We start from the raw sequence: 42108 nt of genomic DNA on the forward strand, positions 1-42108 counted from the left end.
TCCTCGSYCTCGCGGGCCRCCCCGTCCCGCCCCGCGACCGCCCCCGACGGCGACGGGGAACGCGGCTCCCGCGGCGAGCGGGACGGCGGCCCGGCGCGGAGCGAGACGGCGGCCGGGAGCACGGCGGCGGCCGACCAGGAGTCCGCAGCCGAGCAGGAGGTGCTCGCCCTGGTCAACCAGGAGCGCGCCAAGGCCGGCTGCCGGCCCGTGAAGGCCGACGGAGACCTGGCCGCGCTCGCCGGCGGCTACAGCGCCGACATGGCACGGCGCGGTTTCTTCTCCCACACCTCGCCCGACGGCAAGAGCCCCTGGGACCGCGCGGAGGCCGCGGGCATCACCGACCTGGGCGGCGAGAACATCGCACGCGGCCAGGCGAACGCGCGCTCGGTGATGGACTCCTGGATGGGCAGCCCGGGCCACCGCGCGAACATCCTCAACTGCGACTACCGGACGCTGGGCGTCGGCGCGCACTTCGCCGAAGGCGGCCCCTGGTGGACACAGGACTTCGGCTTCTGACCCGGAGCCGCCCGGCCGCTGCGCGGTAGCGCGGGGCGGGCGCGCGGAGGCTACGCGCGGGCCGGGCGCGGGCGCGGTGCACGCTGGCAGCGCGGGCAGAAGTAGCTGGAGCGGTTCATCCACGCGCTGCGGCGCATCGGGGTGCCGCAGCGGCGGCAGGGCTCGTCCTGGCGTCCGTAGGCGTCCAGGGAGCGCTCGAAGTAGCCGGACTGGCCGTTGACGTTCACGTAGAGGCTGTCGAAGCTGGTGCCGCCCGCGGCCAGCGCGGCCGTCATCACGTCCCTCACGTGCCCCACCAGTTCGGTGGTCTGCGCCCGGGTCAGGGTGGCGGTGGGCCGGTCGTAGTGCAGCCGGGCGCGCCACAGCGCCTCGTCGGCGTAGATGTTGCCGACGCCGCTGATCAGGGACTGGTCGAGCAGGGCGCGCTTGATCGTCGTGCGGCGGCGGCGCAGGGCGGCGTGGAGGGCGTCCTGGTCGAACGCGGGGTCGAGCGGATCGCGGGCGATGTGCGCTATCACGTCGGGGAGGCCGTCCTCGGACGCCGGGTGCAGCGAGAGCCCGCCGAACGTGCGCTGATCGACGAAGCGCAGCTCACCCCCTTCCGTGTCCTCGAAGGTGAACCTGACCCGCAGATGCCGTTCGTCGGGGGCGGTGGCGGGCTGGACGAGGAGCTGGCCGCTCATCCCGAGGTGCGCGAGGACGGCGTGCGCCCCGTCGTCGACGGGCAGCCACAGGTACTTACCGCGCCGCATGGCCGCACCGATGCGGCGGCCCGCGAGCCGGCCGGTGAAGTCCAGCGGCCCGGCGACGTGGCGGCGGATGGCGCGCGGATGGAGGACCTCGGCGGCCGTGACCGTACGGCCGCTGACCCAGCGCTCCAGGCCGCGGCGGACGACCTCGACTTCCGGCAGTTCGGGCACGGCTCCTCCAGGCGGTAGGCCCCGCTGTACCGGGGGCGGGAACGCCTCACGGCCGCCCCCGGTCGGGAGCGGCCGTGTGGCGCGGTTCGTGGTGCGGTCGAATACGAGCGGCGCCCCGGCCGACCCCGGCCAAGGGTGCCCGGCGCGCTCAGCGGGGAGCGGTGGTGTCCTCGCTCGGCTCGCCGCGCTGGCCGTCCGGCACCGGGGTGCCACCGTCCTGCGCCGCCTGGCCCTCGGCGGGCCGGCCGACGCTCTTCGCCGGCTCCGCGGCGCCCTTCACCGGCTTGCCGGCCTCCGCACCGGCGACGGCCGCGGCCTCGCCGCGGGCCGAGATGGCACGCCAGGCGGCCTCCGCGGCCTGCTGCTCGGCTTCCTTCTTGCTGCGTCCTGTGCCGGTGCCGTACGCGACACCACCGACGCGGGCAGCAGCCGTGAAGGTCTTCTCGTGGTCGGGGCCCGTCTCGGAGACCAGGTACTCGGGGACACCCAGACCCTCGGCGGCCGTCAGCTCCTGGAGGCTGGTCTTCCAGTCCAGTCCGGCGCCCAGGTTGGAGGAGCGCTCGATCAGCGGGTCGAAGAGGCGGTGCACCAGTTCGGAGGCCGCCTCCAGCTCCTGGTCGAGGTAGACGGCACCGATGACCGCCTCCAGGGTGTCGGCGAGGATCGAGGCCTTGTCACGGCCGCCGGTCCCCTCCTCGCCCCGGCCGAGACGGATGAAGGCGCCGAGGTCGAGACCCCGGGCGACGCCCGCCAGCGCCCGCGAGTTGACCACCGCGGCCCGCAGCTTCGCGAGCTGGCCCTCCGGGAGGTCCGGGTGCATGCGGTAGAGCGTGTCGGTGACGACCAGGCCGAGGACCGAGTCGCCGAGGAACTCCAGGCGCTCGTTGGTGGGCAGCCCGCCGTTCTCGTACGCGTAAGAGCGGTGCGTCAGCGCGCGCACCAGAAGGGCGGACTCCAGCTTGTAGCCGAGCCGCCCTTCCAGAACCGCGTGGGACGAGGCCGCGTCCACCAGCTCCGCGGAATCCCCTCCCTTGCCGGGAGCGGTGTTCTTCGGAGTACCGGCGTGGGACATGAAGCCTGTCACCCGCCGATCAGACCTCGAGGACCTGACGCTTGTTGTAGGTGCCGCAGCTCGGGCACGCGATGTGCTGCTGCTTGGGCTCGCGGCAGCGCTCGCACTTCACCAGGGTCGGGACCGCAGCCTTCCACTGCGACCGGCGGTGGCGCGTGTTGCTGCGCGACATCTTCCGCTTCGGAACAGCCACGGCTACTTCTCCTGTGAGTCATCCCCGTCGGTGCGGGGCTCGTTGTCCTGCTCGCCGTCCTTCATGGTCTCGGCGAGATCCTGCAGTGCCGCCCACCGGATGTCGACGGCATCGTCGTGCCGGTGGTCGGGCTCGTCCGCCAGCTTGGCCCCGCACTCGGGGCACAGGCCGGGGCAGTCCGCGCGGCACACCGGCTGCAACGGCAGTGCGAGCACCACCGCGTCACGCAGCACGGGTTCGAGGTCGAACAGGTCGCCCTCGAGGAGGTACGTCTCCTCGTCGTCCTCGCCCTCGCCGGGTTCCGCCACCGGGCGGCCCCGTTCGTCGGCGTCGGGATAGGAGAACATCTCCTGGAAGTCCGCTTCGACGCGTTGGTCGAGCGGCTCCAGACACCTTACGCACTCCCCCGTCAGCGGCGCACGGGCGGTGCCCGTGACGAGCACCCCCTCCATGACCGACTCCAGCCTCAGGTCGAGCTCGATCGTGGCCCCTTCCGGCACCTTGACGAACTCGACCCCCAGCTCACCGGGGGACTCCACCTCGCGGGTCAGCCGCTTCATCGCACCAGGACGTCGCCCCAGCTCGCGTGTGTCGAACACGAGGGGGGAGCGGGCGTCGAGGGGGGTGTTCAGGGCGTCCTGCTTTCTACGGTGGGGCTGCGGCCGCGCGAGTACTCACGACCGAAGAGACAGGATACGTGACGGCTCCCCCATGACCCAATCGGCGCCCTGATCCGCCGGCGCCCCCGGGCCACGGGCCGGTGCCGAACCCGTGCGGCCGGCTCAGCCGCCGTGCCCGTGGCGCTGCTCGTACGCCCTGACCTGCTCGATGTCGATCATGCTCGTGTCGAACAGGCTGGTCTCGTCCAGCTGCGCCTGCGGCTGCTGCTGCTGCGCCTGGTAGACGGGCTGCTGGGCCTGCTGCGCATAGTACGGGTCCTGCTGCTGACCGTAGCCGTAGGGGTCCTGCTGCTGCGGGTAGTACGCGTTCTGCTGGGCGTACGCGGCGTAAGGGTCGTGCTGCGGTACACCACCGTCGTAGGGCGACGGCTGCGGCTGCTGTGCGTAGTACGGGTCCGCGGCGGGCGGCGGGGACTGCGGCTGCGGCGGCATGTGCGGGGGCTGCGGCGGCTGCGCCTCCTGCATCGGTTGCATCGGCTGCTGCATCGGCTGCGCCGGGTCGTGGCCCGGCAGCGGGGCGCCCCCGTGCGCGGATTGCCCCCCGGCGGCGGCCTGGGCGGTGTGGGCGAGCCCTGCCAGGTAGTCGGAGTCGCTGGCGTGCGCCGCGTAGCCCTCCGCCCCCTCCTGGGCCGCCATGTGGGCGGCCAGCTCGTCGACGGGCTCGTGACCGCGCAGCTTGAGACGGCCGCGGCCGACGGACTCCAGCGTCTTGGCGAGCACCGCCGAGACCGAACCGAGCCGGGCCTGGACATAGTCGTCCGCACGGCGCTGCAGCTCACGCGGGTCAGCGGTGCGCTCGGGAGCGTCCTGCGCGTACTGGTCGCCCCACTCCTCGGCGCCGGGACCGCTGCCCAGCAGCTTCTCCCGGCCGCGGTCGACCGAGCCGATCGTCTTGGAGAGGACCACCTCGAAGTTGGCGAGCTTGCTGTCGACGTAGTCGTCCGCCTCGACGCGGATCTCCTCCGCCTCCCGGCGCGCCTCGGCCAGGATGCGGTCCGCCTCCTGCTGCGCGTGGCGGGCGACCTCGGTACCGGTCACCAGCGAGGCGCGCTCGGCCTGGGCCGTCTCGATGATGTGCTGCGCCTCCTGACGGGCACCGGCCACCACCTGCTCACGGTCGCCGAGCACCTCGCGGGCCTCGGCGAGCGAGCCCGGCAGCGCCTGGCGCACCTCCTCCAGCAAGGCGAGGAGTTCGGCCCGGTTCACCACGCACGAGGCGGACATGGGCATCGAGCGCGCGCCGTCGACGGTCGCGACGATCTCGTCGAGTTTCTGCTGTACGTCCACAGTGGCGACTGTACGGCCCGTCAGCGCCGACTCGTCACCCCTTCCACGGGTTCCACGGGTTCCGTCCCCCTGGAAGGGCCGTCAGCGCTTGCTCAACCGCTCGGCCAGCGCCGCGTTGACGGTCTCGGGCACCAGGTGCGAGACGTCACCGCCCCAGGCGGCGACCTCCTTGACCAGGCTGGAGGAGAGGAAGCTGTAGGTCGGGTTCGTCGGCACGAAGAGCGTCTCGACACCGGAGAGGCCGTTGTTCATCTGCGCCATCTGCAACTCGTAGTCGAAGTCGCTGACCGCGCGGAGCCCCTTGACGATCGCCGGGATCTCCCGGTCCTTGCAGAAGTCGACGAGAAGGCCGTGGAACGCCTCGACCCGCACGTTCCCGAAGCTCTCGGTGACCCGCTGGATCAGGTCGATCCGCTCGTCGACGGAGAAGAGGCCCTGCTTCGACTTGTTGATCATCACGGCCACATGCACCGTGTCGTACAGGCGGGAAGCGCGCTCGATGATGTCGAGGTGGCCATTGGTGATCGGGTCGAAGGACCCCGGACAGACGGCGCGGCGCACGGGCACTTCCTCGCTCTCCTCACAGCGGGCCCCATGTCCCGCTTCAGGTGGTCTCAGCATGACGCGGGGGTAACTTCCCGCGCGGCGGCGCGACCGTACCAAAGCGTTCCCTCGCCGTAACGACGGGACCGCAGCCCCTCGAAACCCTCCGGCCAGCGGAACTCACCGCCCCTGGTGCTGCGCTCCACGGTGGCCAGCGCATCCCCGGCCAGCCAGTGCCCGTCCCGGAGTGTGAGCAGTATCTCCCTGAGAGCGTCGTCCGTCACCGCGTACGGCGGATCGAGGAACACCAGGTCGTACGGGTGCTCCGGCGGCTCCCCCGCCACGGTCTGGGCCGCCTTGCCCACACGCACCTCGGCTCCCGGCAGTCCGACCGTGCGCACGTTCTGCCTGATCGTGCGCACCGCCTTGGCGTCCGGCTCGACCAGCAGCGCGTGCGCCGCGCCGCGCGAGAGTGCCTCAAGACCGACGGCACCGGAGCCCGCGTACAGGTCCAGCACCCGCAGCCCCTGCCATGCGGCGGCGCCGCCCAACTGGGCCTCCCAGCTGGAGAACAGGCCCTCGCGGGCCCGGTCCGAGGTCGGGCGGGTGCCCGTGCCCGGCGGCACGGTCAGCCGTCGGCCGCCGGCGGCTCCGGCGATGACGCGGGTCATGGGTGACGGTCCTTCGCAGACGGGGACTTCGCGGATGGGACTTCGCAGCTGGGTTTCGGATACGAGCCCTCAGAGACGGGATCTTCTCCGGCTCCGGGTGCTCCAGGTGCTCCAGGATCCCACGCGGGGCGACGGGCGCCCTCCCGGCGGCCCTCAGCCCTTGTCCAGGTACTCCTCGCGTTCGGCGTCCAGCAGGGCGGCCAGGGCCGTGCGCAGCTCGGGATGGCTCTCCAGGCCGGGATCGGCGGCGACCACGCCTGCCGCCTCGTCGCGGGCCTCGGCGATGATGTCCTCGTCGTCGATGACGGCGAGCATCCGCAGCGAGGAGCGCACCCCGGACTGCGCCTGCCCCAGCACGTCGCCCTCCCGGCGCTGTTCGAGGTCGATGCGGGAGAGCTCGAAGCCGTCGAGGGTGGCGGCGACGGCGTCCAGCCGGGTGCGCGCGGGGCTCTCCGGCGGCATGTCGGTGACGAGCAGGCACAGGCCGGGGGCCGAGCCGCGTCCGACGCGACCGCGCAGCTGGTGAAGCTGCGAGACGCCGAAACGGTCGGCGTCCATGATGACCATGCCGGTGGCGTTGGGCACGTTCACACCGACCTCGATGACGGTCGTGGCCACCAGCACGTCGACCTCGCCCGCGGCGAACCGCCGCATCACCTCGTCCTTCGCCTCGGGCTGCATCCGCCCGTGCAGCGCCTCCACACGCAGCCCGGCCAGCGGGCCAGCGGCGAGCTGCGCGGCGATGTCGAGGACGGCCAGCGGGGGCCGCTTCTCCTCGCCGTCCCCGTCCTCCTCCGCCTCCGGCTCGTCGACCTCTTCCAGCTCGGCGGCGCGCTTCCCGCGTGCGCCCGGTGCCTTGTCCTCCTCGTCGTCGCCGATGCGGGGGCAGACGACGTACGCCTGGTGTCCGGCCTCGGCCTCTTCCCTGACCCGCTCCCAGGCGCGGGAGAGGAAGTGCGGCTTGTCCCTGGCGGGGACGACGTGGGTGGCGATCGGGGAGCGTCCGGCCGGAAGCTGGTCGAGGACGGAGATCTCCAGATCGCCGAAGACGGTCATGGCCACCGTCCTGGGGATGGGTGTCGCCGTCATCACCAGCAGGTGCGGCGGCTGCTTGCCTTTGGAGCGCAGCGCGTCGCGCTGCTCGACACCGAACCGGTGCTGCTCGTCCACCACGACCAGTCCCAGGTCGTCGAAGGTGACCTTGTCCTCGATCAGCGCGTGGGTGCCCACCACGATCCCGGCCTCGCCGGTGGCCAGGTCCAGCAGGGCCTTCCGCCTGGCGGCGGCGCCCATGGAGCCGGTCAGGAGCACCACCTTCGTGCCCTGCTCGGCGCCGCCCAGCATGCCGCCCTCGGCGAGCTCGCCCATCATCTCGGTGACGGACCTGTGGTGCTGCTGGGCGAGGACCTCGGTGGGCGCGAGCATCGCCGCCTGGCCGCCCGCGTCGACGGTGGCGAGCATGGCGCGCAGCGCCACCATCGTCTTGCCGGAGCCGACCTCGCCCTGGAGGAGCCGGTGCATGGGGTGCTCGGTGGCCAGGTCGGCGAAGATCTCGCGGCTGACCCGCTGCTGCCCCTCGGTGAGGGTGAACGGCAGCCGCGCGTCGAACGCCTCCAGCAGCCCGCCGGGGGTGGGGCGGCGCGGCACGGCGGGCAGTTCGGTCTCCTTGGCGCGGCGCCGGGCGAGGGCGACCTGGAGGACGAACGCCTCGTCCCACTTGAGGCGGGAGCGCGCCTGGCCGATATCGGCCTTCGTGCGCGGGCGGTGGACCTTCTCGAACGCCTCGGGCAGCGGGATGAGCCCGCGCTGGGTGCGGAGCGCTTCGGGCAGCGGATCGGCCAGCCCGCGCCAGCCGGTGGCCTCCAGCGCCGTCAGCAGCGTGGAGACCGACTGCTCGATGTTCCAGGACGTCAGCTGCCGGCACGCCGGGTAGAGGGGCAGCAGCGCGTTCGCGAACCGCTCCACCGTCTCCTGGTCGCTCTCCTCGTCCAGCAGTTTGTAGTCGGGGTGGGAGAGCTGGAGCTTGCGGTTGAACACCCCGACCTTGCCCGCGAACATGCCGCGCTTGCCGGGCAGCAGCTCCCGTTGGTGGTAGTGGACCGAGCGGCCGAAGAAGACGAGTTGGAGTCGGCCGCTGCCGTCGGTCAGCGTGACCTCCAGGCGCTGTCCCTTGCCCCGGTTGAACTTGTGCACCCGTGCGTCGTGGATGCGGGCGACGACCGTGACGTGCTCGTCCAGCGGCAGGTCGGACAGCCGGGTCAGCTCTCCGCGTTCGGCGTATCTGCGCGGGTAGTGGTGCAGCAGATCGCCGACCGTGTGCAGGCCGAGGTGGTCCGCCATGGCCTTGGCGGTGTTGCCGCCGAGCAGTGCCTTGAGCGGTTCTCGGAGCGGTTCGCTTCGCGTCGTTTCTGTCGAGGGCACGGCACCATCTTGGCGGACAGGTGTGACAACGTCCGTGTCACTCGCCAGGAGCGCCGAGGTCGCGGCCAGGACTGCGGCCGGTCACGGCGCCCCCACCCCGCACTCCATCCGCATCCCGCGGTAGCGCTTACTCGACGCCGATGAGCAGCGAAGCGTCGTGCTGCCTTCCCTCGTAGACAACGGTGTCGACGGCCAGGTGACCGGCGCGTACGTAGGCCTCCAGCTCCGTGGCCAGGCCCCGCGGCGCGTGCGCGCCGAGGACGAGGGTGACCAGCTCTCCCCCGGGCGCCAGCATCCGGGCGAGCACGTCCTTGGCGACCTGGGTGGTGCCGTCTCCGATGAGGGCGACATCGCCTTCGACGAGCCCGAGCACGTCACCGGCCTGGCAGACACCGGCGGAGGTCCACGCCTGGCGGGTGGCGAGGGTCACCTCGCCGTACCGGGTCGCGCCGGCTGCCGAGGTCATCGTGACGACGTCCTCGTCGAAGCGGCGGTCCGGCTGGTGCACGGCGAGCGCGGCGAGTCCCTGCACGGCGGCGCGGGTGGGGATGACGGCGCATCGGATGCCCTCGGCGCGGGCGGCGTCGGCGGCGCGCGCCGCGACGGTGTGGAGTTCGCCGCCGTTGGGCAGCAGCGCCACCTCGCCGGCGCCTGTCGCCCGCACCGCCGCGAGCAGCGCGTCCTCGTGGGCGGCCTCGGGAGCGGGCAGGGCGCGCGCGCCCGCGTCGCGGCACAGCGCGGCCAGCCCCTCACCCGGCACGACGGCGACGACGGCGCGCCGCCCTGCCGCCGTGCCGGGCGCCGTGCCGGGCGCCTGGTCGTCCTGCGGCGCGCCCTGCGTCGCGGGCAGGTGGGCGATACGGATGCGGTACGGACGTCCGGCGGCCAGGCCCGCCTCGACGGCCGCTCCGGCGTCGGCGACGTGGACGTGGACGCTCCACAGCCCCTCGCCTCCGCCGATGACCAGGGAGTCGCCGAGCGGGTCGAGGCGGCGGCGGAGCGCGTCGAGGGCACCGGGGTCGTCCGCTTCGAGGAGGTACATCACCTCGAACTCGGAGCGGGAAGGCGCGGGCTCCCCGCGTGCAGGGCCGCAGGGCGCCCCCGGCGCCGCAGGCACGGCCGACTCGGATGCCCCGGACGGCCCGGGTGACTGCTCAGACACCTCGGACGACTCGAACGCCCCGGACGACACGAACGCCTCGGACGACTCGAACGCCTCGGACGGCCCGGGTAGCGAGGGCGCCTGCTCCCCCAGCGCCGCCCACAGCGCCCCCAGCAGGGCGGTGAGTCCCAGCGCGCCCGCGTCCACGACGCCCGCTCGGGCCAGCGCGGGCAGTTGCCCGGGGGTGGCGCTCAGCGCCTCGTGCGCGGCGGCGGCCGGGTCGCCGCCCGCCTCGGCCGCGTCCGCTGCCGCCGCGGCCACCGTCAGCATCGTGCCCTCCACGGGGTGGGCCACGGCGGCGTGCGCGGCCCGGGCGGCGCCGCGCAGCACGGCGGCCAGATCGCCGCTCTCGGTGCGGCCCCGCGCCATGCCTCGCAGGTACTCGGCGAGGATCGTGCCCGAGTTGCCCCGGGCGCCGAGCAGCGCGGCGCGCGCCATCGCGCGCAGCATCAGGCCCCCGTCGGCCTCGTCTCCGGCGGCGGGGGGCACCTGGGCTGCGGGGACCGCCTCCGTCGCGGCCTCGAAGGTCAGGCACAGGTTGGTGCCGGTGTCGCCGTCGGCGACCGGGAAGACGTTGATGGCGTCCATGCGCGCGCAGTGGGCGCGCAGTGACTCCCGGCCGAGGACGCACCACCGGCGTACCGCGGCGGCGTCGAGCGGTTGCGGCACGTGACGGGACCTCCTCTTGGGGAGCGCGGGCCCCTGGGCGCCGGTGCGGACGGAGGGGCGCTCGGGGAGGCTGTTGTGGGGGAAGGCTAGTGCGGCTCCGGGCGGAAGCCCAGGTCGGGGCCGGGGTGGAGGGGGCTGGTTTCCCTGTTCGAGACCGGCCGTTGTATGCTGCTCCGGTTGCCTGATCCGGATGGTTTGTTCCGGTCGGCGACGATCTCCCTGGCGCGCCCGGTCACTCGTGGTCCCGCGTCGCCGGGATTCACCGTACGTGTATCTGAAGTCTTTGGAGTGACCCGTGGCTGCGAACTGCGACGTCTGCGGCAAGGGGCCGGAGTTCGGCAACAACATCTCCCACTCGCACCGCCGCACCCGCCGTCGCTGGAACCCGAACATCCAGCGCGTGCGTGCCGTGGTCGGCGGGACGCCGAAGCGCCTCAACGCCTGCACCTCGTGCATCAAGGCCGGCAAGGTCTCGCGCTGACGTCACCGACGTAACCGCGCGGCCCACGCCGAGCAGAACGAAGAACCGGCCCGCTGCGAGCGGGCCGGTTTTCTGCGTGCGCACGGAGCGCTGAGAGCGCACGGAGCGCTCCCAGCACTGCGTGCGCTCCCAGCACCCCGTGCGCGCTCTCAGCGCTCCGCCAGCCGCCAGCCGTGGTGCACCGGGCCGAGCCCGGCGCCCAGCGGGAAGCCCGCCTCGATCGCGCCCGTCGTGTACTCCTTCGCGGCGCGCGCCGCGGCCGGCACGTCCAGTCCCTTGGCCAGCGACGCGGCCAGTGCGCTGGCCAGGGTGCAGCCGGTGCCGTGGGTGTGCCGGTTGTCGCGGCGCGGGGCACGCAGCCAGTGTTCCCGCGTGCCGTCGGTGAGCAGGTCGACGGCCTCGCCCGGCAGGTGGCCGCCCTTGATCAGAGCCCAGCGCGGCCCGTGGGCGAGCACGGCGGTCGCCGCCTCGCGCATGCCGTCCTCACCCGTGACCTGGACGCCGGTGAGCTGGGCCACCTCGTCCAGGTTGGGGGTGACGACGGTGGCGACGGGCAGCAGCTTGGAGCGGACCGAGTCGAGGGCGTCGCCGGCCAGGAGCGAGTCCCCGTGTTTGGAGACCCCCACCGGGTCGACGACGACGGGAGCATCGGTACCGGACAGGAGTTCGGCGACGGTCTCGACGAGCGCCGCCGAGGCGAGCATGCCCGTCTTGACGGCCTGCACCCCGATGTCGTCCACCACGCTGCGGTACTGCGCGCGGACGGCCTCGACGGGCAGTTCCCAATAGCCCTGCACCCCCAGGGAGTTCTGCGCGGTGACGGCGGCGATCACGCTCATGCCGTGGGTGCCCAGCGCGAGCATGGTCTTGAGGTCGGCCTGGATACCGGCGCCGCCGGCGGAGTCGGATCCCGCGACGGTCAGTACCAGCGGCGGCCTGCCGGGGCGGGGGTTCACATCGTCCATGGCACAGACGGTACTCAGCCGTCGATGTCGTCCGAGAAGTGGTCCCAGCCACCCGTCCTGGTCCAGGGCGCACCGTCGACCGTCACGTGGGGCAGCGCGGAGGGGGCGAGGACCTCGCCGATGACCCGCCAGCGGGCGGGCAGCTTCTGCTCGCGGGGGAAGGTGGCGACGATGGCGTGGTCCTCACCGCCGGTGAGCACCCACTGCAGCGGGTCGACGCCGACGGCCTGCCCGATGTCGGACATCTGCGCGGGGACGTCGAGGTCGGCGGAGCGGATGTCGATGCGGACCTTGCTGGCCTCCGCGATGTGCCCGAGGTCGGCCACCAGCCCGTCGCTGACGTCGATCATGGCGGTGGCGCCGAGTCCGGCGGCTGCCGGGCCCGCGTGGTAGGGGGGTTCGGGGCGCCGGTGGGCCTCGACGAACGCGCGAGGGGAACGGAAGCCGCGGGTCAGGACGGCGTGCCCGGCCGCCGACCAGCCCAGCCACCCGGTCACGGCCACGACGTCGCCGGCGCCCGCGCCCGAGCGGGTGACGGGGTCGGTGTTGCGCAGGTCGCCGAGCGCGGTGATGGACATCACGACGCTGTCGCCGCGCACCACGTCGCCGCCGACCACCGCGGCGGAGGCCACCTGCGCCTCGTCCCGGATGCCGTCCATCATCTCGGTCGGCCAGTTGGCGGGCAGGTCGACGGGGACGACGAGGCCGAGCAGCAGGGCCGTGGGGTAGGCGCCCATGGCCGCGATGTCCGCCATGTTCTGGGCCGCCGCCTTGCGCCCCACGTCGTACGCCGTCGACCAGTCGCGGCGGAAGTGCCGCCCTTCGAGGAGGACGTCCGTGCTGGCCACGACCCGCCGATCCGGCGCGGCCACCACCGCCGCGTCGTCCCCCGGGCCGATCCGTACGGCGGTCGTGGACGTCAGACGGGAGGTCAGCTCCCGGATCAGTCCGAACTCGCCCAGCTCCCCCACGGTCCCCTTGGCCCGCTCCCGCACCGGGCCGTGGGGGGCCTGGGCACCGGAGGGTGAAGACCCTGGCGCGGTACCGCCGTTCAGATCACGCATTGCTGTGCCCCTTTTCGCTTCCGTCGTTGCTCGCGCGCCGGTCGTGCGCGGATGGTCTGCCGTGCGCGGAGGTCCCCCGCCCCCGCCCCCCTCGTACGCCGTCGGTGCGGCGTGTCGCGCCGCGGTAGTGCGCCGCCTCGCCGCCACGAGGGCGGCCCGGTGGTCTCCCGGCGGCGGGGTCGACGCGGTACGGTGGCGTCTCTCTCTCGCCCCGCATGATCCTCGCGGCCCCCTGGGAGGTTCCGTGGTACAGGCGTACGTCTTGATTCAGACCGAAGTTGGCAAAGCTTCGACCGTCGCGGAGATCGTCTCCAAGATCCCCGGCGTGATCCAGGCCGAGGATGTAACGGGTCCGTACGATGTGATCCTGCGCGCACAGGCCGACACGATGGACGATCTCGGCCGCATGGTGGTCGCCAAGGTCCAGCAAGTGGAAGGCATCACCCGCACTCTGACCTGCCCCATCGTCCACCTCTGAGCCCCCCGTATGCTCGCCCGGTGAGGATTCGACGCCGGGCATGCCCTCGTTCCGTTCCCGTCCGTTACATCGCCGCCTGCGGCCTGGCCGCCGTGGCCGCCTCCGCCTGTTCGGTCACCGGGGATGCCGGACCCACACCCCCCAGCCCCTCCGGCAAGACCGCGCAGGCGTGCCGGACGCTGCACGACGCGCTGCCCGAGAAGGTCGTCGGGCAGCAGCGTGGCGAGACCGATCCCGCCTCGGACTACACGGCCGTCTGGGGTGATCCCGCCATCGCGTTGCGCTGCGGGGTGCCACGGCCCGCCAGGCTCACGCCAGGCAACGAAGAGTACAACCCCACCACCGAGGCGGCGGAGGTGAACGGGGTGTCCTGGATGATGGAGAAGCGGGACGACGGCTACCGCTTCACCACCACGGAGCGGGCCGCCTACATCGAACTGACCGTCCCTGACGACTACGCCCCCGAGGTGAGCCCGCTGGCCGACCTCAGCGAAGCGGTCAAGCGTTCGGTCCCCAAGAAGGAGAGCTGAACGCCCGCACGCGGCCCGCCGCCGTCGGGCGGTCGTGCGCCTGGACGCGGTCCCGCCGAGCGCCTCACCGCGGGTCGGACACGCGCGGGGGCGCGGGCCTCGGAGCGGTTCACCGCGGGCCGGTCGAACAGTTCAGCTCAGGCCGGTCGAGCGGTTCACCGCAGGCCAGCCGAACAGTTTCGCCGCAGGCCAGCCGAACAGTTCAGCTCAGGCCGGTCGAGTAGTTCACCGCAGGCCGGTCGAGCGGTTGAGCGCCGCCTGGATGAGGCGGTCCACCAGCTCCGGGTAGCTGACGCCGGTCTCCTGCCACATGCGCGGATACATGGAGATCGGTGTGAAGCCCGGCATCGTGTTGATCTCGTTGATGACGAACTCACCGTCCTCGCCCAGGAAGAAGTCGGCCCGCACCAGCCCCTCGCAGGAGGCCGCCTCGAAGGCCGCCACGGCCAGCTCGCGCACCCGTGCCGTCTGCTGCTCGGTCAGCGGCGCGGGAACGATGCCGGAGGCCGAGTCGATGTACTTGGCCTCGAAGTCGTAGAAGTCGTGGTCGCTGACCGGCGGGATCTCCGCGGGGACGCTGGCGCGCGGTCCCTCCTCGAACTCCAGGACACCGCACTCGATCTCCCGGCCGCGCAGCAGCGACTCGACGATGATCTTGGGGTCGTGGCGCCGCGCGACCTCCACGGCGTCGTCCAGTTCACCCAGGCCACCAACCTTGGTGATGCCCATCGAGGAGCCCGCCCGCGCCGGCTTGACGAAGACCGGCCAGCCCTGCTCGGCAGCGAAGTCGACGATCTTCTTGCGCGCCGCCGCCGGATCCGTCTCCCACTCGCGGGGCCGCACCGTGACGTAGGGGCCGACCGGCAGCCCGAAGGAGGTGAAGATCCGCTTCATGTACTCCTTGTCCATGCCGACCGCCGACGCCAGCACACCGGCGCCCACGTACGGCACCCCCGCCAGGTCCAGCATCCCCTGGAGGGTGCCGTCCTCGCCGTAGGGACCGTGCAGCACGGGGAAGACCACGTCGACCTCGCCCAGCGTCTTGGGGACCTGGCCCGGCTCCGTGTGCACGACCTCGCGGCTCGCCGGCGAGACCGGCAGCAGCACGCCGCCGGTGTCCGACTCGGCCAGCTGCTCGACGCTGGGCAGGCTGCGGCCCTCGATCGCCATGCGGGCCGGATCGTCGGCGGCCAGCGCCCAGCGCCCGTCCGCGGTGATACCGATGGGCAGCACCTCGTACTTGTCACGGTCGATGGCGCCCAGCACAGCGCCGGCCGTCAGGACGGAGATCTGGTGCTCTGAGTTGCGTCCGCCGAAGACGACGGCGACTCGGGGCTTGGGGGCGGGGCTCTGGCTGCTCATAACGCTGGGACTTTACCGCGTCGGGCCCCCGCCGCCGATGCGGACGCCCCGTTGCACGCGCACCCGGCGCACACGACTCCGCGGTCACCCCGGGCCCGCTCGGGCACCTCGGACCCCGCTCGGCCGCCCCGGCGCCCGCTCGGGCACCTCACGCCCTCGGCCCTCCCCGGCCTCCGGGCCGCCCTCAGGCCCGCTCGGGCTTGGCGCTGCGGGACATCAGTTCCTTCAGGGCCACGTGCGGCGACTTGCCCTCGTGGACGATCCCCACGACGGTCTGCGTGATCGGCATCTCCACGCCGTGCCGCCTGGCCAGGTCCTGCACCGACTGGCAGGACTTGACACCCTCCGCCGTCTGCTCGGTGACCGCGATCGTCTCCTGGAGCGTCATGCCCCGGCCGAGGTTGGTGCCGAAGGTGTGGTTGCGGGACAGCGGCGAGGAACACGTGGCGACCAGGTCGCCCATGCCGGCCAGGCCCGCGAAGGTGTGCGCCTCGGCGCCCATGGCAAGGCCGAGCCGGGTCGTCTCGGCCAGCCCGCGGGTGATCAGCGACGCCTTGGAGTTGTCGCCCAGACCCATGCCGTCGGCGATGCCCACCGCGAGCGCGATGACGTTCTTGACGGCACCGCCCAGCTCGCAGCCGACCACGTCGGTGCTGGTGTAGGGCCGGAAGTAGGGGGTGTGGCAGGCGCTCTGCACCGCCCGCGCCGCCTCCTCGTCCGCGCAGGCGGCCACCGCGGCGGCGGGCTGGCGGGCGGCGATCTCCCGGGCGAGGTTGGGACCGGTCAGCACGGCGACCCGCTCGGCGGGCACACCGGCCACCTCCTCGATCACCTCGCTCATCCGCTTGGCCGTGCCCAGTTCGACGCCCTTCATCAGGGAGACGAGCACGGTGCCGGGATGCAGCAGTTCCCGCCAGGACTCCAGGTTGGCGCGGAGCGTCTGGGAGGGCACGGACAGCACCGTGAAATCGGCGTCCCTCGCCGCCTCCGCGGCCTGTGTGGTGGCCCGCACCCCTGCCGGGAGTTCCATGTCGGGGTGGTAGCCGGGGTTGCGGCGCGTGGTGTTGATCGCCTCGACGACCTCGGGCCTGCGGCCCCACAGGGTGACCCGGCAGCCGGCGTCGGCGAGCACCGCCGCGAAGGCGGTGCCCCAGGACCCCGTGCCGAAGACCGCGGCCTTCCTCGGGTGTTCCCGTGCTTCCCGCGCCTCCCCCCGCTCCCGGTCCCGGTCTTCCTCGCTCGCCCTCACGCGTTCTTCTCTCCCTCTGCCGCCTCGGCCGCGGCCGGAGCCGTACCGGGCTCGTCGTGCTGGTGGTGCGCGGCGTCCGTGCTCTCGCGCCGGGAACGCTGTTCCCGCCTCCGGGTGGCCGCCTTGCGCATGTCGTAGCGCTCGGCGGGCGCCGGCTCGCCGCGGACGACGGCGAGCTGCTCGGTGACGGCATCCATCATGACGTCCGTGACCTCGCGGAGCACCTCGGCGGTGGGCTCGCGGTCGTAGTAGGCGGACAGGTCGATCGGCGGTCCCGCCTGCACGGTGAGGGTCTTGCGGGGAAAGAGCCGCAGCTTCTTCTCCCTGGCGTACGGCGGCATCGCCAGGTTGGCGCCCCACTGGGCGACGGGCACGACGGGCGCCCTGGTCAGCAGGGCGACCCGAGCGGCGCCGGTCTTGCCGGCCATCGGCCACATCTGCGGATCGCGGGTGAGGGTGCCCTCCGGGTAGAAGGCCACGCACTCACCCTTCTCGATCGCCTCGACGGCGGCCCGGAAGGCGCCCACGGCGTCGGTCGACTCGCGGTACACGGGGATCTGCCCGGTGCCCCGCATGACGGCGCCGACGAAACCGCCCTTGAACAGGCCGACCTTCGCCAGGAAGCGCGGGACGCGGCCGGTGTTGTACTGGTAGTGGGCGTAGGAGAGCGGGTCGAGATACGAGTTGTGGTTGACGACGGTGATGAAGCCGCCGTCGTCGGGAATGTTCTCCATTCCGCGCCAGTCCCGCTTGAAGAGGAGAACCAGCGGCGGTTTCGCCAGGAAAGCGGCGAGCCGGTACCAGAAGCCGATCTTCCTGCGTTTGCCGTCACTCCCCGCCATCGTCCGCCCCCTTGTTCCCGTTGTTCCCGGCATGTGTGGCCGGTGGTCTCGGGGTTGCTCCCGGTGCGGGCACGATGAGGCGGGACACCCGGACACCATCTCCTTTAGGGGGCTCCTTGTGGGGCCCATCCGCTGGGGGCCAATCGACAACCGCACAAGTGTCGCCACCAACCGCCCCGCTGTCGAGCACACTGTCCGTGCCCGGTCGCGGGGCACACGGTAACCCCACCCCCGCACCGGCGCCGGGCGGGCAGGCGAGAATGGGGCCGATGCAGCCCCATGTGACGCCCGTGGCCTGGACCCTCGTGGTACCGCTAAAGCCTCTGACTCGGGCCAAGAGCAGGCTTGCGGGCGCTGCCCTGGGCGTTCCCCTGCCGCAGCTCGCGCTGGCGTTCGCACAGGACACGGTGCGTGCCGCGCTCACCAGCCCCGCGGTGCGCGATGTGGTGGTTGTCACGGACGATCCGCTGGCCGCGCGGGCGCTGGAGGCGCTGGGCGCCCACCGGGTACCGGACGAACCGCAGGACGGTCTCAACGCCGCTCTCGCCCACGGAGCGGCGGTCGCACGCGCCCGGCACCCGCACACCGCCCTCGCCGCGCTGAACGCCGATCTCCCCGCTCTGCGCCCCACCGAATTGACGCGCGTGCTGAATACGGCCGCATATTTCCACCGCGCTTTTCTGCCCGACGCCGCGGAAATCGGAACAACGCTGTTGACGGCACTGCCCACCGCCGCTCTTTCCCCCGCTTTCGGTGGTCCCTCGCGAGCCCGGCACCGGGCGTCAGGGGCGCGGGAACTGGACCCGCCGCAGGTCCGAAGCGTGCGCCAGGACGTGGACACGCCCGCCGATCTGCGGGCCGCACTGGCGCTGGGCGTCGGCGACTCCACCGCCGGACTGCTCGCGAGGCGGGCGGCCGACCACTGCGGTTGGGGCCTCTCGCGCGAGAGGCCCTAGGGTCTTTCGTTTGGATCTGGCTGGATCAGGGAGCGGGTTCCGGTGCGTGCTCTCGCAAGGCGGAGGAGGGAGTCCCTGCGGAGCAGCGGCGACTGACGACAACGCCGCGAGAGTGCGTGCCGGGGCCCGCGAGCCCAGCAAGATCCGAGCGAGAGGCCCTAGGCTGCGGGTATGCAGGCCACGGCATACACCTACGATCCGGACTCCCGCTCGGGCAGCGTGCTGCTGGACGACGGCACCCCGCTCCCCTTCGACGCGGACGCGTTCAACGCGGGCGGCCTGCTGCTGCTGCGCGCGGGGCAGCGGGTGCGGATCGAGACCGCGGGCGACGGCACGGACCGCCGCGTGACCCTGGTGACGCTGCAGACCCTGTGAACGGCCGTCCGGGCGCCCGGACAGCGCCCCGGACGACGCGCCGGCGCCCGCGGGGTTCGGCGGGCCCGGCGGGCCCGGCAGAGGCGAGGCAGCGGGCTCGGCAAAAGCGGCGGGCCCGGCAAAAGCGGCGGGCCCGGCAGAGGCAGCGGGCGCCGGCGGAAGACGTGGGCGCCGCAAACGGCCGCGGGCCGGGCTCCCCCGAGGGAGCCCGGCCCGGCGTTGCCGACGCGGCATGGTGCCGCTTGCGATCCTTTCCCGGGGCCCTGGTCCGGGAGAGGGATCGTTTCGCCCCGCCGACGGGCGGGGCGGCGGAGTGCGGTGTCCGCCTCCGCGTCCTTACCGCCTGCGCGAGGTGGTCTTCTTCGCGGTGGTCTTGCGCGCTGCCGTCTTGCCGGCCGGAGCCTTCTTGGCGGTGCTCTTCTTCGCGGGGGCCTTCTTGGCCGTGGTCTTGGCCGGGGCCTTGGCCGGCGTCTTCTTGGCGGTGCTCTTCTTCGCCGTGCTCTTGGCCGGGGCCTTCTTGGCGGGGGTGGCCTTCTTGGCGGTGGTCTTCTTCGCCGCCGGGGCCTTCTTGGCCGTGGTCTTCTTGGCCGTGGCCTTCTTCGCACCCGCCTTCTTGGCCGTGGCCTTCTTGGTGGCCGTGCCCCCGGAGAGGCTGCCCTTGGGTGCCTTCTTGACCGCGACATCGTTCTTGGGGAGCTTCTTCGCGCCGCTCACCAGGTCCTTGAAACCGGCGCCCGCGCGGAAGCGCGGCACCGAGGTCTTCTTGACCCGGACGCGTTCACCGGTCTGCGGGTTGCGGGCGTAACGGGCCGGGCGGTCGACCTTCTCAAAGGAGCCGAAGCCGGTGACCGAAACACGCTCACCGGCGACGACCGCACGGACGATCGCGTCCAGTACGACATCGACCGCCTTGGCGGCGTCCTGGCGTCCACCGAGGTCATCTTGGATAGCTTCAACGAGCTGCGCCTTGTTCACGTCTTCCCCTTCGGAGACATTGCCGGAACGAATGTGTTCAGCTTTTTCGCACGTTAGGCAGATATATACCGCAAATCAAACACGAAACGGGCGAATCACCCTTGTGTCGCAACGAACTCGCCCGTCACGGAGTTCCGTCCGCGCACACGTCCCCCCGCCCTGCGGTGAATCGCCCCTCGTCGAGGTCGGCCATCAGACGCTCCAGACGCCGTTCGGCATCGGCGAGATCGTGTTTGGAAGCCGCGGTGATGACGAGCAGCTTCCGGGTCAGTGCGACCCGTGCGCTCTGTGGGATTTGCGGGGAGCGCACTCGCGAGTGCGCCTCCTTGAGTCGGGCGGCGAGTCGGTCGTAGAGCTCCAGTTGACCGTCGCGTTCCATGCGGTGATTGTGCCATCTGGGGTGAGTTGTCGCTTCCAGCGGGTCAGCGTCGGGCGGGTTCTCACGAGGTGTGGACAGCAACTCCGCTGGGCAGCAGCTGAGTTGACCCCCTCGCGACGAGTCGTGCTGGCGCGTCGCGAACGGCACTGTTCCTTAGTGCGACAGGAGCCGACGTCAAGACTAATTCACGTCATTCAGTGGCGCACGCGTACTCCTGCCCGAGTCCTTGCCGCACAGCACCGCGCCCCCACCGGATACGGCGGGGGCGCGGAGTAGACCGGACAGGCGGTGAAGGGGGCTCAGGCGGCCAGCGTCCGGGGCTTGAAGGCCGCTCGGGAGGCCTCGAACTCGGCGATGGCCTCCTCGTTCTTCAGAGTGAGGCTGATGTCGTCCAGCCCCTCCAGCAGCCGCCAGCGCGCGTTCTCGTCGAGCTCGAAGTCCGCCTCGACACCGGGGGCCACGACCTTGCGGTGCACCAGGTCGACGGTCACCTCGGCGGTCGGTTCCGCCTCCGTCAGCTCCCACAGCGCTTCCACGGTCTCCTGCGGCAGCACGACCGTGAGCAGGCCGTTCTTCAGCGAGTTGCCGCGGAAGATGTCGGCGAACCGGGAGGAGATGACGGCCTTGAAGCCGTAGTTCTGCAGGGCCCAGACCGCGTGCTCGCGCGAGGACCCCGTACCGAAGTCGGAGCCCGCGACCAGCACCGTGGCGCCCTGGTGGGCCGGCTGGTTGAGCACGAAGTCCGGGTCCTTGCGCCAGGCCTCGAACAGCCCGTCCTCGAAACCGTCGCGTGTGACCTTCTTCAGCCAGTGCGCGGGAATGATCTGGTCGGTGTCGACGTTGCTGCGGCGCAGCGGCACGCCCCGGCCTGTGTGGGTGGTGAAGGCTTCCATCTGTTGCGTCTCCCTCGGGTGCCTTGCGCTTGTCAGACCGTGGCCGGTTCGCGTACGTCGGCCAGGTCGGCGGGCGAGGCCAGATGGCCCAGTACCGCCGTCGCCGCCGCCACCTGCGGCGAGACCAGGTGGGTGCGCCCGCCCTTGCCCTGCCTGCCCTCGAAGTTGCGGTTCGAGGTGGAGGCGGCGCGCTCACCCGGCTGGAGCTGGTCGGGGTTCATGCCCAGGCACATCGAGCATCCTGCGTGCCGCCACTCGGCGCCGGCGGCGGTGAACACCTTGTCCAGGCCCTCCTCGACGGCCTGCAGCGCCACCCGGACGGACCCGGGTACCACCAGCATCCGCACACCGTCCGCCACGCTGCGGCCCTCCAGCACGGTGGCCGCCGAACGCAGGTCTTCGATGCGGCCGTTGGTGCACGAGCCGACGAAGACGGTGTCCACGGCGACCTCGCGCAGCGGCTGACCGGCGCTCAGGCCCATGTACTCCAGGGCCTTCTCGGCGGCCAGTTTCGCACTGGCGTCCTGGAAGGTGGCCGGATCCGGCACCGACTGGGACAGCGGCGCTCCCTGGCCGGGGTTGGTGCCCCAGGTGACGAACGGCGCCAGCTCGGAGGCCTCGATGACCACCTCGTGGTCGAAGACGGCGTCCTCGTCGGTGCGCAGCGTCTTCCAGTAGGCGACCGCCGCCTCCCACTCCTCGCCCTCGGGGGCGTGCTCCCGGCCCTGGACGTAGCGATACGTCGTCTCGTCCGGGGCGATCATGCCGGCGCGGGCGCCCGCCTCGATGGACATGTTGCAGATCGTCATCCGGGCCTCCATCGACAGCTTCTCGATGGCCTCGCCGCGGTACTCGATCACGTAGCCCTGGCCGCCGCCGGTGCCGATGCGGGCGATGATCGCCAGGATCAGGTCCTTGGCGGTGACGTCCTCGGGCAGCTCGCCGTTCACGGTGACCGCCATGGTCTTGAACGGCGCCATCGGCAGCGTCTGGGTCGCCAGCACGTGCTCGACCTGCGAGGTGCCGATACCGAAGGCCAGCGCCCCGAAGGCGCCGTGGGTGGAGGTGTGGCTGTCGCCGCAGACCACCGTGGTGCCCGGCTGCGTCAGCCCCAGCTGCGGGCCGACGACGTGGACGACGCCCTGTTCGACGTCGCCCAGCGGGTGCAGCCTGACGCCGAAGTCGGCGCAGTTCTTGCGCAGCGTCTCCAGCTGGGTGCGCGAGACGGGGTCGGCGATCGGCTTGTCGATGTCCAGGGTCGGGGTGTTGTGGTCCTCGGTCGCGAGGGTCAGATCGGTACGCCGCACGCTGCGGCCCGCCTTGCGGAGACCGTCGAAGGCCTGCGGGCTGGTCACCTCGTGGAGCAGGTGGAGATCGATGAAGAGCAGGTCCGGCTCGCCTTCCACGCGCCTGACGACATGGTCGTCCCAGACTTTCTCCGCGAGTGTGCGTCCCATCGCTTTCCCTCCGGCCGGCAGCGCTGCCGACCACATGTCGAGATGCTTTCCGCCGCCCCCAGCCCTCGGCCGGGGGGACCCCCTGGAGCGGCGGCCGTCCTTCAAGGTTGGCGGGTCGCCCGGAAAATTGAACTTGCGTTTCACACTTTGAGACGCGAGTATCGACGCATGGACAACTCTAGCGGCGTCGGCGTTCTCGACAAGGCGGCTCTGGTACTGAGCGCTCTGGAGTCCGGTCCGGCCACCCTCGCCGGGCTGGTCTCCGCGACCGGGCTCGCGCGCCCCACGGCGCACCGGCTGGCGGTGGCCCTCGAACACCACCGCATGGTGGCCCGCGACATGCAGGGCCGCTTCATACTCGGCCCGCGGCTGGGCGAACTGGCCGCGGCGGCGGGTGAGGACCGGCTGCTCGCCTCGGCGAGCCCCGTACTGACCCACCTACGGGACGTGACCGGCGAGAGCGCCCAGCTCTACCGGCGCCAGGGCGACATGCGCATCTGCGTCGCCGCCGCCGAACGCCTCTCGGGGCTGCGCGACACCGTGCCCGTCGGCTCCACACTGCCGATGAAGGCGGGTTCGGCCGCGCAGATCCTGATGGCCTGGGAGGAGCCCGAGCGGCTGCACCGCGGGCTGCAGGGCGCCCGGTTCACCGCCACCGCGCTGTCCGGCGTGCGGCGCCGGGGCTGGGCCCAGTCGATCGGCGAACGCGAACCGGGCGTCGCCTCCGTCTCCGCGCCCGTACGCGGCCCCTCCCACCGCGTCGTGGCCGCCGTCTCCGTCTCGGGCCCGATCGAGCGCCTGACCCGCCACCCGGGCCGCATGCACGCCCAGGCCATCGTGGACGCGGCGGCCCGCCTCAGCGAGTCCCTGCGCCGCCCGAACTGACGCCCCTTGCAGGCCGGCCGCACCGCCGACCGCCCCCACGCGCACCGGACCGCATCCGCCGGCTGTCGAAACCGACGGATGCGGTCCGGTGCGTGTGGGGCACCGCACACTCCGCCGACGTCACCGGACGGTCCGGCCGCAGCACGCCGCGGACCGCCCGGTGGCGCCGTGTCTCACGCTTCCGCTCCGGCCCCCAGCCGCTGGGCGGCCCGGTCGCGGCCACTCCCGACGGGCACCGCTTCGTGCGCCGCTGCCAGTCCGTAGCGCGGCATGTCGACGTAGACGGCTTCGCGGAGACCCGCAGGCACCACGTACGTCTCGTGCCAGATGCCGACCGCGCCGTCGGCCGCCCGGGCCCGGCGGTTGAAGGCGGCCCACGCCGGCCGGTGTTCCCTCTCCCCGGCCGACGCGTAGGACAGCAGTGTGTCGGTGGACTCCCAGTACTGGAGCACGGCGAACTCGCGCGGCCCGCTGAGGAGGACCCTGTGGGCGAGCAGCCCGTGGGCCGGTTCGGCCGCCAGTTCCCGCAGCATGCGCGGCATGGCCCGGAACACCGGCAGCCACGCGCGGACCGCCCGGAAGCGGTTGATCCGCATGCCGATGAGGAAGACCACCACGTCCCCCTCCGCCTCGGCCGTCATCCGCCCCCGCAGCACGGCATCACTCATGAGACCCCTCCCTGGGCCGACACTTTGGATAGTGGCACTACCCATGCTTGGATAGTGCCACTATCCAGACGTGAGCGCCAGGGGAAAGGAGAGACGATGCGGCTGGCCGAACTCAGCGCCCGCAGCGGTGTGTCGACCGCGACGATCAAGTTCTATCTGCGTGAGGGCCTCCTTCCGCCAGGCCGACGGCTCAGCGCCACCCAGGCCGAGTACGACGAGACGCAGCTGCGCCGGCTGCGGCTGGTCCGCGCGCTCATCCAGGTGGGCGGCGTCCCGGTGGCCACGGCCCGCGAGGTGCTCGCCGCCGTGGACGACGAGGGCCTCACCCGGCACGACAGGCTGGGCGCCGCGGTATGGGCCATCCCGCAGCCCGCGCCCGCCCGCACCCGCGAGGCGACGGCCGAGGAGACGGCAGCCGCCCGTACGCAGGTCGCAGCGCTGCTTCAGCGGCTCGGCTGGCCCATGGGGCACCTCGACTCCCCGCCCGGGCAGGCCCTGGTGCGCACCGTCGCGGCGCTGGCCGGTCTCGGCTACCCGCACGACGCGGAAGGACTGCTGCCCTACGCCCGGGTCGCGGAGCGCGCCGCCGAGGCGGATCTGGACATGCTGGAGCACTTCACGAGCGAGGAGGAGCAGGTGGAGGCGAGTGTGGCGCTGACGGTGCTGCACGAGCCCGTACTGCTCGCCCTGCGGCGGCTGGCGCAGGCCGAGGAGTCGGCCCGGCGCACCGGGCGGCCGGAAGACCGGTGAGAACGCCGAAGGCCCCGCACCTGTCGGTGCGGGGCCTTCGCGATCGAGTACCCCCGACCGGATTCGAACCGGCGCTACCGCCTTGAGAGGGCGGCGTGCTAGGCCGCTACACAACGGGGGCCCTACCTGCGATCCCGGCCTGTCGGACGGAATCCGTACCCCCGACCGGATTCGAACCGGCGCTACCGCCTTGAGAGGGCGGCGTGCTAGGCCGCTACACAACGGGGGCCTCGATCTCGCGGAAAAGGTGACCTTCGCGCGGATCTTGCTGGGCTACCAGGACTCGAACCTAGACTAACTGAACCAGAATCAGTCGTGCTGCCAATTACACCATAGCCCACCGAAACGCAACCCCCTGAGCCGCAACCAGCTGCGGGGATCTTGTCTGGGTGGCCGCCTCCGGTTCCGGCCTTTTCGGCCTGCCCCGTTCGGCGACAGGAAGAACATTACCCGATGGAAGACGGTGCTCCAAAACGAGTTCCGCCGGGCCCGCCACGGAGCACCGTCTTCCGTCCGAGGCCTACGAGTCCAGCTTCGCCAGGGCCGCGTCGACGCGCTCCAGGGTGCGGTCCTTGCCCAGCACCTGGAGGGACTCGAACAGGGGCAGGCCCACGGTGCGGCCTGTGACAGCCACGCGGACGGGGGCCTGGGCCTTGCCCAGCTTGAGGCCGTGTTCCTCACCGGCGGCCAGTACGGCCTCCTTGAGCGCGTCGGCGGACGTCCAGTCGGCGACGTCCAGCTTGCCGCGCGCCGTGCGCAGCAGGTCGGCCGAGCCCTCCTTCATGGCCTTCTGCCAGGACTTCTCGTCCTCCACCGGCTGGTCGAGGAAGAGGAAGTCGACGTTGTCGGTGATGTCGGAGAGCACCGTGAGCCGGGTCTGGGCCAGCGGGGCCAGCTCCTCGAACGCCTGCTGGGAGAAGTTCTGCGCCGGCCAGGGGGCGTAGGGGGCCTTCAGCCACGGCTCGCAGGCCGCGACGAAGGCGCCCAGTGGCATGTCCCGCAGGTGCGTGGCGTTGATCGCCTCGCACTTCTTGAGGTCGAAACGGGCCGGGTTGCCGTTCACGTCGTGGATGTCGAAGGCGGCGACCATCTCGTCCATCGAGAAGATGTCCCGGTCCTCGGAGATCGACCAGCCCAGCAGGGAGAGGTAGTTGAGCAGCCCTTCCGGGAGGAAGCCGCGCTCGCGGTAGAGGTTGAGGGCGGACTGCGGGTCGCGCTTGGAGAGCTTCTTGTTGCCCTCGCCCATGACGTAGGGCAGGTGTGCGAACTCCGGGACGCGCTTGGCGACGCCGAGCTCGATCAGCGCCTGGTAGAGGGCGATCTGGCGCGGGGTGGAGGAGAGCAGGTCCTCGCCGCGGAAGACGTGCGTGATGTCCATCAGCGCGTCGTCGACCGGGTTGACCAGCGTGTAGAGAGGGGCGCCGTTGGCACGCAGGATGCCGTAGTCGGTCACGTTCTCCGGCTGGAAGGTGATCTCGCCGCGCACCCCGTCGGTGAAGGTGATCGGCTCGTCCGGCATCCGGAAGCGGACGACGTGGCTGCGGCCCTCGGCCTCGTACGCGGCGATCCGCTCGCCGGACAGGTCGCGGCACGCGCCGTCGTAGCCGGAGGGGCGGCCCTCCTTGCGGGCCTGCTCGCGGCGCTGCTCCAGCTCCTCGGCCGTGCAGTAGCAGGGGTAGGCGTAGCCGCCGTCCAGGAGCTTGCGCGCGACGTCCGCGTAGATGTCCATCCGCTGGGACTGGCGGTAGGGGGCGTGCGGGCCGCCTCCGGCGACGAAGTCCCCCTCGGACACCTCGGGGCCCTCGTCCCAGTCGAGGCCCAGCCAGCGCATCGCGTCCAGCAGCTGCTCGTAGGACTCCTCCGAGTCGCGGGCCGCGTCGGTGTCCTCGATGCGGAAGACCAGGGTGCCGCCGGTGTGCCGGGCGTACGCCCAGTTGAACAGGGCGGTACGGACCAGGCCCACGTGGGGGTTGCCGGTCGGGGAGGGACAGAAACGCACGCGGACGTCCGTGCCCGCGGTCCCTTCCCTCCCGGAGAACTCAGTAGTCACGCTTGATCACCTTGTTGGTGAGAGTGCCGATTCCTTCGATGGTGACGGCGACCTCGTCGCCGACGTTGAGGGGGCCGACGCCCGCCGGGGTGCCGGTGAGGATGACGTCGCCGGGCAGGAGGGTCATCGCCTCCGTGATGTGCACGATCAGGTCCTCGATGGGCCTGACCATCTCGCTGGTACGGCCGAGCTGGCGCTGTTCGCCGTTGACCGTGCACATGATGCCGACGTCGGCCGGGTCCAGATCGGTCTCCGTCCACGGGCCGAGGGGGCAGGAGCTGTCGAAACCCTTGGCGCGGGCCCACTGCTTCTCCGTGCGCTGGATGTCACGCGCGGTGACGTCGTTGGCGCAGGTGTAGCCCAGGACGACGTCCCGTGCGCGTGCGCGGGGCACGTCCTTGCACATGCGGCCGATGACCACGGCGAGCTCCGCCTCGTGGTGCAGCTCGGAGGAGAAGGAGGGGTAGGCGATGGGGTCGCCGGGGCCGATGACGGAGGTCGACGGCTTGAAGAAGGTGACCGGCGTCTCGTCGACCTCGTTGCCCATCTCCTTGGCGTGCTCGGCGTAGTTCCGCCCGATCGCCACGACCTTGTTGGGCAGGGTCGGCGGGAGCAGCCTGACCTTGTTCAGGGGGAGCTTGTGGCCCGTGCGCTCGAACTCCGCGAAGGGGTGGCCCTTGATGATGTCGAGCACGGGGCCCTCGGGGGACGAGGGCTCGCCCTCCACGACGCCGAAACCCACGGTTCCGTCCAGGGAGAATCTTGCGATGCGCACGGGGGTCCTTTGATACCGGTGTCAATGGCTGGGACCCCAGCGTATTCCACCGGCCGCGCGGGGCGGGGCCGGGTGTTTTCGGCCCATGCCCCGCTCCTACGCTCCCCGGGACTGCCTTCTTGAGGTGCCCTTGGACGGGCTCGGCTGTGCGCTCCTCAGCGCAGCCGCGCCATCAGCGCGTGTTCCACCAGTGTGATCAGGGCGCTCTTGGCGTCGGCGCGGTGGCGGGCGTCCGTGGTGATGATCGGGGCGTCGGGACCGATCTGCAGAGCCTCGCGGACCTCTTCGGGTGAGTAGGGCTGGTGCCCGTCGAACCCGTTGAGGGCGATGACGAACGGCAGCCCGCTGTTCTCGAAGTAGTCCACCGCGGGGAAGCAGTCCGCCAGCCGGCGGGTGTCCACCAGCACCACGGCGCCGATGGCACCGCGCACCAGGTCGTCCCACATGAACCAGAACCGGTCCTGACCCGGCGTACCGAACAGGTACAGGATCAGGTCCTGGTCGAGCGTGATGCGGCCGAAGTCCATGGCCACCGTCGTGGTGGTCTTGTCGGCCGTGTGCGTGAGGTCGTCGATGCCGGCCGAGGCGGAGGTCATCACGGCCTCGGTGCGCAGCGGGTTGATCTCCGAGACCGCCCCGACGAAGGTCGTCTTGCCCACGCCGAAACCGCCGGCCACCACGATCTTCGCGGAGGTCGTCGAACGGGCTGTCGTATCCCCGACGGGCCCGGCGCTAGAGCTTCCGAAGTCCACTGAGCACCCTTTCGAGCAGTGTCACGTCTGGCTGGCCGTCGGCGGTGGTCTCGTCGCCACCGGGCTGGTGGATGGCCACGAGCCCGGCTTCGGCCAGGTCGGCGACGAGAATCCGGGCGACGCCGAGCGGGATGGTCAGGAGTGCGGAGATCTCGGCGACCGACTTGATCTCGTAGCACAGGCGGCAGATCCGCTGGTGCTCCGGGAGCTGTCCCTGGAGCTGGGCGGGGTCCGCCGTGGTGTGCACCAGCGCCTCGATGGCGAGCTGGTAGCGGGGACGGGTCCGGCCACCCGTCATGGCGTAGGGGCGCACCAGCGGCTGCTGCGGCGGCGGGGAGTGCTCGGCGCCTCGCTCGTTGGCGGCGGACATCTCACCGTGCGTGGGCTGCACCGGCTGGATACGGGACTGCTGGGGTCGCCGCTGCTGAGGCTGCGGTGCCTGGTGCGGCGACGGGTGCTGCGGCTGCTGCGGGGGCTGCGCCCCCTGGTCCGGCTGCGGCTGGTGGGGCGGCTGCGCCTGAGGGGGCGGCTGCTGCCCGTACTGGGGCTGCGCGGGGTGCGGGGGCCGACCGTGCTGCGGCTGCCCGTGCTGCGGCTGTTGGTTCTGGTGCGGCTGCCCGTGCTGCGGCTGCCGGCCCTGGTGCGGCGCGTGCGGCTGCCCGCCGGCAGGTCCGGTGGGCCGCTGGACGTGCTCACTGGGCGCCGAGGGGAAGTTGAAACGGTTCAGGAAGGGCGCGTCCCCGCCCGGGGCCGCGGCCGACTGGACGTCCTGCGGCTGGTCGGCTCGACCACTGCCGTACGACGACGGACCTCCTGGGGGCGTTGCCACGTTTCCTCCTCCGACTCACGGACATACGGCCGTCTGCGCTCACGGCACCTTATGGCGCCCGGACGCGATGCGCACGGCCGCGGGTCAGTTGTGCCCTAGTTGAGAAGACTGCCCTGCAGTTCCGCCCGCAGATCCGGGGTCAGGACGCCTCCCGCGCGGTCGACCAGCAGGGCCATCTCGTACCCGACCAGGCCGATGTCGGCCTCGGGATGGGCGAGGACGGCGAGCGAGGAACCGTCGGAGATGGCCATGATGAAGAGGAAGCCGCGCTCCATCTCCACCACGGTCTGGTTGACCACGCCGCCCTCGAAGATGCGGGAGGCACCGGACGTCAGCGAGGTCAGTCCCGAGGCGACCGCCGCCAGTTGGTCGGCGCGGTCGCGGGGGAAGCCCTCGGACATCGCGAGCAGAAGTCCGTCGGCGGAGACCACCACCGTGTGCGACACCCCGGGGGTGTTCTCCACGAAATTGGTGATCAACCAGTTCAGGTTCTGCGCCGCCTGGCTCATCGGGCTCACACTAACGCTCCTGATCGTAGGTGCTGCCGGGGCCGAAGCCCTGTCGGTCGGTCTGGTCGGGGTCGCCCGCGGTGCGTCCCTGGCGGATGCCGCGGTGCAGATTACTCAGCCTGCCCCGCACGTCCTCGGGCGCGCGGGAGACCAAGGGGCCGCCCCGCTGGTTCTCCTCCGCGGCGCCCGCGACCAGGTTGGCCCTGGGCACCCGCCGCGGCAGTCCGGAGGTGGTGATCCCACCGGCCTGCGGGTCGCGCAACTGGCCCGCCCTGTCCCAGCGTTCGTCGTTCTCGTTCCGCCGGGGCATTCCGGTTTCGTCCGGTGCGGGCTGCCGCGCGGGCTCCGCGGACGGTGCCTGGGCACCTGGCGCCGGGGCCGGGCCGCCCGCTCCCGCGTCCCCTTCCTGCGGCGCTCGCCCCGGCTCACGACGCGGGAGGCCCGCGTCGGTGGTGGTGCGATAGCTGCTCGGGAGGGGACCCTGATGGTCGAAGCCTACGCGCTCGGCATCCCCCTCTGCCATGCCGACGGAGGATTCCGCTTCCTGTTGCGGCGAGCCGTACTGGCTTTCGTACGGGGTGAGTTGGGGCAGGGCGGTCTGCTGCTCCGGGGCGCCGGGGAGCCCCGCGCCCGACCCGTCGAAGGGCTGCGGGTAGCCGGTCGGGTAGGGCTGGCCGTGCGGGCGGCCGTAGGGGTCGCGCGACTGGTCGTAGGCCTGTTCGTACCGCTGGTCGAACTGCCGGCCCTGCCCGGCGTCCGTGTACTGCTGCGCGGCGATCTCACCCGAGGGCTCGTAGCCCTGCGGGTATCCGCCGCTCTGGGCGTCACCGCCGCCGGGCTGCCCGAACGGGTCGGGCGTCTGCGAGGTGTGGGGCTGCGCGTCGTGGACCTGCCCGCCGCGGCCCGTGGCCCCGTACACGCCCTCCTGACCGGTGAACGGGCCCTGCTGCTCGGGGAAGTGCGGTTGCCGCTGGGGCTCCGGCGTGCCGCGGCCCTCCTCGGGGAACCGCTGACGGTCCGCCGGGCCCCGCGGCGAGGACGGGGCCGAGGCGCCGTAGCGCGAGTCGTCGAAACCCAGTTCCGCGGCCGAGCGGGAGTCGTCGTGCACCGGCCGCGGGGCCTCGTGCTGGTGCTCGGGGACGATCCGGGAGACGGTGAAGTCCTCCTCCGGACCCTGCTCCCCTCCCCCACCGTGGGTGATCACGTCGGGCAGCATCACCAGCGAGGTGGTGCCCGCCTGCTCGCCCGAGGGGCGCAGCTGGACGCGGATACCGTGCCGGTCGGCGAGCCGGCCGACCACGAACAGGCCCATGCGCTGGGAGACGGCGGCGTCCACCGTGGGCGGGTTGGCGAGCTTGTGGTTGATGTCCGCGAAGTCCTCGGCGGTCAGCCCGATGCCCTTGTCGTGGATCTCGACCATCATCCGGCCGTCCGGCAGCCGCGTCGCGGTCACCCGCACCTTGGACTGCGGCGACGAGAATGAGGCGGCGTTCTCCAGCAGCTCGGCCAGCAGGTGCACCAGGTCGTTGACGACCTGCCCGTGGATGTCCGTCTCCGGGATGCCGGTGATCTCGATGCGCTCGTAGTGCTCGACCTCGGAGGAGGCCGCGCGCAGGATGTCGACCAGCGGCACCGGCTCCGTCCAGCGGCGGCCCGGCTCCTCACCCGCCAGCACCAGCAGGTTCTCGCCGTTGCGGCGCATACGGGTGGCGAGGTGGTCCATCCGGAAGAGCTTCTCCAGCTGGTCCGGGTCGGCCTCGCTGTTCTCCATCTCCGTGACCAGGCCCAGCTGGCGCTCGATGAGGCCCTGGTTGCGCCGCGAGAGGTTCGTGAAGATCGCGTTGACGTTGCCGCGCAGCATCGCCTGTTCGGCCGCGAGCCGCACCGCCTCGCGGTGCACCTGGTCGAACGCGCGGGCGACCTCGCCGATCTCGTCCCTGCTGGTGAGCGGGATGGGCGCCACCCGCGTGTCCACCCGGCCCGGATCGGTACGGGAGAGCTGGTCGACGAGCATCGGCAGCCGCTGCTGGGCGACGTCGAAGGCCGCCGCCCGCAGCGCCCGCATGTTCTGGCTCATGGAGCGAGCCATCCGGCCGGCCACGACGAACGCGAGCAGCAGCGCCACCAGCACGATCACGGAGTTGATGATCGCGTCACGGCGGGCGTCGGAGGCGATGCTCTCCGTCTCCGCGACCGCGTCGCTGGTCAGCTTCGTCTCCACCGCACGGTAGGCGTCGAACGTGGCGGTGGAGGTCGCGAACCAGCTGTCGGTGGTGATGCCCTTGGCGCGCAGCTCACGGGCGGACGCACCGGAGCCGATGGCCTTGACCATCGCGTCCATGGAGGGCGGAGCCACGAACTTCTGCCCACTCGCGGTCGCCTTCTCGCGGGCCGCCTGTATCCGCTTGGCGCCTGCCTTCTTCGCCTTGGCGACCTGCTCCTTGAGCAGATCCACGTCCTCGGGACGGCCGCCGGAGGTGTACTCACCCAGGGCGATGCGCTCCAGGTAGTGGTACGAGGCCAGCGCGGTGAGCTGCGCCTCCTTGTCCTTGGCTGACGGCCCCGGCTTGACCAGCAGGTGGGTGCCCAGCGAGCGCTGGAGGGACTCGGCGGCCTTGGCCAGCGAGATGGCGTAGACGGTGCGGCCGTAGGAGGTGACGTTGCCGGTGCCCAGACCCAGCTCGTTGGAGAACTCCATCAGCGGGTGCTGGACGTCGACGTAGCCCTCCTCCGTCTGCACACCGCTCAGCTCCCCGGAGAACGCGGCGGTGCGCAGGGCGGGGAGCTTCGGCTCGACCTTCTCGAACGCGGCGAGCCGGCGCTTGAGGCCGGGGTTGTCCGGCAGGTGGGAGGCGGCACGCTTGAACCTCTTGGCAGCCGCGTCCGTGGCGTCCCTGGCCTTCTTGACCCCGGCGGCGTCCCGCTCCCCCTTCAGCAGCGGCTCTGCGGTCCTGTCCCGCTCGTCGATGAGGGCGTTGCCGTAATCGGCTGCCGCCTCGACGAGTTCGGCCGTACGCTGGGCCTCCTTGGCGTCCTGCCACGCGGCGATGTCGGACTCGACCTTGAAGCCGCCGAAAACGAGGGCGACGAGCACGGGTATGAGCAGGATCGCGTTCAGCCGGGTGGCCACGCGCCAGTTGCGCGCCGACCACCGGCTGCCACCACCGGTGGCCGGCACCGGACGGGGCGCGGAACCCTGTGGCCCGCGGGGCGCGGCGGGACGCGGCGGTGGGGTGAAGTTGCCTCGCGACTCCGCGGAGCCGCCCCCATCGGAGCGCTCCGGCGCCGGGCCCGGCGTACCCCTGGTCGTTCGCCTCACTCGACTTCTCACCTCTCGGTGCGCGACGCCTTCGGACGTACTGCGCCTGCGCTACTGCTGAGTTCAGGGAATTCCAGCACGTCAAAGCCGCCCCGTCCAAACACCTGACGGGTTACGGAGGGCTACGGAAGGCGAAGGAAGCCGCGGGGAGCCGGCGACGGAAAAACGGGCATTGGGGCCGTGCGACGCCAAATGGCCCGGGAACCGTACGCAGAGCGAAACGTTCCGCGCGCCCGGCGTGTTCACCCGGGCGCGTTTCTCTTTCGAAACGTTATGAACGTGAAGCCGTGACGGCCGCCGGACATGGCGAAAAACACAGCTCGCCGCGTGCCCGGGGCGTCAGAGGTACGGCGCTACTTGAGGCGGGCGAGCAGCGCGTGTTCCACCAGCGTGATCAGGGCGCTCTTGGCGTCGGCGCGGTGGCGGGCGTCCGTGGTGATGATCGGGGCGTCGGGGCCGATCTGCAGAGCCTCGCGGACCTCTTCGGGCGAGTAGGGCTGGTGCCCGTCGAACCCGTTGAGGGCGATGACGAACGGCAGCCCGCTGTTCTCGAAGTAGTCCACCGCGGGGAAGCAGTCCGCCAGCCGGCGGGTGTCCACCAGCACCACGGCGCCGATGGCACCGCGCACCAGGTCGTCCCACATGAACCAGAACCGGTCCTGACCCGGCGTACCGAACAGATACAGGATCAGGTCGTCGTCGAGCGTGATGCGGCCGAAGTCCATGGCCACCGTCGTGGTCGTCTTGCCACCGGTGTGGGTCAGGTCGTCGATGCCGGCCGAGGCGGAGGTCATCACGGCCTCGGTGCGCAGCGGGTTGATCTCCGAGACCGCCCCGACGAAGGTCGTCTTGCCCACACCGAAACCGCCCGCCACCACGATCTTCGCGGAGGTCGTCGAACGGGCGGGCGCGGGCACCCCGAAACCCTGCTGGCCGTGCTGGCCCATGGAGCCCATCGGACCCACCGGCGGAGCCGGCTGCCGCCCGGCCGGGTCCCTGTGCGGGCTAGAGCTTGCGAAGTCCACTGAGCACCCTTTCCAGCAGCGTCACATCGGGGGTACCGCCCGGGTCCGAGGCACTGCCCGGCTGGTGGATGGCCACCATGCCGGCCTCGGCCAGGTCGGCGACGAGAATCCGGGCCACCCCCAGCGGGATGGCCAGCAGCGCGGAGACCTCCGCGACCGACTTGACCTCACGGCACAGGTGGCAGATCCGCTGGTGCTCCGGGAGCAGCCCCTGCAGCTGCATCGGGTCCGCGTTGCTGCTCACCAGGGCCTCTATGGCGAGCTGGTAGCGCGGCCGGGTGCGCCCGCCCGTCATGGCGTAGGGACGCACCAGCGGCTGGTCGCCCTCACCACCGTACGGCGCATGGGCGTTGTACGCGCCGTACGGATCGTGCGAGGCGGGCGGCGGGGTCATGGCTCCTCCGAGCGAGGCATGGGGTCGGCGAACGGACTGTGGTGCTCAGGTGGGGGGAGCGTGACGATCAGTTGAGAATGCTTCCCTGGAGTTCCGCGCGTACGTCCGGAGTGAGTACGCTTCCGGCACGGTCCACCAACAGCGCCATCTCGTAGCCGACAAGGCCGATGTCCGCTTCCGGGTGGGCGAGAACGGCGAGTGAGGAACCGTCGGAGATGGCCATGATGAAGAGGAATCCCCTCTCCATCTCCACCACGGTCTGATTGACGACACCGCCCTCGAAGATCCGCGACGCGCCTGACGTCAGCGAGGACAGCCCCGAGGCGACCGCCGCCAGCTGGTCGGCACGGTCCCGGGGGAACCCTTCCGACATGGCCAGAAGCAGGCCGTCGGCGGAGACCACCACCGTGTGCGACACCCCGGGGGTGTTCTCCACGAAGTTGGTGATCAACCAGTTCAGATTCTGCGCAGCCTGGCTCATCGGACTCAACTAACGCTCCTGCTGATAGGTGGGGCCTGCGCCGTGGGTGTCCGTACCGGCCTGTCGGCCCTGCTGGACGCCACGGCGGAGATTGGTCAGCCGACCACGCACGTCGTTGGGCGCGCGGGAGACCTGTGGACCGGACTGTGCGGCGGACTGCTGCTGTGCGGTGCCCGCCACCAGATTGGCGCGGGGCACGCGGCGCGGCAGACCCGAGGTCGTGACACCGCCGGCGGCGGGCTCACGCAGCTGCTCGGCACGCCGCCAGCGTTCGTCGTTGGGTGAGGCGCCCCAGTGGCCGGCGTCGGGCGCCGCGCCATGGGGGACGGCCTGGTCGCCCTCCGCGACCGCCCCGTCGCTCCCGGCGGGAGCGCCCGGGGTGGGACGGCGCTGCGGCAGCGGCGGCACCGCCGCGGCGGGCTGCCCCGGGCGGGGAGCGGACACGGGAGCAGGCTGCTGCCCGTTGCCCTGCATGCCGCTGCCGTCGTCGGCCGAGCCTGGACGGCCCTCGTGCGGCGGTGCCTGCGGGGCGGGCTCGCCCCCGCCACGGAACCAGTTGGACTCCATGGAGGCGAAGATCGGAGTCGGCGCGTCCTGCGGGGCCGGGGGCCCCGAGGGTATGCCGTCGGGGAAGCCGGTACCGGGCTGCTGCGGGCGCGCGTGCTCGCCGGTGCCCTCGGGCTCGTCGTGGCCACGCGGGGTGTCGGCGTCCTGCGGCCCCTGCTCGGGCCTCGCCCAGCTCGGGCGGTTCTGCGACGCGTCCGCATTGTCCGCCGCCTGCGGGCGGGCGAACTGGCCCGTGTGAGCCGGTCCGTCGGGCCCGCCAGGACGGGCGTACTCGCCGGTGTCCGCGGGGGAAGACGCCTGCGGGTACTCGCCCGTGTCCGCCGGACCACCCGGCTGCCCCGGCAGCGCGAACTGACCGGTGTCCGTGGGGCCCGACTGCTGCGGGAACTGGCCCGTGTCCGTGGGGCCCGACTGCTGCGCGAACTGACCGGTGTCCGTGGGGCCCGACTGCTGCGCGAACTGACCGGTGTCCGTGGGGCCGGACTGCTGCGGGAACTGGCCCGTGGAGTGGGGGCCGCCCGGCTGGGGGCCGCCCGGCTGGGCGAACTGGCCGGTGCCGAGGGGACCGTCCGGCGCGATCCGCGGAAACTCGCTCGTGCTGCCGGGACCCTCCGAGGGAGAACCCGGCTGCGGGAACCCGCCGGTGTCCCCGGGACCGGCCGGCCCCTGCGGCAGCGCGAACTGGCCCGTCCCCTGGGACGCGCCCGGCTGCGGGAACCCGCCTGTCGACTCGGGGCCGCCCGGCTGGGCGCCGCCCGGCTGGGCGCCGCCCGGCTGGGCGAACTGGCCGGTGTCGAGAGGACCGTCCGGCGCGATCCGCGGGATCTCACTCGTGCTGCCGGGACCCTCCGAGGGAGAGCCCGGCTGCGGGAACTGGCCCGTCCGGCCTGCGTCGTCCGCGGTGATGCGCGGGAACTGGCTCGTGCTGTCAGGGCCGCCCTCGTCCGGCGCCTGCGCGGGGCCGCCCGGCTGCGGGAACTGGCCCGTGCCGAGAGGGCCGTCCGGCGCGATCCGCGGGATCTCACTCGTGCTGCCAGGACCCTCCGAGGGAGAGCCCGGCTGCGGGAACCCGCCGGTGTCCCCGGGGCCGGTCGACCGCTGTGGCAGCGCGAACTGGCCCGTGCCGTCCTGCTGCGCGGGCCGGCCGCTGTCCTCCGTACCGCCGGGGAGCTGCGCGGCGGGGCCACCGCGGGTGGGCAGCGGCGGTTGGGCCCCGCTGCCGGAGCCGCTCGGGCCCGCGGGGGCGTCGCCCGGGCGGGCCGGGCTCGGCGGGGCTCCGAAGAAGTTCACGGCGCTGCCGCTCGAGGCACCCTGCGCGCCACCGCCTCCCGGCAGTGCCGGACGCGACCCGCCTCCGTTCTGGCCGCCGCGCGTGGGCAGAGCACCCAGCCGCGAAGCACCGGGGCCCACGGAGCCGGCACCCGCACCGGGGCCTGCGCCGGCGCCCGCGGACGGCGCCCCGGGCGCGTTGCCCTGCGGGCCGCGCTGGAGGGCGGCAGCGAGGTTGCCGCCCTTGCTGCCGCCGCGCTGCTGCGCGGGCGGCGGACCGCTTTGGCCGCCGGGCGCGCCGGGGCGGCCCTTGGCGCCCTGGGCGACGTCGACGGGGAGCATGACCAGCGCCGTCGTGCCGCCGGAGTCGGAGGGGCGCAGCTGAATGCGGATGCCGTGCCGCAGGGAGAGGCGGCCGACCACGAACAGGCCCATGCGGCGGGAGACGGACACGTCCACCGTCGGCGGGTTGGCCAGCCGCTCGTTGATCGCGGACAGGTCCTCGGGGGACAGCCCGATACCGGTGTCGTGGATCTCGATGAGGACCCGGCCGTCGGGCAGCGCGTGCCCGGTGACCTTGACCTTGGTCTGCGGCGAGGAGAACGAGGTGGCGTTCTCCAGCAGCTCGGCGAGCAGGTGGACGAGGTCGTTGACGACGCGGCCCGCGACCTCGGTCGCCGGAACGGAGTTGAGCTCGATGCGCTCGTACTGCTCCACCTCGGAGGCGGCGGCACGCAGCACGTCGACCAGCGGGACCGGGCGGGTCCAGCGCCTGCCGGGCTCCTCACCGGCGAGAACCAGCAGGTTCTCGCCGTTGCGGCGCATGCGGGTGGCAAGGTGGTCGAGCTTGAAGAGGGAGGAGAGCTGGTCGGGGTCGGCCTCGCGGGACTCCAGTTCGGAGATGAGCGAGAGCTGGCGCTGGATCAGACCCTGGCTGCGGCGCGAGAGGTTGGTGAACATCGCGTTGACGTTCCCCCGCAGCAGCGCCTGCTCGCCGGCGAGGCGGACGGCCTCGCGGTGGACGTCGTCGAACGCCGAGGCCACCTTGCCGATCTCGTCCCGGCTGTGCACGCCGACGGACTCGACGGAGGTGTCGACGTCCTGCGGCTCGGCCTCGGACATCTGCTTGACCAGCTCGGGCAGCCGCTTGCGTGCGACGTCCTGCGCGGTGTCCTGGAGGCGGCGCAGCGAGCGGACCATGGAGCGGGCGACGACGAACGCGCCGACCAGCGAGATGCCCAGCACGAGCAGGATGAGCGCACCGCTGATCAGCGCCTCGCGCTGCGCCTCGGAGCGCAGCTCGCGGGCCTGCTGCTCCATCTTCTCCAGCAGGGTGTGCTCGATCTTGCGCATCGCCTGGATCTTGGACTCGTCCTGGTCCATCCAGTCGACGTAGGTGCGGCGCTGCTTCTTGATCGCGTCGGGGCTGTGCAGCATCCGGTCGCGGTACTTGTTCGCCATGACGACGTTGACGTCGCTGCCGCCGAGCGGCTTGAGGAGTTCGTCGGTCTCGCCCGCGCCGTAGATCTGGCCGAAGCTGTCGAGCTCGGCGCCCTCACTGTCGGTGGCGGTCCTGGCGAACAGCCGGTCGCTCTCGGAGAGCTTGGGGGTGGGCTGGTGGGCCAGGCCCGCGGAGATGATGGCCCGCTGGATGGAGGCGTACTCCTTGGCGCTGGAGAACGCGGCCAGGGCGCGGGTGCTGTTGATCATCTCCGAGTTGCTCGTCGCCTGCGCCATGTCCTGCGAGAGGGAGAGCAGGGACTCGATGAGCTGGTTGTAGGAGTTGACCGTCTGGGAGACGTACTCCGGGTTCTCGTAGGCGCGCTCGCGGATCGTGTTGATCGCGGTGAGCTGGCGGGTGATGTCCAGGACGGTGGACTGGACGCCCGCCATCACCTTGTCGCTGCCGTCGATGTCGCCGGTGGTTTCCTTGAAGGACTGGAAGGCCTTGTCGGTGTCCTCGCGGGCGCCGACGACGACGTCGTCCTTCTGGTTCCCCGTGCTGACCAGGGGGCCCGCCGAGCGGTCGCGCTCCTCCTGGAGGGCGGCGGCGAGCTCGGTCGCCTGCTCCGTCATCTCGGTGAGGCGCTTCATGTTGTCGAGCTGGTCGACGTTCTGCAGCGAGTCGGAGATGCGCAGGCCACCGAGCGTGGTGGCCGCGATGACGGGGAGGGCGAGCAGGGAGACGAGGCGCGTGCTGATGTGCCAGTTGCGCAGCGCCATGCGCGAGCCCGGGTCGGGGGCAGGGGAAGCCGAAGAAGCCGAAGAACCCGAAGAAGAGGCCGAGGCGGCGCTCTTGCCGCTCTCGTTCTTCGCGGCCTTGCCCGTCTTCCCGGGCTTCCCGGCCTTGCCGGCCTTCGCCGCGGCGCCCTTCTCGCCGCTCACCTGCTGACCGGAGGGCGCGCCCTGACCTTGGGGCCCGCCCTCCTGGGCGCGCTGGGGCTGGGACCCGCGGTCGGCCGAGCCGCGCGCCTCCGGGGCTCCCTCAGCGCTGCCATCCCTCTTGAAACGTCCCTGCACTAGCGTCGCAACCTCTGGACCAGGCGTCCCCCCGTCGCGACGGCGGGACGGTATCGAGTCGTGGGGGTCCCAGGCCCCCATGGCGGTCGTGATGACCGGCGCGTCCCCTCAGCACCGTCGCGCGGCGCCGCTTCTGCGTCCGACGCGCGCCGGTCATGTTTCGTCCTGCGGCGGTCCGTGGAATTCCAGCACAGTGCCGGATCTCCAACAAGGGCTGTGGATAACCCCTGGCGATCAGTAACGCTTCGCACCCGGTGCCTCACGGTGTGTAGAAAGGGTGAAGCGGAATGCCGGACTTCTCCCGATCGAACATCCGCTCCACACCACCCGCCCACCATGACTGCAAGATCAACACTGTGCGCGGATTGCCCCGTTGGCCCGCTCTGCCCGATTGGACCGCCGGGTCGACGATTCCTTATGTCGCTTTTGGTAAGTCTCTCGTGAGAAAACTCACATGGCGAGCGTTGCCTAGGTCACGTTCTGGTGGGGAATAGCGGGCCTACTCTCGGCGTTGACAACTCACATCGAAATGACAAGCCGAGCGAGGTAAGGGCATCCAGTGAAGTCCACACTGACCATGGGGAAGATAGCCAACCCGCGGCGCACCACCCTGGCGCACCTCAAGGACGCCGACGAGCTGACGGCCCAGGCGGTGGAGGCCGACGCCGCACAGGGCGCAGCGCAGGACGCGGAGGACGCGCTCCCCAGCAGGACCGCCAACCCCCGCCGGACCACGCTGGTGGACGCGCCGGCGAGCTGATCACAGCACACCCGCCGCACACACCGAGGCGCGTGCCGGAACCCTGTCCCCGGGGTTCCCGCACGCGCCTCGGTCGTTCTCAGGCCCGCGGCCGGCGCGCCGTCGTCCGCGCGCCCGCGCCCGTCGCACCGGCGCTCCGTCCTCCGCGCGCCCGTGCCCGTTGTCTCCGGACCCTCAGCCCTGCCAGCTGTGCGGCGCGCGGAAGCCGTGCTGACGCTCCAGACGGCGCCACCCCGCCTTCGTCGGGCGCCCGCGGCGCGCGGGCGCCTGCGTCTGCCCGGCCCGCGTCGTGGCGGCGGCACGGGCCAGCAGCAGCGCGGTGACCGCTGCCAGCTCCTCCGCGTTGGCCTGGCCCTTCTCCACGCGCACGACGTCGTCGGCCGCGCCGCTCGTCAGGCCGGTACTCGCGGACTCCTTGGGGGTCTCGTTCATCTGCGCTCCCCTTACTGCGGTGGGTTGCCGTGTTACTGCGGTGGGTTGCCGTGCTTGCGGGACGGCAGGTCGGCGTGCTTGCTTCGGAGCATCGCGAGGGACCTGATGAGCACCTCGCGGGTCTCGGCCGGGTCGATGACGTCGTCCACCAGGCCGCGCTCGGCGGCGTAGTAGGGGTGCATCAGCTCGGCCTTGTACTCCTTGACCATGCGGGCCCGCATGGCCTCGGGGTCGTCGGCGGCGGCGATCTGGCGGCGGAAGACCACGTTGGCGGCGCCCTCGGCGCCCATCACCGCGATCTCGTTGGTCGGCCAGGCGTAGGTCAGGTCGGCGCCCACGGACTGGCTGTCCATGACGATGTACGCACCGCCGTAGGCCTTGCGCAGGACGACGGAGATGCGGGGCACGGTCGCGTTGCAGTACGCGTACAGCAGCTTGGCGCCGTGCCGGATGATGCCGCCGTGCTCCTGGTCCACGCCCGGGAGGAAGCCGGGCACGTCCAGCAGCGTCAGGATCGGGATGTTGAAGGCGTCGCACATCTGCACGAAGCGGGCGGCCTTCTCGCTGGCCTCGATGTCCAGCACCCCGGCCAGCGACTGCGGCTGGTTGGCGACGATGCCGACGACCTCGCCGTCCATCCGCCCCAGCGCGCAGATGATGTTGGTCGCCCACCGCTCGTGCACCTCCAGGAACTCGCCGTCGTCGACGAGCTCCTCGATGACCTTGCGCATGTCGTACGGGCGGTTGCCGTCGGCGGGCACCAGGTCCAGCAGCGCGTCGCCGCGCCGCTCGGCCGGGTCGTCGGTGGGCTCGGACGGCGGGTTCTCGCGGTTGTTCTGCGGCAGCAGGGACAGGAGGTAGCGGACCTCCTCCAGGCAGGTCTCCTCGTCGTCGTAGGCGAAGTGCGCCACGCCGGAGGTCGCCGCGTGCACGTCCGCGCCGCCCAGCCCGTCCTGCGAGACCTGGGCGCCGGTCACCGCCTGGACCACGTCGGGCCCGGTGATGAACATCTGCGAGGTGTCGCGGACCATGAAGACGAAGTCGGTCAGCGCCGGGCTGTAGGCCGCGCCGCCCGCGCACGGGCCGAGCATCACGCTGATCTGCGGGATGACGCCCGAGGCCTTGGTGTTGCGCTGGAAGATGCCGCCGTATCCGGCGAGCGCCGCGACGCCCTCCTGGATACGGGCGCCCGCGCCGTCGTTGAGGGAGACCAGCGGCGCGCCCGCCGCGATGGCCTTGTCCATCAGCTTGTGGATCTTGGTGGCGTGGGCCTCGCCCAGCGCGCCGCCGAAGATTCGGAAGTCGTGTGCGTACACGAACACCGTGCGGCCGTGGACGGTGCCCCAGCCGGTGATCACGCCGTCGGTGTACGGCTTCTTCTCCTCCAGCCCGAAGCCGGTGGCCCGGTGCCGGCGCAGCGGCTCGATCTCGCGGAAGGTGCCCTCGTCCAGCAGCAGGTCGATGCGCTCGCGAGCGGTCAGCTTGCCCTTGGCGTGCTGGGCCTGGGTCGCCTTCTCGCTGGGACCCTGGAACGCCTGGGCACGGATCGCGTGCAGCTCGGCGACACGCCCGCGCGTGTCCTGCGCCGGGGCGGTGCCGGGCGCGGCCTCCTCGGTCCGTGGCGACGGCTGGGACAGATCGGTCATGTATAGACCCTACGAAACCGTGGGCCTCATCACCGTCGTCAGATTCGTACAGTCTCCGCGCCCGATTCATGGCAGCGCTGGACAGAACCCGGGAGGGGGCACGGGGCCAAGCAGGGGAACCTCACATCACCGGTCCCAGTTGCTGTGGGGACTCCACAGCGACCGGGACCGGTGACGGGACCGCGTGCCTCCGCTTCCGTGGCGGACGGTCAGCTTCCATGGCGGACGGTCAGCTTCCGTGGCGGACGGTCAGCGGCAGGTCAGGCCGTGGCTTCCCGGGCCTCCTGGCCCCCCGCCCCGTCGTGCTGGGCTTCCGCGCCACCCCGTGCTTCCCCGG

At 71.9% G+C, this 42108-nt stretch carries 40 protein-coding genes and 3 tRNA genes; 9 read left to right on the forward strand and 34 right to left on the reverse strand.

What is annotated here, in order from left to right; genetic code table 11:
- A partial coding sequence (locus AB8Z75_RS03615; RefSeq protein ID WP_369199877.1) for a CAP domain-containing protein occupies positions 1 to 516 on the forward strand: 516 nt, incomplete at its 5' end.
- Between the two features lie 50 nt (positions 517 to 566).
- Here the strand turns inward: AB8Z75_RS03615 and mutM are convergent.
- The 9 genes from mutM to AB8Z75_RS03660 form a co-directional block, all read right to left on the reverse strand.
- On the reverse strand, positions 567 to 1436 hold the full coding sequence (gene mutM / locus AB8Z75_RS03620; RefSeq protein ID WP_369199878.1) for a bifunctional DNA-formamidopyrimidine glycosylase/DNA-(apurinic or apyrimidinic site) lyase: 870 nt from the start codon (positions 1434 to 1436) through the stop codon (positions 567 to 569).
- 148 nt (positions 1437 to 1584) lie between these two features.
- On the reverse strand, positions 1585 to 2508 hold the full coding sequence (gene rnc / locus AB8Z75_RS03625) for a ribonuclease III (RefSeq protein ID WP_369199904.1): 924 nt from the start codon (positions 2506 to 2508) through the stop codon (positions 1585 to 1587).
- Between the two features lie 19 nt (positions 2509 to 2527).
- On the reverse strand, positions 2528 to 2701 hold the full coding sequence (gene rpmF, locus AB8Z75_RS03630; protein WP_016470089.1) for a 50S ribosomal protein L32: 174 nt from the start codon (positions 2699 to 2701) through the stop codon (positions 2528 to 2530).
- A gap of 2 nt (positions 2702 to 2703) precedes the next feature.
- On the reverse strand, positions 2704 to 3261 hold the full coding sequence (locus tag AB8Z75_RS03635) for a DUF177 domain-containing protein (RefSeq protein ID WP_369199879.1): 558 nt from the start codon (positions 3259 to 3261) through the stop codon (positions 2704 to 2706).
- Between the two features lie 222 nt (positions 3262 to 3483).
- Positions 3484 to 4668 carry a cell division initiation protein gene (locus tag AB8Z75_RS03640; protein WP_369199880.1) on the reverse strand — a complete coding sequence of 395 codons (1185 nt, stop codon included), beginning with the start codon at positions 4666 to 4668 and terminating at the stop codon, positions 3484 to 3486.
- Positions 4669 to 4749: 81 nt separating this feature from the next.
- Positions 4750 to 5229, reverse strand: coding sequence for a pantetheine-phosphate adenylyltransferase (coaD, locus tag AB8Z75_RS03645; protein WP_369199905.1), 480 nt, complete (start codon positions 5227 to 5229; stop codon positions 4750 to 4752).
- A 53-nt stretch (positions 5230 to 5282) separates the two neighbouring features.
- The gene (rsmD, locus tag AB8Z75_RS03650) at positions 5283 to 5882 is read right to left on the reverse strand and encodes a 16S rRNA (guanine(966)-N(2))-methyltransferase RsmD (protein ID WP_369199881.1); all 600 of its coding nucleotides are present in this window, start codon (positions 5880 to 5882) and stop codon (positions 5283 to 5285) included.
- Positions 5883 to 6035: 153 nt separating this feature from the next.
- Positions 6036 to 8303, reverse strand: coding sequence for an ATP-dependent DNA helicase RecG (gene recG, locus AB8Z75_RS03655; protein WP_369199882.1), 2268 nt, complete (start codon positions 8301 to 8303; stop codon positions 6036 to 6038).
- A 127-nt stretch (positions 8304 to 8430) separates the two neighbouring features.
- Positions 8431 to 10134, reverse strand: coding sequence for a DAK2 domain-containing protein (locus tag AB8Z75_RS03660; RefSeq protein WP_369199883.1), 1704 nt, complete (start codon positions 10132 to 10134; stop codon positions 8431 to 8433).
- Between the two features lie 295 nt (positions 10135 to 10429).
- On the opposite strand from AB8Z75_RS03660, the gene rpmB reads away from it, so the two are divergent.
- Positions 10430 to 10615: a 50S ribosomal protein L28 gene (gene rpmB, locus AB8Z75_RS03665; RefSeq protein WP_016470082.1), complete on the forward strand. Its 186-nt coding sequence runs from the start codon at positions 10430 to 10432 to the stop codon at positions 10613 to 10615.
- A gap of 149 nt (positions 10616 to 10764) precedes the next feature.
- Here rpmB and thiD read toward each other — a convergent pair whose 3' ends face one another.
- Both thiD and AB8Z75_RS03675 read right to left on the reverse strand, forming a co-directional pair.
- On the reverse strand, positions 10765 to 11580 hold the full coding sequence (gene thiD / locus AB8Z75_RS03670; protein ID WP_369199884.1) for a bifunctional hydroxymethylpyrimidine kinase/phosphomethylpyrimidine kinase: 816 nt from the start codon (positions 11578 to 11580) through the stop codon (positions 10765 to 10767).
- A 14-nt stretch (positions 11581 to 11594) separates the two neighbouring features.
- The gene (locus AB8Z75_RS03675) at positions 11595 to 12644 is read right to left on the reverse strand and encodes a thiamine-phosphate kinase (RefSeq protein ID WP_369199885.1); all 1050 of its coding nucleotides are present in this window, start codon (positions 12642 to 12644) and stop codon (positions 11595 to 11597) included.
- A 244-nt stretch (positions 12645 to 12888) separates the two neighbouring features.
- On the opposite strand from AB8Z75_RS03675, the gene AB8Z75_RS03680 reads away from it, so the two are divergent.
- Positions 12889 to 13122, forward strand: a complete 234-nt coding sequence (locus AB8Z75_RS03680) for an Lrp/AsnC family transcriptional regulator (protein WP_114015926.1) — start codon at positions 12889 to 12891, stop codon at positions 13120 to 13122.
- A 20-nt stretch (positions 13123 to 13142) separates the two neighbouring features.
- Entirely contained in the window at positions 13143 to 13652 is a 510-nt protein-coding gene (locus tag AB8Z75_RS03685; protein ID WP_369199886.1) for a DUF3515 domain-containing protein, read from the forward strand.
- Between the two features lie 225 nt (positions 13653 to 13877).
- On the opposite strand, the gene AB8Z75_RS03690 is transcribed toward AB8Z75_RS03685, so the two are convergent.
- From AB8Z75_RS03690 to AB8Z75_RS03700, 3 genes are all read right to left on the reverse strand, one after another.
- Positions 13878 to 15014 carry a D-alanine--D-alanine ligase family protein gene (locus tag AB8Z75_RS03690; protein ID WP_369199887.1) on the reverse strand — a complete coding sequence of 379 codons (1137 nt, stop codon included), beginning with the start codon at positions 15012 to 15014 and terminating at the stop codon, positions 13878 to 13880.
- A gap of 184 nt (positions 15015 to 15198) precedes the next feature.
- On the reverse strand, positions 15199 to 16263 hold the full coding sequence (locus tag AB8Z75_RS03695; RefSeq protein WP_369199888.1) for an NAD(P)H-dependent glycerol-3-phosphate dehydrogenase: 1065 nt from the start codon (positions 16261 to 16263) through the stop codon (positions 15199 to 15201).
- Positions 16260 to 17105: a lysophospholipid acyltransferase family protein gene (locus AB8Z75_RS03700; protein ID WP_369199889.1), complete on the reverse strand. Its 846-nt coding sequence runs from the start codon at positions 17103 to 17105 to the stop codon at positions 16260 to 16262. Before AB8Z75_RS03700 ends, AB8Z75_RS03695 begins: the two co-directional genes overlap by 4 nt.
- A 290-nt stretch (positions 17106 to 17395) precedes the next feature.
- Between AB8Z75_RS03700 and cofC the strand changes: the two genes are divergently transcribed.
- Positions 17396 to 18061, forward strand: a complete 666-nt coding sequence (gene cofC / locus AB8Z75_RS03705; protein ID WP_369199906.1) for a 2-phospho-L-lactate guanylyltransferase — start codon at positions 17396 to 17398, stop codon at positions 18059 to 18061.
- A gap of 171 nt (positions 18062 to 18232) precedes the next feature.
- Complete coding sequence (locus tag AB8Z75_RS03710) at positions 18233 to 18436, forward strand: hypothetical protein (protein WP_369199890.1); 204 nt, start codon at positions 18233 to 18235, stop codon at positions 18434 to 18436.
- A gap of 336 nt (positions 18437 to 18772) precedes the next feature.
- Here the strand turns inward: AB8Z75_RS03710 and AB8Z75_RS03715 are convergent, their stop codons facing one another.
- From AB8Z75_RS03715 to leuC, 4 genes are all read right to left on the reverse strand, one after another.
- Positions 18773 to 19411 (reverse strand): HU family DNA-binding protein, encoded by a 639-nt coding sequence (locus AB8Z75_RS03715; protein ID WP_369199891.1) that lies wholly within the window; start codon positions 19409 to 19411, stop codon positions 18773 to 18775.
- A gap of 124 nt (positions 19412 to 19535) precedes the next feature.
- Entirely contained in the window at positions 19536 to 19790 is a 255-nt protein-coding gene (locus tag AB8Z75_RS03720; protein WP_242754749.1) for a hypothetical protein, read from the reverse strand.
- A gap of 299 nt (positions 19791 to 20089) precedes the next feature.
- Positions 20090 to 20683, reverse strand: coding sequence for a 3-isopropylmalate dehydratase small subunit (gene leuD, locus AB8Z75_RS03725; RefSeq protein ID WP_369199892.1), 594 nt, complete (start codon positions 20681 to 20683; stop codon positions 20090 to 20092).
- 32 nt (positions 20684 to 20715) lie between these two features.
- Positions 20716 to 22140 (reverse strand): 3-isopropylmalate dehydratase large subunit, encoded by a 1425-nt coding sequence (leuC, locus tag AB8Z75_RS03730; RefSeq protein WP_369199893.1) that lies wholly within the window; start codon positions 22138 to 22140, stop codon positions 20716 to 20718.
- Positions 22141 to 22308: 168 nt separating this feature from the next.
- Between leuC and ndgR the strand changes: the two genes are divergently transcribed.
- Positions 22309 to 23025, forward strand: a complete 717-nt coding sequence (gene ndgR / locus AB8Z75_RS03735) for an IclR family transcriptional regulator NdgR (RefSeq protein WP_369199894.1) — start codon at positions 22309 to 22311, stop codon at positions 23023 to 23025.
- 173 nt (positions 23026 to 23198) lie between these two features.
- On the opposite strand, the gene AB8Z75_RS03740 is transcribed toward ndgR, so the two are convergent.
- Complete coding sequence (locus AB8Z75_RS03740) at positions 23199 to 23693, reverse strand: DUF4188 domain-containing protein (protein ID WP_369199895.1); 495 nt, start codon at positions 23691 to 23693, stop codon at positions 23199 to 23201.
- A 96-nt stretch (positions 23694 to 23789) separates the two neighbouring features.
- Between AB8Z75_RS03740 and AB8Z75_RS03745 the strand changes: the two genes are divergently transcribed.
- Complete coding sequence (locus tag AB8Z75_RS03745) at positions 23790 to 24443, forward strand: MerR family transcriptional regulator (protein ID WP_369199896.1); 654 nt, start codon at positions 23790 to 23792, stop codon at positions 24441 to 24443.
- 48 nt (positions 24444 to 24491) lie between these two features.
- On the opposite strand, the gene AB8Z75_RS03750 is transcribed toward AB8Z75_RS03745, so the two are convergent.
- The 13 genes from AB8Z75_RS03750 to AB8Z75_RS03810 all read right to left on the reverse strand — a co-directional run bounded on the left by AB8Z75_RS03750 (position 24492) and on the right by AB8Z75_RS03810 (position 38636).
- Positions 24492 to 24564: transfer RNA gene (locus AB8Z75_RS03750), tRNA-Glu, on the reverse strand.
- Positions 24565 to 24599: 35 nt separating this feature from the next.
- Positions 24600 to 24672 (reverse strand) — tRNA-Glu (locus AB8Z75_RS03755).
- A 39-nt stretch (positions 24673 to 24711) separates the two neighbouring features.
- A tRNA-Gln gene (locus AB8Z75_RS03760) sits at positions 24712 to 24783 on the reverse strand.
- A 180-nt stretch (positions 24784 to 24963) separates the two neighbouring features.
- Positions 24964 to 26493, reverse strand: coding sequence for a glutamate--tRNA ligase (gltX, locus tag AB8Z75_RS03765; RefSeq protein ID WP_369199897.1), 1530 nt, complete (start codon positions 26491 to 26493; stop codon positions 24964 to 24966).
- Positions 26483 to 27268, reverse strand: a complete 786-nt coding sequence (locus tag AB8Z75_RS03770) for a fumarylacetoacetate hydrolase family protein (protein WP_369199898.1) — start codon at positions 27266 to 27268, stop codon at positions 26483 to 26485. Before AB8Z75_RS03770 ends, gltX begins: the two co-directional genes overlap by 11 nt.
- Positions 27269 to 27423: 155 nt before the next feature.
- Positions 27424 to 28020, reverse strand: coding sequence for an ATP/GTP-binding protein (locus AB8Z75_RS03775; RefSeq protein WP_242754739.1), 597 nt, complete (start codon positions 28018 to 28020; stop codon positions 27424 to 27426).
- A complete protein-coding gene (locus AB8Z75_RS03780; RefSeq protein ID WP_369199899.1) occupies positions 28001 to 28849 on the reverse strand; it encodes a DUF742 domain-containing protein in 849 nt (282 codons plus the stop codon). Before AB8Z75_RS03780 ends, AB8Z75_RS03775 begins: the two co-directional genes overlap by 20 nt.
- Positions 28850 to 28944: 95 nt before the next feature.
- Positions 28945 to 29358 carry a roadblock/LC7 domain-containing protein gene (locus tag AB8Z75_RS03785; RefSeq protein ID WP_037792627.1) on the reverse strand — a complete coding sequence of 138 codons (414 nt, stop codon included), beginning with the start codon at positions 29356 to 29358 and terminating at the stop codon, positions 28945 to 28947.
- Between the two features lie 10 nt (positions 29359 to 29368).
- A complete protein-coding gene (locus AB8Z75_RS03790; protein ID WP_369199900.1) occupies positions 29369 to 32536 on the reverse strand; it encodes a nitrate- and nitrite sensing domain-containing protein in 3168 nt (1055 codons plus the stop codon).
- 494 nt (positions 32537 to 33030) lie between these two features.
- Positions 33031 to 33624 carry an ATP/GTP-binding protein gene (locus tag AB8Z75_RS03795; RefSeq protein ID WP_369199901.1) on the reverse strand — a complete coding sequence of 198 codons (594 nt, stop codon included), beginning with the start codon at positions 33622 to 33624 and terminating at the stop codon, positions 33031 to 33033.
- Positions 33625 to 33682: 58 nt separating this feature from the next.
- The gene (locus AB8Z75_RS03800) at positions 33683 to 34096 is read right to left on the reverse strand and encodes a DUF742 domain-containing protein (protein WP_114015943.1); all 414 of its coding nucleotides are present in this window, start codon (positions 34094 to 34096) and stop codon (positions 33683 to 33685) included.
- 67 nt (positions 34097 to 34163) lie between these two features.
- Entirely contained in the window at positions 34164 to 34577 is a 414-nt protein-coding gene (locus AB8Z75_RS03805) for a roadblock/LC7 domain-containing protein (protein WP_181856416.1), read from the reverse strand.
- Between the two features lie 9 nt (positions 34578 to 34586).
- Positions 34587 to 38636, reverse strand: coding sequence for a nitrate- and nitrite sensing domain-containing protein (locus AB8Z75_RS03810; protein ID WP_369199907.1), 4050 nt, complete (start codon positions 38634 to 38636; stop codon positions 34587 to 34589).
- 856 nt (positions 38637 to 39492) lie between these two features.
- Between AB8Z75_RS03810 and AB8Z75_RS03815 the strand changes: the two genes are divergently transcribed.
- A complete protein-coding gene (locus AB8Z75_RS03815; RefSeq protein WP_369199902.1) occupies positions 39493 to 39693 on the forward strand; it encodes a hypothetical protein in 201 nt (66 codons plus the stop codon).
- Between the two features lie 174 nt (positions 39694 to 39867).
- On the opposite strand, the gene AB8Z75_RS03820 is transcribed toward AB8Z75_RS03815, so the two are convergent.
- The gene (locus AB8Z75_RS03820) at positions 39868 to 40089 is read right to left on the reverse strand and encodes an acyl-CoA carboxylase epsilon subunit (protein ID WP_369199908.1); all 222 of its coding nucleotides are present in this window, start codon (positions 40087 to 40089) and stop codon (positions 39868 to 39870) included.
- Positions 40090 to 40157: 68 nt separating this feature from the next.
- Complete coding sequence (locus AB8Z75_RS03825) at positions 40158 to 41771, reverse strand: acyl-CoA carboxylase subunit beta (protein ID WP_369199903.1); 1614 nt, start codon at positions 41769 to 41771, stop codon at positions 40158 to 40160.
- Positions 41772 to 42108 lie beyond the last annotated feature (337 nt).

The organism is Streptomyces sp. PU-14G (assembly GCF_041028275.1).
Taxonomy (GTDB): domain Bacteria; phylum Actinomycetota; class Actinomycetes; order Streptomycetales; family Streptomycetaceae; genus Streptomyces.

Bases quoted from the DNA above. Each gene is read 5' to 3' on its own strand.
- AB8Z75_RS03635 (WP_369199879.1), bottom strand. From the start codon at position 3,261: ATGAAGCGGCTGACCCGCGAGGTGGAGTCCCCCGGTGAGCTGGGGGTC.
- AB8Z75_RS03810 (WP_369199907.1), bottom strand. From the start codon at position 38,636: ATGGCGCTGCGCAACTGGCACATCAGCACGCGCCTCGTCTCCCTGCTC.
- AB8Z75_RS03785 (WP_037792627.1), bottom strand. From the start codon at position 29,358: ATGAGCCAGGCGGCGCAGAACCTGAACTGGTTGATCACCAATTTCGTG.
- AB8Z75_RS03690 (WP_369199887.1), bottom strand. From the start codon at position 15,014: ATGAGCAGCCAGAGCCCCGCCCCCAAGCCCCGAGTCGCCGTCGTCTTC.
- AB8Z75_RS03745 (WP_369199896.1), top strand. From the start codon at position 23,790: ATGCGGCTGGCCGAACTCAGCGCCCGCAGCGGTGTGTCGACCGCGACG.
- AB8Z75_RS03805 (WP_181856416.1), bottom strand. From the start codon at position 34,577: ATGAGCCAGGCTGCGCAGAATCTGAACTGGTTGATCACCAACTTCGTG.
- leuC (WP_369199893.1), bottom strand. From the start codon at position 22,140: ATGGGACGCACACTCGCGGAGAAAGTCTGGGACGACCATGTCGTCAGG.
- AB8Z75_RS03710 (WP_369199890.1), top strand. From the start codon at position 18,233: ATGCAGGCCACGGCATACACCTACGATCCGGACTCCCGCTCGGGCAGC.
- rsmD (WP_369199881.1), bottom strand. From the start codon at position 5,882: ATGACCCGCGTCATCGCCGGAGCCGCCGGCGGCCGACGGCTGACCGTG.
- AB8Z75_RS03740 (WP_369199895.1), bottom strand. From the start codon at position 23,693: ATGAGTGATGCCGTGCTGCGGGGGCGGATGACGGCCGAGGCGGAGGGG.
- thiD (WP_369199884.1), bottom strand. From the start codon at position 11,580: ATGGACGATGTGAACCCCCGCCCCGGCAGGCCGCCGCTGGTACTGACC.
- AB8Z75_RS03825 (WP_369199903.1), bottom strand. From the start codon at position 41,771: ATGACCGATCTGTCCCAGCCGTCGCCACGGACCGAGGAGGCCGCGCCC.
- ndgR (WP_369199894.1), top strand. From the start codon at position 22,309: ATGGACAACTCTAGCGGCGTCGGCGTTCTCGACAAGGCGGCTCTGGTA.
- AB8Z75_RS03700 (WP_369199889.1), bottom strand. From the start codon at position 17,105: ATGGCGGGGAGTGACGGCAAACGCAGGAAGATCGGCTTCTGGTACCGG.
- leuD (WP_369199892.1), bottom strand. From the start codon at position 20,683: ATGGAAGCCTTCACCACCCACACAGGCCGGGGCGTGCCGCTGCGCCGC.
- AB8Z75_RS03800 (WP_114015943.1), bottom strand. From the start codon at position 34,096: ATGACCCCGCCGCCCGCCTCGCACGATCCGTACGGCGCGTACAACGCC.
- AB8Z75_RS03675 (WP_369199885.1), bottom strand. From the start codon at position 12,644: ATGCGTGATCTGAACGGCGGTACCGCGCCAGGGTCTTCACCCTCCGGT.
- AB8Z75_RS03720 (WP_242754749.1), bottom strand. From the start codon at position 19,790: ATGGAACGCGACGGTCAACTGGAGCTCTACGACCGACTCGCCGCCCGA.
- AB8Z75_RS03795 (WP_369199901.1), bottom strand. From the start codon at position 33,624: ATGGGCCAGCACGGCCAGCAGGGTTTCGGGGTGCCCGCGCCCGCCCGT.
- rnc (WP_369199904.1), bottom strand. From the start codon at position 2,508: ATGTCCCACGCCGGTACTCCGAAGAACACCGCTCCCGGCAAGGGAGGG.